At 70.1% G+C, this 44594-nt stretch carries 33 protein-coding genes; 17 read left to right on the plus strand and 16 right to left on the minus strand.

The annotated features are described in order from the left end of the window. Positions 1-88: 88 nt before the first annotated feature. Positions 89-565: a GNAT family N-acetyltransferase gene (locus tag ACH4TG_RS39540; protein WP_398247921.1), complete on the minus strand. Its 477-nt coding sequence runs from the start codon at positions 563-565 to the stop codon at positions 89-91. A gap of 93 nt (positions 566-658) precedes the next feature. Between ACH4TG_RS39540 and ACH4TG_RS39545 the strand changes: the two genes are divergently transcribed. Next, positions 659-1393 carry an HAD family hydrolase gene (locus tag ACH4TG_RS39545; RefSeq protein ID WP_398247923.1) on the plus strand — a complete coding sequence of 245 codons (735 nt, stop codon included), beginning with the start codon at positions 659-661 and terminating at the stop codon, positions 1391-1393. A gap of 203 nt (positions 1394-1596) precedes the next feature. Here ACH4TG_RS39545 and ACH4TG_RS39550 read toward each other — a convergent pair whose 3' ends face one another. Continuing rightward, a complete protein-coding gene (locus tag ACH4TG_RS39550; protein ID WP_398247925.1) occupies positions 1597-2931 on the minus strand; it encodes an NAD(P)/FAD-dependent oxidoreductase in 1335 nt (444 codons plus the stop codon). Between the two features lie 310 nt (positions 2932-3241). On the opposite strand from ACH4TG_RS39550, the gene ACH4TG_RS39555 reads away from it, so the two are divergent. From ACH4TG_RS39555 to ACH4TG_RS39565, 3 genes are all read left to right on the plus strand, one after another. Beyond that, entirely contained in the window at positions 3242-4840 is a 1599-nt protein-coding gene (locus ACH4TG_RS39555; RefSeq protein ID WP_398247927.1) for a cytochrome bc complex cytochrome b subunit, read from the plus strand. A gap of 172 nt (positions 4841-5012) precedes the next feature. Beyond that, positions 5013-5558: a hypothetical protein gene (locus ACH4TG_RS39560; protein ID WP_398247929.1), complete on the plus strand. Its 546-nt coding sequence runs from the start codon at positions 5013-5015 to the stop codon at positions 5556-5558. Next, entirely contained in the window at positions 5530-6648 is a 1119-nt protein-coding gene (locus ACH4TG_RS39565) for a hypothetical protein (protein WP_398247931.1), read from the plus strand. Before ACH4TG_RS39560 ends, ACH4TG_RS39565 begins: the two co-directional genes overlap by 29 nt. Positions 6649-6688: 40 nt before the next feature. Here ACH4TG_RS39565 and ACH4TG_RS39570 read toward each other — a convergent pair whose 3' ends face one another. Next, complete coding sequence (locus ACH4TG_RS39570) at positions 6689-7609, minus strand: helix-turn-helix transcriptional regulator (RefSeq protein ID WP_398247933.1); 921 nt, start codon at positions 7607-7609, stop codon at positions 6689-6691. 147 nt (positions 7610-7756) lie between these two features. On the opposite strand from ACH4TG_RS39570, the gene ACH4TG_RS39575 reads away from it, so the two are divergent. Together ACH4TG_RS39575 and ACH4TG_RS39580 are read left to right on the plus strand one after the other, a co-directional pair. Continuing rightward, positions 7757-8710 carry an aldo/keto reductase gene (locus ACH4TG_RS39575; protein ID WP_398247934.1) on the plus strand — a complete coding sequence of 318 codons (954 nt, stop codon included), beginning with the start codon at positions 7757-7759 and terminating at the stop codon, positions 8708-8710. 193 nt (positions 8711-8903) lie between these two features. Next, on the plus strand, positions 8904-9500 hold the full coding sequence (locus tag ACH4TG_RS39580) for a GNAT family N-acetyltransferase (protein WP_398247936.1): 597 nt from the start codon (positions 8904-8906) through the stop codon (positions 9498-9500). Between the two features lie 102 nt (positions 9501-9602). On the opposite strand, the gene ACH4TG_RS39585 is transcribed toward ACH4TG_RS39580, so the two are convergent. Together ACH4TG_RS39585 and ACH4TG_RS39590 are read right to left on the minus strand one after the other, a co-directional pair. Then, positions 9603-10088 carry a hypothetical protein gene (locus tag ACH4TG_RS39585; RefSeq protein WP_398247938.1) on the minus strand — a complete coding sequence of 162 codons (486 nt, stop codon included), beginning with the start codon at positions 10086-10088 and terminating at the stop codon, positions 9603-9605. Positions 10089-10277: 189 nt separating this feature from the next. Beyond that, positions 10278-10655 (minus strand): ArsR/SmtB family transcription factor, encoded by a 378-nt coding sequence (locus ACH4TG_RS39590; RefSeq protein ID WP_398247939.1) that lies wholly within the window; start codon positions 10653-10655, stop codon positions 10278-10280. Between the two features lie 73 nt (positions 10656-10728). On the opposite strand from ACH4TG_RS39590, the gene ACH4TG_RS39595 reads away from it, so the two are divergent. Then, positions 10729-12090 (plus strand): MFS transporter, encoded by a 1362-nt coding sequence (locus ACH4TG_RS39595; protein WP_398247941.1) that lies wholly within the window; start codon positions 10729-10731, stop codon positions 12088-12090. A 398-nt stretch (positions 12091-12488) separates the two neighbouring features. Further along, entirely contained in the window at positions 12489-14537 is a 2049-nt protein-coding gene (locus ACH4TG_RS39600) for an acyltransferase family protein (protein ID WP_398247943.1), read from the plus strand. 112 nt (positions 14538-14649) lie between these two features. On the opposite strand, the gene ACH4TG_RS39605 is transcribed toward ACH4TG_RS39600, so the two are convergent. After that, entirely contained in the window at positions 14650-15156 is a 507-nt protein-coding gene (locus ACH4TG_RS39605; RefSeq protein ID WP_398247945.1) for a hypothetical protein, read from the minus strand. Positions 15157-16628: 1472 nt separating this feature from the next. Between ACH4TG_RS39605 and ACH4TG_RS39610 the strand changes: the two genes are divergently transcribed. From ACH4TG_RS39610 to ACH4TG_RS39645, 8 genes are all read left to right on the plus strand, one after another. Beyond that, the gene (locus ACH4TG_RS39610; protein ID WP_398247975.1) at positions 16629-24308 is read left to right on the plus strand and encodes a DNRLRE domain-containing protein; all 7680 of its coding nucleotides are present in this window, start codon (positions 16629-16631) and stop codon (positions 24306-24308) included. 94 nt (positions 24309-24402) lie between these two features. After that, positions 24403-25314 (plus strand): hypothetical protein, encoded by a 912-nt coding sequence (locus ACH4TG_RS39615; protein WP_398247947.1) that lies wholly within the window; start codon positions 24403-24405, stop codon positions 25312-25314. Between the two features lie 142 nt (positions 25315-25456). Next, on the plus strand, positions 25457-25816 hold the full coding sequence (locus ACH4TG_RS39620; RefSeq protein ID WP_398247949.1) for a hypothetical protein: 360 nt from the start codon (positions 25457-25459) through the stop codon (positions 25814-25816). Between the two features lie 258 nt (positions 25817-26074). After that, entirely contained in the window at positions 26075-26665 is a 591-nt protein-coding gene (locus ACH4TG_RS39625) for a hypothetical protein (protein ID WP_398247951.1), read from the plus strand. 153 nt (positions 26666-26818) lie between these two features. Further along, positions 26819-27679, plus strand: a complete 861-nt coding sequence (locus ACH4TG_RS39630; protein ID WP_398247952.1) for an SAM-dependent methyltransferase — start codon at positions 26819-26821, stop codon at positions 27677-27679. Positions 27680-27743: 64 nt separating this feature from the next. After that, positions 27744-30827: an amino acid adenylation domain-containing protein gene (locus tag ACH4TG_RS39635; protein ID WP_398247954.1), complete on the plus strand. Its 3084-nt coding sequence runs from the start codon at positions 27744-27746 to the stop codon at positions 30825-30827. A gap of 44 nt (positions 30828-30871) precedes the next feature. Further along, a complete protein-coding gene (locus ACH4TG_RS39640; protein ID WP_398247956.1) occupies positions 30872-31573 on the plus strand; it encodes a DUF6875 domain-containing protein in 702 nt (233 codons plus the stop codon). Beyond that, complete coding sequence (locus ACH4TG_RS39645) at positions 31573-32613, plus strand: methyltransferase (RefSeq protein WP_398247958.1); 1041 nt, start codon at positions 31573-31575, stop codon at positions 32611-32613. The genes ACH4TG_RS39640 and ACH4TG_RS39645 overlap by 1 nt, the downstream gene beginning before the upstream one ends. 20 nt (positions 32614-32633) lie before the next feature. Here ACH4TG_RS39645 and ACH4TG_RS39650 read toward each other — a convergent pair whose 3' ends face one another. From ACH4TG_RS39650 to ACH4TG_RS39680, 7 genes are all read right to left on the minus strand, one after another. Beyond that, complete coding sequence (locus ACH4TG_RS39650; RefSeq protein ID WP_398247960.1) at positions 32634-33515, minus strand: alpha/beta fold hydrolase; 882 nt, start codon at positions 33513-33515, stop codon at positions 32634-32636. Positions 33516-33603: 88 nt separating this feature from the next. Further along, positions 33604-34095: a DUF6233 domain-containing protein gene (locus tag ACH4TG_RS39655; RefSeq protein ID WP_398247962.1), complete on the minus strand. Its 492-nt coding sequence runs from the start codon at positions 34093-34095 to the stop codon at positions 33604-33606. 100 nt (positions 34096-34195) lie between these two features. Beyond that, positions 34196-34519 (minus strand): hypothetical protein, encoded by a 324-nt coding sequence (locus ACH4TG_RS39660; RefSeq protein ID WP_398247964.1) that lies wholly within the window; start codon positions 34517-34519, stop codon positions 34196-34198. Between the two features lie 113 nt (positions 34520-34632). Then, complete coding sequence (locus ACH4TG_RS39665; RefSeq protein ID WP_398247966.1) at positions 34633-35931, minus strand: sugar ABC transporter permease; 1299 nt, start codon at positions 35929-35931, stop codon at positions 34633-34635. After that, positions 35928-36746: an ATP-binding cassette domain-containing protein gene (locus ACH4TG_RS39670; protein WP_398247968.1), complete on the minus strand. Its 819-nt coding sequence runs from the start codon at positions 36744-36746 to the stop codon at positions 35928-35930. Before ACH4TG_RS39670 ends, ACH4TG_RS39665 begins: the two co-directional genes overlap by 4 nt. 47 nt (positions 36747-36793) lie before the next feature. After that, the gene (locus ACH4TG_RS39675) at positions 36794-37891 is read right to left on the minus strand and encodes a sugar ABC transporter substrate-binding protein (protein ID WP_398247969.1); all 1098 of its coding nucleotides are present in this window, start codon (positions 37889-37891) and stop codon (positions 36794-36796) included. Beyond that, on the minus strand, positions 37888-40353 hold the full coding sequence (locus tag ACH4TG_RS39680; RefSeq protein WP_398247970.1) for a SpoIIE family protein phosphatase: 2466 nt from the start codon (positions 40351-40353) through the stop codon (positions 37888-37890). The genes ACH4TG_RS39675 and ACH4TG_RS39680 overlap by 4 nt, the downstream gene beginning before the upstream one ends. A 359-nt stretch (positions 40354-40712) precedes the next feature. Here ACH4TG_RS39680 and ACH4TG_RS39685 point away from each other — a divergent pair, with 359 nt between their 5' ends. Further along, on the plus strand, positions 40713-41450 hold the full coding sequence (locus ACH4TG_RS39685) for a VOC family protein (protein ID WP_398247971.1): 738 nt from the start codon (positions 40713-40715) through the stop codon (positions 41448-41450). A gap of 72 nt (positions 41451-41522) precedes the next feature. Here the strand turns inward: ACH4TG_RS39685 and ACH4TG_RS39690 are convergent, their stop codons facing one another. Genes ACH4TG_RS39690 through ACH4TG_RS39700 form a run of 3 tightly spaced genes read right to left on the minus strand, consistent with a single transcriptional unit; the run spans position 41523 to position 44394 of the window. Then, positions 41523-42533 carry a hydroxyacid dehydrogenase gene (locus ACH4TG_RS39690; RefSeq protein ID WP_398247972.1) on the minus strand — a complete coding sequence of 337 codons (1011 nt, stop codon included), beginning with the start codon at positions 42531-42533 and terminating at the stop codon, positions 41523-41525. Between the two features lie 20 nt (positions 42534-42553). Then, positions 42554-43501, minus strand: a complete 948-nt coding sequence (locus ACH4TG_RS39695) for a carbohydrate ABC transporter permease (RefSeq protein ID WP_398247973.1) — start codon at positions 43499-43501, stop codon at positions 42554-42556. Further along, positions 43498-44394, minus strand: coding sequence for a carbohydrate ABC transporter permease (locus tag ACH4TG_RS39700; RefSeq protein ID WP_398247974.1), 897 nt, complete (start codon positions 44392-44394; stop codon positions 43498-43500). Before ACH4TG_RS39700 ends, ACH4TG_RS39695 begins: the two co-directional genes overlap by 4 nt. Between the last annotated feature and the right edge of the window lie 200 nt (positions 44395-44594).

Here is a 44594-nt window from a genome sequence, read left to right on the forward strand (position 1 = left end):
AAGTCCGCGACGACATCCACGAGGCCTTCCTCAAGCTCGCCTGCTGCATCATCGTCTTCAGACGCATCCGAGCATTGTGTTAGCTCCTCTAAAGCGCGAACTTGAACCCTTCGTGGCTACGTGCGAAGCCCAGCGCAGCATAGAAACGGTGCGCGTCCTCACGCTGCTTGTTGCTGGTCAGCTGCACCAGTGCGCAGCCCCGCGCGCGTGCCCTCGTGATCGCGTGCTCCATCAAGGTCCGGCCGAGCCCAGCCCCACGCCGGTCCGCGCGGATCCGCACCGCCTCGACCAGAGCACGCTCGCCGCCGCCCTTGCCGAGTCCCGGGATGTACGTCGCCTGCAGGCACCCGACCACCGTGCCGTCGTCGTCCACCAGGACCAGCATTTCGTTGCGCGGGTCCGTGTCAATGGCCACGAAGGCGCGCTCGTAGGCCTCCGTCACCACAACCGCCGCCGGGTCCACGACCTGCTCCTCGTCAGCGAGCAGAGCCAGCACCGCAGGCAGGTCGGCGCGGGTCGCAGGGCGCAAGGTATGAGCAGGTGCGGGCTCAGCGACGGCAGACATGGCACTGACCCTAACTGGTCACTCATCCGCGGGCTTCAGCCCCCAGCCCGTGAGCCTCTGGCGTCAGGGACGGGCACACGAGATGATCACCGTGTGACAGGTGTGATCTTCTTTGATCTGGACGGAACCCTGGTCGATCACCGAAGCGCGGTCCTCGACGCGATCGGCCGGATCGTCCAGGCTGCGCCGAACGCGACGGCTCCACCGGAGGAACTGGCGGCGTTGTGGTGGACGCTGGAGGCCCGCCACATGCGGGAATACCTGGCCGGTCAGTGCTCCTTCGCCGAGCACCACCGACGCAGGATCCGTTCCTTCCTGCCGATGCTCTGCGAGCCTGTTCCCGACAGCCCCGACCTTCTGGATGCCTGGATGACCGAACGCTACCTCGCGGCGTTCGAGGAGTCCTGGCAGTGCTATCCCGATGTCCATCCCGCTTTGGAGGCCCTGAAACGGCTTCCCGGAGGACCGCGTCTGGCTGTTCTCACCAACGGGGACCCCGAGCAGCAGCGCGCCAAACTCGCCCGCTTCGGCCTCCTCGGATACTTCGAAGCCGTCCTGACCCCGACCGAGCTCGGTGCGGCCAAGCCCGCTGCGTACGCCGCTGCCTGCCGATGGATGCGGACGGACCCCACACAGGCGGTCAACGTGGGCGACATGCTGGAAAGCGATGTGGAGGCGGCCGCCCTGGCCGGGCTCGTCGGCATCTGGCTGGACCGCGGCGTCGACTTCGTCACCGGTGGACCATCGCCGACAGCAGGCGACACGGTGCTCCGCATCGAACGGCTCACAGACCTTCCCCACCACCTGTCATCACACACAAACGCCTGATGGCCCGGGCCGGAGACAGCGACACGTGGCCCTGGTGATCGCCTTCGGTGCCGGCCCGTCAAGCTCCGCAACAGGTCAGGCCATGCTGGGCGGCATCCAGGTCCGCGTGGACGTCAGCTGCTTCCCGTCGGCGCGGCCGGGGGCTCATCACTCGCGGCCGTACGGGCGGTCCGGTTGCAGGGCGTACGCGCCCCCGCGGCGCCTCAATTTCCCTGCGGTCCCCTGGTCGGCAGCGTCCGCGGCAGTTCCGGCGACTCGGTGTCCAGGGGTACCGCGGTCGACCGCACCATGCCGAGCTGCACCGCCTGCTTGGGCAGCACCGCGTCCAGAAACCACTCGGCGGCGACCCGGGCGCGGTTCGCGGGCATGGCCCACAGGTGGTAGCCGCGGGTGACGGCGCCGGCGGCGATGCCGGACAGCGGCACGCCCAGGGGGTTGGCTGCGGCCTGCGACCCGCCGAGATCCACGACGAAGCCGAGGTCGTGGTGCTTGTAGGGGCGGGCAGTGCCGTAGCCGAGGGACGCCGCGATGTTCCGGGCGAGGGTCCTGCCCTGGCGGGTCGCGTGCTGGGCGGTCATCGGGGTGTAGGACCCGGGGCGGGTCGCGTCCGGCACCGCGGCGGCGTCCCCGGCCGCGTAGACCTCGGGGTGACCCGGGACTGTCAGGTCCGGGTCGACCACCAGGCGGCCCTTGACGGTGGTCAGGCCCACCCTGTCGACCAGCGGGTCCGGCCGAACCCCGACGCACCAGATGAGGCTGCGGGTGGCGACCTCCTCGCCGGTGCTCAGCACCACGCCGTCAGCGGTGGCCTCCTGCACGGTCTGGCCGGTACGCACCTCCACGCCGCGCCGGCGCAGCACCCGGTCGGCGGTCCGCGACAGGTGCGGGTCGAGCTCCGGCAGTACGCGTTCGGCGATGTCCAGCAGCAGCCATCGCGGCTGGTCCACGTACCGCAGTACGCGGTGCCGCCTGACCAGCGAGTCGGTGAAGAGCTTGCCCTGGGCAGCCACCTCGGTGCCGGTGTAGCCCGCGCCGACGACGACGTACGTGCACCGGGCGACGCACTCGCGGGGGTCGTCCGTGGCGCCGGCCAGTTCGATCTGCCGGGTGATGTGGTCGCGCAGGTACAGGGCCTCGGGCATGCCGCGGTAGCCGTGCGCGTGCTCGGCGATCCCCGGGATCGGCAGCAGCCGGTTGACGCTGCCCACGGTGAGCACCAGCCGGTCGTACGACATGCTGCCCGTGTCGCCCTCGGGGCCGGTGTAGGAGACCGTGCGCCGGTCCAGGTCGACCCCGTGGGCCTCGCCGAGTACGAGCCGGGCCTGCGGCAGAGTGCCGGGCAGCGACACGGCGACCCGGCGGGGGTCCAGGACCCCGGAGGAGACCTGCGGCAGCAGCGGCAGGTACAGGAAGTAGTCCGTGGGATTGATCAGGGCGACTTCGACGTGTCCGCGCAGCCCGCGGTGCCGGAGCAGGGCGCGGGCGGCTTCGTATCCGGCGAACCCGGCGCCGACGATCAGTACACGGAATCGGGACATGACGCTTCCTTCCTCACGCCGTACGTGAGCCCCTGCGGGAACGGGACGCCGACGTTCGGCCTCATGGAGGAACAAGGCCGCCTCGCGGCGTGGCTGCACAGTCCTGCGCTACGAGATAGCTCAAATCAGGCATACTAAACACCCGTCTCACATGGACCACACGGTCACCATGTGGCCGGTCGCCGCCCTTCGCTGCTGCATTCGGGAGCAGACCGTGCCTGACCCGGCCAGTGCGCCGCCTCCCGGGCAACCCGCCAGGGGAAGCTCATCCGAAGGTGTCCGGAGAACCTCCTTCGCTCCGGCCTCCGGGATGCGGTTCGCCGACTGGATGGACAACCGGGGAGGCCTGTACCGGTGGGCCAGGAACACCATGCGCAGGACGTTCCCCGACCACTGGTCGTTCCTGCTCGGCGAGATCTGCCTGTACAGCCTGATCCTGCTGGTGGTCACCGGCCTGTACCTGACGCTGTTCTTCCACCCGTCGATGGACACCGTCGTCTACCGCGGCGGCTACGCCCCCCTGCAGGGCGTCCGGATGTCCCAGGCGTACGCGTCCGCCCTGCACATCAGCCTCGATGTGCGCGGCGGTCTGCTGATCCGGCAGATGCACCACTGGGCCGCGCTGATCCTGGTCGCCGGCATCCTCGCCCACATGATGCGGACCTTCTTCTCCGGGGCGTTCCGCAAGCCCCGCGAGATCATCTGGATCACCGGGTTCGGGCTGCTCCCGCTGGCCCTCTTCGAGGGGCTGACCGGCTACGACCTCCCAGACGACCTGCTGTCAGGGACCGGCACCAGGGTCGTGCAGGGCGGCATCCTGTCGACGCCGGTGGTCGGTACGTACCTGTCGATGTTCCTGTTCGGCGGTGAGTTCCCCGGCCGGGACTACGTGCCGCGCTTCAACTCCATCCACCTCCTGGTGATCCCCGGGATGATGACGGCGCTGCTGCTGGTGCACCTCATCCTGCTCTTCCACCACCAGCACGCCCAGTTTCCCGGTCCCGGGCGCAGCGACCGGAACACCGTCGGCATGCCCCTGCTGTGGCGGCGTGCCGCGAAGTCCGGCGGCTACTTCCTCCTCGTCTCCGCGGTCATCGCCGTCATCTCGGCCGTCGCCCAGATCAACCCGATCTGGCAGTACGGGCCCTACCGCCCGGATCACGTCTCGTCCGGGTCCCAACCCGACTGGTACATGGGGTTCGCCGACGGCCTGGAACGCATCATGCCCGGCTGGGAGATCCGCCTGTGGGGACACACCCTGGTCCTCGACGTCCTCATCCCCCTGGTCACCTTCGGCCTCGTACTCGCCGCCATCGGCGTCTACCCGTTCTTCGAGGCATGGATCAACGGCGACCGGTCCGACCACCACCTCCTCGAACGTCCCCGCAACCGCCCCGTGCGCACCGGACTCGGGGTCGCCTGGATCACCCTGTACTTCGTGCTGTTCGTCGCCGCCAGCAACGACATCATCGCCACGCACTTCCATGTGTCCGTCAACGCCGTCACCTGGGCCGCCCGCATCGCGGTCTTCGTCGTACCGCCAGTGGCCTACTTCGTCACCAAACGCATCGCGCTCGGCCTCCAGCGGCGCGACCGCGACCGCGTCCTGCACGGACGGGAGACCGGCATCATCAAGCTGCTGCCGCACGGCGAGTACATCGAGGTCCACTCCCTGCTGTCCCAGGAGAAGGTCCACCGGTTGACCGCCCACGAGCAGCCGCCCCCGCTCACCCTGTCCTCCCTCGCCCGCGACGAGGACACGGCGCCCCCCGGCGCCCCCTCGGCGACGCACCTCACGCGCCTGCGCGTACGGCTGTCCCAGGCGATGTTCGGAGAGAAGAACAACATCACCAAACCGAAGGCGCAGGAGAACCGCGAACCCGAGCCGTCAGCCAAGGACGGAACCTGATCCAGCGATATCACCAACGGGTGATTCCCCCGGCGAGGCAGGGAAGCGGACAAAGGCCGTCAATTACCCTGGGTGCACCTTGCTGACCAGCGGGAGGTGCGGTGCCCGGCGACGACGAGACGTTGCGGATCAAACGGCAGAGAACGGTGTACCTCCTCACCTGGACGAGAGGGTGTACGGGGTCGGCCTGGGCGGGAACGTGGATGCGACGGGCCACCCCACCGGGGAGCTCGCCATCTGGGTGATCGCCCTGGCGCAACCGGGCTCGGGGCTGCCGCCGATCAGACAGGTCGTCCCCCCGCTGATCGACGGGGTCACGACGCATGTCGTCGAAATGAAGAAGAGCGAGCCGGACTCCCACGGCAAGCGGGTGGCCGGCGGCAGTTCGGTCCGCGGGTACACCTCCGCGCCCGGCCAGCCGGACCGGGAAGTGGGCACGGGCACCCTGGGCATCGCCGCCCGCACCGAGGGCGTGCCCGACGGCAAGCGCCCCGACGTGCTGCTCTCGTGCTGTCACGTGCTCGGAGACCAACCAGGCGGCCGGGTCGTGCAGTTCAGCTGCTCGGAGTGCTGCACGCCCGAAGTCGGCCGGGTCCTGCGCGGCGTCAAGAAGGTGGACGCGTCGATCGCGACGATCAACGACGACTGGGACGTGGACGAAGGATTTCACTGGGCTCGGCATCCCCGCCGTGCGGCCGGCAGACCACTGGCAGAGTGACGAGCTGGTCTACGAAGCCGGATTCCCGGTCGGCGACCCCGCCGTCGGCGGGCAGTTGCGGCTGCACCGCCACCGGGGTGGCCGGGTCGACTGGTTCGCCGCCGACGCCGAGACCTCCCCGCCCGCGGGCGGAGCCGCGGCCACCGCGGACAGGGTGTCCCAGGCGATCACCTGCTACCCGACCCAGCTCCAGTACCCGGGCGCGCCGCTGCCCCGCTGGTGGGAGATCGAGGACGCGGCCGTCGACATCGGCGGATACCCGCCCGACACCAGCCACTTCGCCACCACCCTGCTGATCGACCTCATCGCCTCGCACAGCGACGACTGGTTCGTCTTCCCCGTCCCCGCCCAGGCCGAGCACCTGCTCACCGTCCACCAGCCCACCGTCACCGACGGGTTCGGGCGCACGTACCCGCTGGCGCCGCCCGCCGGCTGGTCGCTGTTCCGCACCACCGGCCTCGACGGCAGCTCCCTGGTCGTCTGGCTGCGCACCCTGATGCCCTTGGAAGGACCGGTCATCGAGCACGTCCTGCTCGGCCTGGACGAGTACAGCGACGTCCTGTGGGCCGTCGAACAGCAGGTCGCCGGGCACACCCTTGCGAGCCCCGAACGCACCCCTGCCGAAGAGGCCGCGAACCCGACCTTCGCGCTGCCCGACCGGGGCGGCGAACCCGGCGAGCGCCAGTGGTTCACGTACGTGCCTGGCCGCGGTCAGACCGCGTACTGGCACCCGTACGAGAGCGACGACCTGCCGGGAGCCGACGGCGTCCCGCGGCGCCGCTTCGTCCAGCGCAGGATGGCGGATCTGTCCTGCACCCGGCCCGAGTTGCTGCCCGCGCCCACCGCCGAACTGCTGCGGGTGCGCCAGGGCGCGACCGAGATCGTCCACGAGATCGAGCCGACCACCCTGCCGTCCATCGGTGTTGTCCTGGAACGCCGTTACCACTTCGCCCGCGACGTCCTCGGCCGCCCTCTCCTGTGGCGCTCGCGCCGCCGCACCCCGTCCCTCAACCCGCCCGGCACAACGATGCGCTTCGACGTCCTGGCCGAAGGCCGCGTCCCGACACCATCCCCAGCCCCGCCCCTGTGACGGTGCTCGAGCGTTGCCGCAGTCCGCCCGTACCGACGGATCAGAGCGGCCCGGGCTGAGGACAAAGGCGGGTGGGCTGCGGCGGCCGGGATTGCGTGGTCGACCAGATGGCGAGGAGTTGGAGCCGGTCTTCGGACGCGGTGCCGGGTTCGGCGGTGTAGATGATCAGGTCATGCACGGCCCGGTCCGGCAGGGGCAGGTCGAGGGACTGGAAGGTCAGTTCCAGGTGGCCGACGTCGGGGTGCTGGAGCCGTTTGACGCCGTCGTGGCGCATCAGGACGTCGTGCGCGGCCCAGCGGCTGCGGAACTCCGGGCTGAGGGTGGACAGTTCGCCGACGAGTTCGCGCAGTGCCCGATCGCGGGGCTCGCGCCCGACCTCGGCGCGCAGCAGGGCGGCGGTGGCGCCGCCGGCGGCGTCCCAGTCGACGAAGAAGTCCTGCGCGCCAGGGTCGAGGAAGATGTAGCGGGCGAGGTTGGGGCGGCCGCGCTCGTCGGTGGTGGCGCTGTCGAACATCGGCGCGAGCAGGGCGCGGGCCAGGGCGTTGCCGGCGACGACGTCCGTGCGGCCGTTGCGTACGAACGCCGAGGACGTCGTCATGGAGTCGAGCAGCCACTGGACCCGGGGCGGGACCTCGACGTCCCTGCGTCGTGACGGCGTGCGGCTCTCGTGCCGCGATGACCGGGCCAGGTCGAACAGGTAGGAGCGTTCGTCGTCGTCCAGGCGCAGGGCACGGGCGACCGCGGCAAGGACGTCCTCGGACACGCCGCCGATGTGCCCCTTCTCCAGCCGCGTGTACCACTCCGTGCTCACGCCGGCGAGGACGGCGACCTCCTCGCGCCGCAGCCCGGGGACCCTGCGACGGGTGCTGGTGGGCAGTCCTGCCTGCGCCGGGGTGATCCTGGCGCGCCGGCCGGCAAGGAAGTCCCGGATTTCCCCGCGGTATCCGGACGATTGGTGCATGCCATTCATGCTAGCCACTGGTCACGGCGCGAAGGGGGTTGAGCTTGTACCCCCCATAAGCGCGACCTTCTCCGGTGGCGGCGATCGCGGTCTCCTGGGGATCGAACGTCCCGGGACGATCCGAGAACAAAACAGCGGAGGTAGGACATGACGAGCAAGGCACTGACGGTGCCGGCGGTGGCGTTGGGCACATGGGCCTGGGGAGACAGTGGAAAGGCGGGCGACGGCTATTTCGGCAGCCGGCTGAGCGAGTCCGGCCTGCGAGAGGTCGTCGAGAAGGCGCAGGCGAACGGGTTCACCTTGTGGGACACCGCCGCGGTGTACGGCACGGGCCGCTCGGAGTCCGTCCTCGCCCAGGCACTGAAGGGCTATGACCGCAGCGAGTACCAGCTGTCGACGAAGTTCACCCCGCAGATCGCGGGCGACGGCGACGATCCGGTCGCGGACATGCTGGAGCAGAGCCTCGACCGATTGGGCACGGACCATGTGGATCTCTTCTGGATCCACAATCCCTCCGATGTCGCACGATGGACGCCGCCGCTGATCCCGCTGCTGGAGAGCGGCAAGATCAAGCATGTCGGCGTCTCGAACCACAACATGGAGGAGATCGCTCGTGCCGATCAGATCCTCGGCGAGGCCGGCTTCCGCGTGGAGGCGGTCCAGAACCACCTCAGCCTCCTGTACCGCGGCTCCGAGCGCGCGGGCATCCTCGCGTACTGCCGCGAGCTCGACGTGCGGTTCTTCTCCTACATGGTCCTTGAGCAGGGAGCGCTGACCGGCAGGTACAGCCCGGCGAATCCGTTGCCGGAGGGGAGCAGCCGGGCTGCGGTGTACAACGGCATCCTGCCCCAACTCCAGGCGCTGACGGACCGGATGGGGGCCATCGGCGAGGACCGCGGTGCGTCCGCCGCCGATGTCGCGACCGCCTGGGCCATCGCCAAGGGAACCACCCCGATCATCGGGGTCACGAAGGCGGGTTACGTCGACGGGTTGATCCGAGCTGGCGGCATCGAGCTCGCGGACGAGGAGATCGCGGAACTGGAGGCGCTGGCGGATGCCGCGGACGTCGACACGCGTGGCTGGTGGGAGCAGGAAATGTAGCAGTGGTCGTCCCTATTACCCGGACGCCGTTGGGTACGGTGCTTGCCTTCCACCATCCCCCGGTAGCCCTGGACGTCACCGTTCAGCGGGCGTTGGCTGCAGCAACTGGCAGGCTGAACCGGGCGGGCACCGCACCCTGCTGGAGCGGGATATTCGCTGGTCGCCGCTCGTCGAGGGCGGTCATACTGCCGCGATGGATCCGGTGACTCTTGAGACCGACCGTCTGGTGCTGCGGGCCTTCACACCTGCCGACGTGGACGCGGTGTACGAAGCCTGCCAGGACGAGGACATCCAGTTCTACACGCCGGTTCCGGTGCCGTACCGGCGTGCGGACGCGGAGCAGCTCGTCGGCGAGAAGCTGCCCGCTCAGTGGGCCGAGGACAGGGACTACACCCTCGGGGCGTTCCGCAAGGACACCGGCGCCCTGGTCGGCTCGTACTGCCTGACCCTCGTCAGCCGCGGCGTCTGGGAGCTCGGTTACTGGGCGGTCAGGGAACAGCGCGGACGCGGGTACTCGGTGGAGGCCGCCCGGGCCCTCTGCGACTGGGGCTGGGCCACCCTCGACGTCCACCGCATCGAGTGGTGGGCCATGGCCGGGAACACCGGCTCGCGTGCCGTCGCCGAGAAACTCGGCTTCACCCTCGAAGGAACACTGCGCAATCGCGGCGTAGCCAACGACGGCAAGCCGCACGACTGGTGGGTGGGCGGACTGCTGAGGCCCTGCCCCCCGAACCCCGATCGCAGACCGGCCCGGCCGTGTGAGCAGGCGAGGCGGGTTCTGGTGGCATGACGGCTGCAGGCGCCCCGCCGGAAGTCCCGGCGGGGCGCCCGCGGCCCCCGACATCAGCGGCTGGCGGCGCCCGGAGTCCCGTGCTCACCGCACAGGCGGTGTCTAGTCAACGGACCATGTGTCCTGGCAGGAGTGGACGATCGTGCTGCTGCCGTTCATCGCGGCGACCTGGACGCCCACCCCCCAAATCCCGTTCTTGGTGTCCTGCACGGTCGTGTTCACGTAGTAGGCCGTGCCGCTGCCCGCGGTGTCGTGATGCCAGGCGTAGTAGTGCCAGACCCCGTTGTATCCCTTGGTCATGAACCTGATGGCCGCGTTGTGGCCGTCCGCCGCGGTGTCGTAGACGCCCATCTGGACGGTGAGCTTGTCGTCGGGGCCGTTGTTCCAGTTCGAGACCGTGGCACCGCCCTTGGCGCCCGTCGTCGAACAGTTGACGGTCAGAGCCACCGCCGGCGTGACGGGTGCGCCGACCGCCCGGGCGGTGGTGGCGCCTCCCGGATCCGGGCTGGCCGACGCCTGGCCGGCGAACCCGATCGTGGCCACCGCCAGTGCGGCACAGGCGGCAGCCAGGCGTGCGGGAGCGTTCATGAGGATCCCCCCTGCTGATCGCCGGGAGCCCCGATCCCCTCTGGACGAGTCCCCCCGGTCGTCGGCCTCGATGGTGCCCCGGGTGTGCGCACAGCAACAAGCCCGTACCGTGTGGTTGGCAGAGGTATCAGCCATTCCGCCGTGACGCTGTCAGATGGAGCGGCACGGCGCCGTCACCGCGGCACCGCGTCACCGCGCCGCCGAAGTCCTACGGGTCGGCGGGGCAGTTGTGGTCGTCGTCGAGGCCCGACGAACCCGGCGAGGCAGGATCGCGTCCAGAAGACCCGGGAAGGCTGCGTCGAGTTCGTCTTCCTGCAGGGTGTTGAGAGCTTGGGTCCCCTTGCGGTGCGTGACGATCACGCCCGCCTCGCGCAAGGTCTTGAAATGGTGGCTGAGGGTGTTCTTTGCGACGGCCACATCGAAGGTGCCGCAGGCGATCGGCGCGTCCGAAGCGCGTAGTTGACGCACCAGCTCAAGCCGCACGGGGTCGGAGAGCGCCCGCAGCACCGTGGTCACGTCGAGGGTGGTCGCACTGGCTGCGGGTTGTGCGGCTTCCTGGCTCGCCATCTCCTGCACCTCCTTGCCCCCAGCATAGCCTCCTTTGTTCCATGAGTCTCGAACTACGAGGTACGTTAGTTCCATGACTATCGAACATAGGCGTGGTCTCGTGACGCTCGCGCTGATCGCGGCCTTCATGGTCTTCGTCGACGGCACGATCGTGAACCTCGCGCTTTCCCAGCTGGGTTCACACCTCCACGCCTCGCGGCCGGAACTGGAATGGGCCGTCAACGCCTACACGCTGTCCTTCGCGGCGGTCATGCTCGGAGCCGGCGCGATCACGGACATCCTCGGTGCCAGGAGAAGCTTCGTCACCGGCCTGTTCGTCTTCACCGCGTCCTCGGCGGTGTGTGCCGTCGCCGGATCCATGCCTGTCCTCAACCTCGCGCGGCTGATCCAAGGCGTCGGGTCGGCGTTGCTGCTCCCCAGCGCCCTGGTGCTCGCCACCGCGGCCGCCGTCGACGAGCAGGCCAGGCACCGCCTGGTGGGACGCTGGGCCGCGGCCGGCGGACTGGGGATGGCCGCCGGCCCGCTGCTGGGCGGAGTTCTGGTCTCGGTCGCCGGCTGGCGAGCGGTGTTCGCGGTCAACGTGGTGATCGGCATCCCCGCCCTCGTGTGGAGCCTGCGCTCGATGCCGAACGTGCCCCGCCGTGACCGTCGCCTCGACTTCCCCGGCATGGCCGCGGCGACCCTCCTCATCGGCGGCCTGGTGTTCGCGCTGATCGAAGGGCCCTCCCAGGGCTGGGGCAGCCCGGCCGTCCTGGTCGCGATCACACTGGCGGGCGTCGGCGGCCTGAGCTTCGTGATCGTGGAGCGGACGGCCCGGGCACCGCTCCTGCCGCTCGGCATCTACGCCGACCGCGTGTTCACCGCCACCGCCGCGCAGGGGGCACTGTTCAACTTCGCGTTCTACGGATTGCTCTTCGCGATGAGCCTGATGCTCCAGCAGGCCCGCGGCCTCAGCGCCATCGCCAGCGGCCTGCTGTTCCTGCCCCTCACCGGGCTGATCTCGGTCGGAACGCTCTGCGCCGCCCCCATGGCGCAACGCCTGGGACGCCGTACCGTTCTCGGCCTCGGCCAGGTGGCCCTCGGCGTCACGTTCCTCGCCGTGGCCTGGGCGAGCACCGCGGCGTCCTTGTGGCCCCTCGTCGTCGCTCTCCTTCCTGCGGGACTGTTCTCCGGGGTGCTCGTATCGACGATGACCGCGCAGTCCATCGCCGTGGTCGAGCCGAGCCTGCACGGTGCCGCGTCCTCGGTGTTCAACACCTCGCGGCAGGTGGGTTCTGCCATCGGTGTCGCGGTCGTCGGCCCCCTGCTGGGAACGGCCCACGACATCGGCCACGGGTTCATCAGCTGCCTGATCGTCGGCGCCGCCGCCATCGCGCTCACCTCGGCGCTGACCCTGTTCGCGCCGCGCGTCCCGGCGAAGGCGCAGCTCGCCTGACAAGGGGCGGCCTCCGCGGAGCATCTCGGTGCGGTCTCGGGGACGGGGCCGGATGCGGACCGTGCCGTGAATGCCGGGGAACCAGCTCGCGAACATCGCCCTGAGCGGCCCTCCCAGGAAATGCCTTCGGTTACGTTTCGACTGTTGTCTCCGGGCCGGCGCCTGCCGCCCGGGCCTGCTGCGGCGACCGCGTACGAGTGCGTGCACGGCCCTGGGCGGCCACGGGTTTCAGGCGTCAAGTGACCGGTCCGCGCTGCCTGCGGTGGCCTCACCTCCGGCCCGCCCTCCGCTATCCCCGAGGGGACCAGGTGGCGCACGACCGTCTCGCACCAGCACCGACGAACAGGCCGGACGCCGGACCGTCCGCGGGGACGACCCACGGGTCCGCGCGTCACGGCATGCGCCTGGACATCCAGGGACTGCGCGCGGCCGCGGTCCTGCTCGTGGTCTTCTCCCACGCCGGCGTCCGCCATCTGGCGGGCGGATACGTCGGCGTGGACGTGTTCTTCGTGATCTCCGGCTTCCTCATCACCTCGCAGATCCACCGCGAGATGATCTCCACCGGACGCATCGCCGTCGGGCGCTTCTACGCCAGGCGGGCGCTGCGCCTGCTGCCCGCTTCCACGCTGGTGGGCGTGTGCACCCTGGTGGGTGCGTGGCTGTGGCTGTCCAAGGTCCGATTCGTCGACTACACCGGCGACGCCGTCGCCAGCGCCTTCTCCTTCGTCAACTTCCGCCTGGCCGCGAACGGCGCCGACTACCTCAACGCGACCGCGCCCCCGTCCCCGTTCCAGCATTTCTGGTCCCTGGCCGTGGAAGAGCAGTTCTATCTGGTCTGGCCGGTCCTGCTGTTCGGGAGCTGGCGGCTGCTGCGGCGCCGCAGCCTGGTGGCCCTTCCGCTGGTACTGCTGTGCGCGCTGTCCTTCGCGGTGGACATCTCGCTGACGGCGGGCAACTCCCCCTGGGCGTACTTCGGGACGCAGACCCGCGCCTGGGAGCTGGGCCTTGGCGCGCTGCTGGCCCTCGGCGCCGACCGGCTGGACCGCATTCCCACCTTCGTGGCGGCACCGCTCAGTTGGGCCGGTCTGGCAGCGATCGCCTACGCCGCCCTGGTGTACGACTCGTCGACGCGTTTCCCTGGCTGGTACGCGGTGGTGCCCGTGCTCGGGGCCGTCGCGGTGCTGGCCGGCGGAGCCGCCTGCGGCCGGTTCGGCGCCGGGGCCGTCCTCGGGCTGCGGCCGGCGGTCTGGATCGGCGGCCTCTCCTACAGCTGGTACTTGTGGCACTGGCCGCTGATGGTGATCCTGCCGCACGCGGTTCGCGGCGGCCTGCGCATCGGCGAGGTGCGGCTCGGTGCCGCGGCGCTGGGCCTGCTCCTGGCTTGGCTGACACTGCGCCTGGTGGAGAACCCGGTCCGGTTCAACCGCGTGTTCAAGCGGAGCGCTGCCCGCGGACTGGGGCTCGGGCTCGGGCTCTCCTCGGGCGCGGCTGCGATCGCCCTGGCGGCGGCGCAGTTCCCGCCCCCTCTCGCCTCGAGCGGGATCGCGGCTTCTGTGGCCCGCACCGTGGCCTCCGCCAAGAACCCCCTCGCGGCCCTCCACAAGCTGCTGGCGCACCCGGACCATGCCCTCCCGGCCAACCTGGTCCAGGGACTGAGGTCCGTGGACACCACCAAGTCGGCCATCTACCGCGACGGATGCATGGCTTCCTACGCCAGCGACACGGTCCCCGCCGACTGCGAGTTCGGTGACAGGTCCAGCTCCACGGTCGTCGCGCTCTACGGCGACTCCCACGCGGCGCAGTGGTTCCCGGCGATGGAGGAGCTGGCAATTCAGCACCGCTGGAAGCTCATCACCCTGGCCAAGGCATCCTGCAAGGTCGCCTGGGTCACCGAGAAGTTCCAGAACACCCGCTACACCGCATGCGACACCTGGCGGGACAAGGCCGTCGCGAAGATCGAGGCCGCGCACCCCGCCGTGGTGATCACCAGTTCCTCCGACGTGGTGAGCACGTGGAAGCCCCAGGCCGACGTGAACGCCCAATGGCTGAACGGCTTCACGACCACCTACCGGGCACTGAAGAAGGGCGGCACCGAGGTGGTCGCCCTGCTGGACACCCCCTGGCCCCACGGTGACGCGGTGGACTGCGCCGCCAACCACTCGGACGACCTTGGCCGCTGCACCCAGGCGGAGTCCCAGGACAGCCCGGAACCCAACGTGCACCGGACCAACCTGGCGGCGGCACGTCAGGCCGGCGTGAGCGTCATCGACCCCCAGGCGTGGTTCTGCGTGAACGGCCGGTGCCCCGTCGTCGTCGGCAACACCGTGGTCTACCGGGACGCGAGCCACATGGCCGAGAGCTACGCCACCGCCATCGCCCCGCTCCTGGGGAGCAGCCTGACCCACCTGTTCGGACCGAACCTGGACCACGTCCCGCGACGGGGCTGACGCAGGACAAGGCCAGTGCCGGGCGGTTGCTCCGGGCCTGAGCTGCACGCAGACGCGGTGGTTACACCACCGGTGCGGTCGGGCCTGGTCGACAGGACGAGTGCTGCGCGGCTCAGTTGGCGGTGTTGGTGCAGGTGGCGCGGCCGTAGGTGCCGTAGGCGGTCGCGTGTTGGACGGCGGTGCCGTGGACGGTGAGGGCGCAGGTGGCGCGGCCGCCGTCGGGGCCGAGGACGATGGTGACGGCGGCGGGGCGGCCGGCGGTCACCGCGGTGGTCTGCTGCCAGGGCAGGTGCGCGGTGAACGTGCGGCTGGTGCCGTCGGGTCGGGTGTAGGTGATGCGGGCGCTGCCGCTGCCGCTGACGGTGTAGCCGACGGGGACGGTGGGGCGGGCCCCGCCGGTGTGGTTGCCGGAGCGGGCGCCGCCATGCGGGAGTACGAGCCAGACGATGCCCGCGGCCACACAGGCGACCACAGCGATCACGCCGCCGAGGAAGACCCGGGCCGACCGCGGCCCCGTTCGCACGGCGAGGGCCTCGCTGGACGAGCCGTCAGGAGCGTCGTGCGGGTCCGCGGCAGGCCGTTCGCTTTCCGTCGATTGCCTGGTTTCCGGGATGTTCACGGACATTCCTTTCCCGTGGAGCCGCTGCTGGAGCTGCCCGCTCGTTTATACCCGGTGGCATTGATTTTCGACACCCCGACCTGGGGAAGTGAGTATTCCGCTTTCCGAATACTTGCTCGCTCGGGAATGTGGAGCGTTTCGTTCCGTGCCTAATGTCCGAACGAGAGTCAAGATTGAGCAATACTTCGCTCGTTGCCTGTGATCACGTGGGATGGCATTAATGCCCAGCAAATCGGGAGAAGTCACCCGTGATCGGTGACTCGATATGACTCCTTTGTTTGTTTTGGCAGTTGTTCGGGTGGGGTGTGCGGGAGGTTGACCACGGGCAGGTAAAAATCCTTGAATTCGCGATCGGTCGAGCACTCATGGCACCACCACGGGTGCTTCCCGGCCATGCGGCGCGTTTGCGCCATCGGTCCTGACCGATGCGCGTTCCGTTTCGGATGGCCTGGTTCCGGCTGCCCTTTTTGCTGGCCGAGTTGGGGAGACTGGTTATGCGGGCACGGTGGTTCAGACGGCTTGCGACAGCTGCCGCAGGCGGAGGATTGCTGACTTCGTTCTTATATGTCCCTGCGGTGGCTGCCGAGCCGGCGAAGGGGGGCTCGGGGGCGGCGCCGCCGGGGATGTCGCACGAGCATCATGTGCCGGATCCGGTGAACGGCCCCGCGGGGGCGATCGCGGACCGGCAGAAGCTGCCCGCGGGCAAGAAGGCGGCCCCGGCCCGCCGGACACGGGAGTTGACGGCGCGGCGGACGTCGTCGTCGCGGTTCTGGGCGATGTCGGACGGTACGACGCAGGCCGAGGTGTCGGCGGTGCCGACGTCGTACCAGGCCGGGTCGGACTGGAAGGCCATCGACACCGCGGTCGGCACGTCGCCGCGCAAGGACTACCGGCTGGCGAACACCGCGAACCTCGCGAAGTCCTACTTCGGAGGCAGCGGCGGGCAGTTGGTGCGGTTCGAGGCGGACGCCTCGCACGCGGTGGCGCTGCGTCTGGAGGGTGCCTCGCCCTCGGCGAAGCCTGCCGCGAAAGGTGATGTGGTCACCTACTCCGGGCTGCTGCCGGGAGTCGACGCGACCTACACGGTGGGTCGCGGGGCGGTGAAGGAGAACCTGGTCCTTGCGCAACGCCCCGCGAGCCCGGTGTCGTTCACGTTCGACCTGGACACGCAGGGGCTGACGCCGAAGCAGCAGGCGGACGGGTCGATCGCGCTGTACGGCGGGGACGAGACGGGCCGTGCGCGGGTGGTGATCCCGGCCGCGGTGATGTTCCAGGCGCCCGCGAACAGCGACTCTCCGGTGACCGATCTGACCCACGGCGCGGTGGCGCAGAAGCTGGTCCGCCACGGTTCGACCTGGCAGATCACGCTCACACCGGACGCGAAGTGGTTGTCGGCGCCCGGGCGCCGGTTCCCGGTGTCGGTGGACCCGACGATCGTGCTGGCGCCGACCCCGTCCACGTCCCAGGACGTGATGATCGACTCGACGCAGCCGACGACGAACCTGAACGGCACGTGGCAGCTGGGGGTGGGCACGACCGCGTCGGGCACGTTGCGGTCGATGCTGTACTTCCCGGTGACGGGCATCCCGGCGAACACGAAGATCACCTCGGCGCAGTTGGGCGTGTACTACAACCAGGTGCACACCTCGAACACCAGCAGTGTGGTGATCGAGGCGCACCGCGCCACCAAGTCGTGGAACGCCACGAACGCGACGTGGAGCAGCGCGAGCGGCCTGTCGGGTGAACTGTCGGGCACCACGATCCAGTTGGACGACGGTGACGCCGGCACCGCGGCGAAGGGGTCGTGGCCGTATTCGGGCAACACGGCGTACACGCAGTACGCGGTCAACGGCGACTACGCGTACAACAAGGACGCGGTCGCGGGGGACACGTACACCTGGCAGCCGACGGTTCCCGCGGCCGGTTCGTACCGCGTGGACGTGCACTCGATCCCGGCGTCGGACCGGGCGACGAACGCGCCGTACACGGTGACGTACAACGGCGGCACGTACAACGGCACCATCGACCAGTCGGCCGGCACCGGAGGGGTGTGGCGGTCGCTGAACAACGGGACCGCGCTGCCGTTCGCGGCCGGTACCGCCGGGAAGATCGTGCTGGGTGACGGGCCGGCGTCGGCGACGACGGCGGTGATCGCGGACGCGGTGCGGCTGGTGGAGCCGGGCACGACGCTGACGAAGGCGGCGGGCTCGTACGACAAGTGGCAGAACTTCGCCGTCACCGACACGGTGCAGAAGTGGGTGAACGGCACCGCGAACTACGGGTTCGTGCTGCAGGCGGCCGACGAGTCGACGCTGGGCCAGGGCGGACCGCTGTACGAGGCGTCGGAGTTCGGGTACGGAGGTGAGACCGCGACCTACCCGAAGCTGACGATCACCTACGGCACGCCGGGTGTGGCGGTGAAGGTGCCGACTGTGATCCACGCGACCGGCGCGGAGCTGTCGTGGCCGGCCTACAGCAACACCACCGGCGACCCGGCCAACGACCTGGCGGAGTACCAGGTGCACCGCTCGGTGTTCCAGGGCTTCACCCCGTCCGCGGCCACCCTCGTCGCCCCGGTGGCATCGGGCACGACCTCGTTCACGGACACCACCGCGATCCCCACACCCGCGGATGCCACCGACCCGTTCCACGCCGTGTACTACGAAGTCGCGGTGAAGACCAAGGGCGGACAGGTCATCGGCGGCCCCGTCCAGCTGGCGGAGCTGCCAAAAGCCGGGCAGACCACCCAGATCATCCAGGCCGGACAGACCGACACCACACTGTCCTCGCTGCAGCCCACCACGGCGCACGACACCATCGCCTCCGACGGGGTGAACCAGCAGTGGCTGTCAGTGGGCAACAACTCCGGCACCTACGGCACGACCCGCGCCGCACTGAAGTTCCCCACCACCTCCCTGCCCTCCACGGCACGGGTGATCAACGCCCAGTTCCAGGCCTGGTCGACGATCACCACGAACACCGGCGGCGGGAAGGCCACCTACGAACTCCACGCGCTGAACCGGGACTTCGACGAGGCCACCGCAACCTGGAACAACGCGAACTCGACCACCCCCTGGACGGCGGCCGGTGGCGACTTCTCCGGAACGGTCTCCGACACCGTCGCGTCGATCACCAACGACCCGGTGCGGCACTGGTGGGACGCCACATCGCTGACCCAGGGCTGGATCAACAGTCCTACCTCGAACCACGGGATCCTGCTGAAGGCCGCCAACGAGTCGACCACCAGCGGAGCACAGGAACGCACGATCTTCGCGTCCTCGGAAACCGCCGAACCGCAACTGCGCCCGCAACTCGACGTGACCTATGTCGACGCCACGACCGACTCGACGTACTACGCGCCGACCACGCCGGCGCGGATGACGCCGGGCACCACGTACAACGTCGACGTCAGCGTCACCAACACCACCAACGCGGTGTGGCCGGCGGCCAGCGAGGTCCTCTCCTACCGGTGGACGCTGCCGGACGGCACGGACGTGACCAACGGCGGCAACCAGATCCAGACCGCGCTGCCGCAGGACCTGTCCCCGGGCGAGACCGCCACCCTCCACGCGCAGGTCAAGGCCCCCACCAACGCCGACTCCGGTAATCCGACCAACGCGCGTACCGCGTACACGCTGACCTGGGACGCCTACAACAAGACGACCAGCACGTGGAACTCCGCCGGCGGCGTCGCGGGCCTGACCCAGGCGGAGACGATCGAGGACCCGACCTCCGACACCATCGGCCTGGAGAAGTTCTACTCCTACGCGGGCAAGAACACCGGCGCCGGCTCGACGGTGATGAACAACCTCGCCTCGGGCAACGCGGTCTGGTCGTACAACGCGTTCACCAACCCCGGTCGTGGCCTGGGGACGTTCGCGCGGTTCGCCTACAACTCCCTGGACACCTCCGACACCGTGATGGGCCCGGGCTGGTCCCCGCAAGCCTCCGCGCCGATTCGCCTGGGTGCGGCACTGGACTTCCACCCGAACCCGAATCCGACCACGGTCACGCTGATCGACGGCGACGGCACCTCGTCGGTGTTCACCCAGCAGTCCGACGGGAGCTTCAAGGCTCCGGCGGGCGTGCACTATCTGCTCGCTCCGAAGGGCGGAGTGGACTGCACGCCGGGCAAGGACAAGGACGACACCCCGGACGCCTGGTCGATGACCGGCCCCGACGGCACCCGGTTCTTCTACGACTGCGACGGCTACACGACGTCGATCGTCGACAAGAACGGGAACACCGAGACGTTCACCTACGCCACGCGCAAGTCCAACAACAAGCCGGTGAAGTTCCTGCAGTACATCACCGACCCGACCGGCCGGCAGACCCTCACCCTCACCTACTACAACAAGGGCGACGCGTACTCGTACGTCGACGACGCCGGCACCGTCCAGCAGGGCTCGAACCTCACCAATCCGAAGATCATCGACCACCTCGCGTCGATGACCGCGCTCGGCGACGGCACCAACCCCGCCCGCAAGGTCACCTTCCTCTACACCGACAAGGGCCTGATGGCCCAGCTCACCGACGGCGCCGGCTCCGCGCGGCCGAAGGTCTTCGCCTTCACCTACGACGCCACGCAGGGCACCAAGAACGTCAAGCTGGTCACGATCACCGACCCCCGCGGCCACGCCACCCAACTCGCCTACAACGAGCCGAAGTCGGGTGACGACCCGAAGTACCACTGGTGGACCAAGACCATCAGCGACCGGCTCGCCAACGGCACATCTTTCGTCTACGGGGCGGATGCGGGCAACAACGCATTCACGGACACCACCGTCACCGATGCACTGCAACAAGACGCCACCTTTGTGACGGACGATTTCGGCCGCCCGGTGCAGACGACCAACGCCAAGAGCCAGATCACCAAGCTCAGTTGGGACGCCGACAACAACGTCAGCCAGTTGGTCGAGGACAACGGCGCCACGACGAAGTGGACGTACGACGCGAAGACCGGTTACCCGCTGACCATGCAGGACGCCGAGGCGGTCAAGAACGGCTGGCCCGCGACGGTCTACACCTACCAGACGCGCCTCGACGGCTACAGCGCGGACCTGCACACCAAGACCTCTCCGGAGGGCCGCGAGTGGCTCTTCGGTTACGACTCCTTCGGCAACCTCACCTCGGTCACCGACCCCAAGGGCGTCTCCACCGCCACGGACGGGGACTACACCACCAGCTACACCTACGACGCCTACGGTCAGCTGAAGACGGCCACCGACGCCAACCAGCACACCACCGTCTTCAGCGGTTTCGACCCCAACGGCTACCCGGAGACCACCACCGGTCCGGCCCCCTACAACAAGCCCGTCACGACGGCGTACGACCAGCTCGGCCAGGTGCTGTCGGTCACCGATCAACTCGGGCACACCACGACGCAGACCTACGACGTCTACGGCCGGCCGCTGGTCAAGAAGATCCCCAAGGACCAGGCGGGCGGCGTCTACATCACCACCCCCGCACCGGTCTACGACGCCAACGACAACGTCACCCAGGCCATCGCGCCCAACGGGGCTGTCTCCACGGCCGTTTACGACGAGGCCGACGAGATCAAGTCCGCGACCGCGCCCAAGGACCACGTCGGCGACCCGGACCGCACCACGACCTACACCTATGACGCCGTCGGCCAGCTGAAGACCACCACCGAGCCCAAAGGCACCCTGACCACGACGGATGCCACGGACTACGCCACCACCAACACCTACGACGCCATCGGCGAACTCACCGATGTCGTCAACGCCAACGGCGACAAGCTGTCGTACCAGTACGACGACGTCGGCAACGCCACGAAGGTGATCGACCCGATCAAGAACGCCACGGCCGACACCACCGACTACACCAGCAAGACCGACTACGACCTCGACCACCGGCCCTACCAGGCCACCGATGCCGCCGGGAAGGTCAGCAAGACCGGGTACGACAAGGACGGCCTGCAGACCACGGCGACCGACGAGGAGAACAACACCACCACGACGTCGTACGACGAGCGCGGCAAGGCCGTTCAGGTCCAGTCCCCCTACCAGGGCGCAGCGGGCGCCCCGACGTACCGGACGACGAGCCTCGAGTACGACCAGGTCGGCAACCAGACCAAGGCGATCTCCCCGCGGGCCAACGCCGCGGGCAGTACCACGGCCTTCGTCTCCCAGACGTCGTACGACGAGCTGAACCGGCCCAAGGAGACGATCCAGCCCTACGATCCGGCGGACCCGACCTACAACAAGCCCGTCTCCACCTACACCTACTACGACGACGCCGGGCGGGTCAGCAGGACATCGGCACCGCCCTCCAACGGGCAGACCGTCCGGAACGACACGACCTACACCTACTGGGACGACGGGCAGGCCAAGACCTCCACGGACCCGTGGGACATCACCACCGCCTACGACCACAACGACTTGGGTCTGCAGACCACGCGCAGTCTGTACGCGGCCGGCAGCGTCAGCGTCGCCGCCAACGGCACCCTCACCGCCACCCCCGGTGCCTCCAGCCGGACGATGAGCTGGGGCTACTATCCCGACGGCTCGCTCGCCTCGCGCAGCGACGACGGCGTCCCGGTGGGTCTGGCGACCGAGCTGGTCGACAACTCCGACACCCAGAACACCACCACCACCGGAACCTGGGCCGACTCGTCGACCGGCGGCGACCACCAGGGGTACGACTACCGCACCCACGCAGCCGGCGCAGGGACGGACGCCTTCTCCTGGCAACTGAACATCCCCCAGGACGGCACCTACACCCTCTACGCCAAGTACCCGCAAGTGACCGGCGCGTCCACGGCAGCCGTCTACACCCTGCACCACGACGACGGCACCACCACAACCACCTCGATCGACCAGACCCGGAACACCGGCACCTGGGTTTCGCTCGGATCGGCCGCCTTCAAGCAGGGCAACGCGTCCTCGGTGTCCCTGGCGCAGAACGCTGGCGGCACCGTGGTGGCGGACGCGGTCAAGGCGGTGCGGAACAACAGCGCCGACCCCGACAACGAGAAGCACGACTTCACCTACTCCTACGATCCCAACGGCAACCTCGCCAAGATCGTCGACGCCTCGCCCGGCACCGCGGTCGACACCTACGGCATCGACTACAACGGCCTGGACCAGATCGCCAAGGTCACCGAGTCCGCAGGCGGGGCGGAGAAGACCCACACCGCCTACACCTACGACCCGGACGGGCAGCCGGACACCGTCGACCAACCCGGCCAGTACTCCACCTACACCTACGACCTGCGAGAACTGGTCCAGACGGTGAAGGTGGGCGACTCCGCCACGGACGCGTCGCCGAAGGTCACGTCCTACACCTACACCGACCGCGCACAGCAACTGCGGCAGACCAAGGCCAACGGCAACACGGTCGACTACACCTACTGGCCCTCGGGCGAGGTCCACACCCAGACCGAGAAGACCTCCAGCGGCACCCTGGTCGACGACCACACCCTGAGCTGGGACCCGAACGGGAACAAGGCCAAGGACGTGGCGAGCAAACAGAACGCCGACAACCACACGGCGTATCTGAACTCCACCACCGACTACACCTACGACCCGGTGGATCGCCTGTCGAAGGCGGTGAAGTCGGGTAACGGCGCGGAGACCGAGACGTACGTCCACGACGCCAACGCCAACGTCATCTCCCAGTCCGTCGCGGGCACCGCCACCACGTACACCTACGATCGCAACCGGCTGCTGTCCTCGGCCTCGGGTGGCACCACGGCGGCCTACAACTATGACCCGTACGGTCGCCTGGACACCATCACCGGTGGCGGAACCGTCGTCGAGCGCAACACGTACGACGGCTTCGACCACGTCACCAAGAACACCAAGCTCGGCGCCGGCGGCACCTCCACGACGTCGTCGTACACATACGACCCGCTGGACCGCACCACATCGAAGACGGTGAACGGAAAGACCACCGACTTCACCTACCTGGGTCTTTCGGACCAGGTCCTGGACGAGACCGTGGCCGGCCAGTTGTCGAAGTCCTACCAGTACTCGCCATGGGGCGAACTCCTCTCCCAGGTCACCCACAACACCGACGGCACCACCTCCGACGCCTACTACGGCTACAACAGCCACTCCGACGTCGAAACGCTGACCGATTCCTCCGGCCAGACCACGGCCACGTACGGCTATACCGCCTACGGCAGCAACGACACCTCCGAATTCACCGGGATCGACAAGCCCGACACGGTGGATCCCACCAAGGAGCCGTACAACGCCTACCGCTTCAACGCCAAGCGCTGGGACCAGGCCTCCGGGACCTACGACATGGGATTCCGGGACTACGATCCCGGCCTGAACACCTTCACCACCAGGGACATGTACGACGGCGCCCTGGCCGACATGAACCTGTCGACGGACCCGTTGACCGGCAACCGCTACGCCTTCGGCGGCGGCAACCCGACATCGAACATCGAACTCGACGGCCATCGACCGGACGACTGCTTCGATGAGTGCCTGCGGCAATTCGCTGCTGCCGTGGCGAAGTACGCCGCCAAGATGGCCAAGCAGGCTTTCGTGAAGCAGATGCTCGACTACAACGCCGAGCACAAGGCTGCCATCGTCGCAACGATCGCAAACATCAAGAGAACACCGGAATTCGAGCAGGCGGGTGGTGGGACTTTCACGACCCGGCAGATGTTCAACTGCGTCAAGGGTGCAAGCCTGAAGAACGAGGGCAATGACAAAGTCTGCGGCTACCCCGACATCATGCTTCACGCAAAGAACGGCGTGGTGTACGTCTGGGAAGTCAAAGCCGAAGACTCGGAGAGCGAGGCCTACCCGCAGATCGCCCTGTACATCTCCAAGATGACCGAGCGGGGTGACAACGCCCAACTCGGGTGGGACCTGCCGCCCGTCGGTCCCGTTCCGGTCGCTCGCACGGCAGGGATTGACACCGTCTATTCCGCACCGCACGCCTCGCCGCCTCCCACCGGGATCGTGCTCTACCGAAGGACGACTCCGCCCCAGCCCAAAACGGTGCCTGCCCCTCAGCCGCAAGAGCAGCCGCAGGAGCAGCCGGAATCGAAGTGGAATCAGTTCAGGGACTGGTGGCACGAGAACATCAAGATTCCCGATCCTGCGCACAATCCGTTCAAACTGCCTGGACTTCCCGGGCCCATAACCATTCCTGTCGTCCCGCTGGCATGACGCGCGTGCGATAGGTTGGCTGACATTGTGCAAGCTCCTCCGGGGCACGACATGAGGTCGTGCCCCGGAGCCCTGCGACGACGCCGGAGGTCCCGTGACGAGTGTGGAGATCAACGGGCACGTGGAGCAGTCCGCGCTGCCGGGGCTGGCACGCCGCTGGTTCGAAGCCGCCACGACGGGGCTGCTGGCCGATGTGATGGAGGGGTTGAGGGACGGCGAGGTGGCCCTGCCCGGGTCCACACCGGAGTTGCGGGGCAGGCCGTGGGGAAATCCGGGAAGCATGTGGGCGTCCTTGACGCGGTTCGGGACCGCGGCGGGGCGGGTGTCCAGCCGGCGTGCCTGGTCGGAGCGCGGGTGGGAAGCGTTCCTGAAAGGGCTGGCCAAGTTCCCTGCCGGTGCGCGGCTGGACCTCCTCGAGCTGGACTCCGAGGGGTATTCACGCCATGCGGACCGGGCCTCGGTTCTGCTGCGGACCGTTGACGAAAACAGCGAGTGGTTCCAGGCCAGTTGCGAGTTCGGGTCCTTCCCGGAAGGTCCCCGGAACCGGATCGCCCGGCTGGCCGAGGAGGACGCCAGGGAATTCGCGTGGGCGCTGGTGCAGGAGGTCCCGGTCACGTACGGCGGAGTCGGAGACGAAGGGACCGCCTGGAACGGCACCATGCTGGAGATGCGGCTGGCACGCGACGCGGCCGCGGGCGTCGCGCAGAGCCGGGAGGTGCTGCGGGCCTATCCGTGGGTGACGGTGTGCGGGCCCGAGATCGCGGCCCGGCTCGGTGGGGCCGGGAAGCTGCGCGCCACCGGCGCGTTCTGCGAGGTGGTGGAACTGCCCACGGGCTCCGTGTGGTTGCAGGCCACCGAGCGTCTCGCTGACTACGAGGGCGAGGCCCTCCACCGCGTCTTCCACACCCTCGCCCCCGTCCTTCCTCCGGGCAGACCACGCCCGTATGTCGGCCAGGAGGTTGGCCGCATCGTCTACGAGGACGCGCGCGCCCACGCGGATTCGTAGGAGCGGTTCCGGCTCCGGTCGCGCGGCGGCCGGACGAGGTCCCCAGCGGGGCCATCGCCGTACCTGCACGGGGACCGGCCGTTCCCCCGGCCGTTCCCCCGGGCCGTTGCGCCACGGGCCCCGGGGGCTGGATCATTGTGGGGTGGGCCGTCACGCGCCGTGGGTGGAGGAACTGCTCGGCTTCCTGCTGACGCGGGTGGACGAGACCGGCTTCGGCCACCTCATGGCGCACGAGCCCTCGGCGATGTCCGCCCCGTACATCGAGACGGCCGGTGGCCGGGCGGAGCAGCGGGCGCTGCGGTTCACCGGCTGCGCCACCTGCTCCCAACTCCCGCCCCTGCGGCTCTACTACCGCGCCGAGGAGTGGCCCTGCCAAGCCGTCCGGGCCCTGGCGCTGCCGTTCGCCGACGACCCGGAGTACCGCGAGGCGTGGAGACCGGAGTACGCCAGGCGGCCCTCCGGGGAGTTCCTCCGCCCCGACGCCCTTCGCCGGCTGCCCTGACGCGGGCGCCCGGGCAGGGGCATCTTGAGCGGTCCGCCGCGCCGCCGACCGCGGCGTTCGGTGTGCCGGTTGCCACGCAAGAGCCCTGGTCACGGCGTTTTCGTGCAACCGGGTGACCTTGGCCGCATGTCGGGAGCCTATGCCAAAGGCAGCGGGTTTACTGCGGCTCGGAGGCGGCCCGTCGGTGATCCGAATGCTCTGAACGACGGCTCCGCTCCAAGCCCCGCTTCTTCTGCCCCCTGTGAAAGGAGCCGCCTCATGCGGTCCTCGTCCATGCCCCGCAGCCCCAGGAAGACCCGCTCAGGCCGTGTGCGCACGCTGGTCACGGCCACCGGTACCGCCCTGCTGTTCGCGTCAGGACCGGCGCTCGCCGACACCGCGTCCGGCTCCGACGGTCCGGTCGTCGACGTCATGTGCAAGGGGAACGCCGCCGCCCGGCTCGACAACGCCCTGTCGCCTGACCCGCAGACGATCCACTGGTCGGTGAACGGGGTCCTGAGCGACTGCAACAACGGTCAGGACCGGCCCGCGCGCACCGGCGACGGCGCCTGGCACGAGGTGGGGCAGGAGACCGCGAGCTGCACCTCCAGCGACATCGCCAGCGCCAGGTACACCCAGCGGATCATGTGGGCCGACGGGCAGACGAGCCTCATCGTCGGGCACCTGGCCATCGACGACCACTCGGCCGGCGAGTCGTTGACCAAGGCCATCGGCACGGTGGTGTCGGGTGCCTATGAGGGCGACACGGTGCTGGAGTCCAGCACGGTCATGACCACGCACCCGGGCAGCTGCCAGGAAGCGGGCCGCGACCTCGAGGAAGCCGTGGGCACCTTCGTCTTCTCGCACTGACCGGGACCTTCCGAGTACCGGGAATGCCCGGGTGATGGTGTGCCCGCCGTCCTGCGCGCGGGCACACCTCGCCCTGTGCCACCGAACCGAGACCACCTGTGCGGCCCCTCGCAGCACAGCACCGAGAACTCCTCCGGGGAATGGTGATTGGCCGTGTCCGACGACGCGAGTGTCGACTTCTACGAGAGCAGTCCGGAATTCGTCCGCACATGGTCCGACGCGCGGCTGACCATCAGCAGCGGGCTGTGGCAGGGAGTCGACGGCGATGACGGCGATGATCTGGACCGGGCCCAGACCCGGAAACTGGAGCTGATCGCGGACCTGGCCGAACTCGGGCCGGGAGGACGGGTGCTGGACATCGGCTGCGGATACGGCGGGCTGCTGGATTTCGCCGTACGCAGGCGGAAGGCCGGGAACGCGCTCGGGGTGACGACGTCCTTCGCGCAGGCCCGCCACATCAAGTCCATGGGCGATCCCGCCATCAGCGTCCTGCACGTGGACTTCTGGGACCTTCCGCTGGAGACCGGTGGTTTCGACGCCGTGGTGGCGGTGCAGTCACTGGAGAACGTGCTGGCCGGCGCTCCTCCGGAGCTCACGGGCGCCTTCGCGGCCCTGCGGGAGATGTTCCGACGCGTCCACGCGCTGACGGCCCCCGGCGGCCGCTTCGCCGCGGAGGTGTGCGTCGCCGGCCCGAACGGGGCCCCCGACGTGCACCGGCAGTTCGAGGCCGAGGTGCTCGACAACTCGCAGCCGGGGACGATGCCGCGAGTGGGCGATCTGCTCAACGCTGCCGAGGGGCTCTGGGAACCCCTGAGCGTGACGATCCAGTCCGAGGACTTCGTGCGCACCCTCGACGCCGGCGCCTCCCGTCTCGCCTCTCGCGAGGCGGAGGCCAGAAGGCTCGGCGGTGACGACCTGTACCGGGCCACCTGCGAGACGGTGCGCGGGACGACGGCCGCCGTGCGCGGCGGGATCATGCGCGTTGCCTGGATCGCCTGGAAGCGGACCGACTGAGGATCCGGCGCGGAGCGCCAGCTGGCGACGACGGCCGACCGACGACACATCAATGGGGAACACTGTGACGATTGCAGAACCGGTCCGACCGGAGACACTGGGCGAGGGCTATCTGTCGCTGCCCGAGCTCTTCGCGCGGCAGGCCGCCCGCACTCCGGACGCGCCCGCGGTCAGGGACGCGGCGGTGGAGGTGTCCTACCGGGAAGTCGACGAGCGATCGGCCGCCGTGGCCGAAGCCCTCGCGGAGCGCGGTGTGCGCCCGGGGGACCCGGTGGGCGTGCTCGGCACCCGGTCCTGGCAGTCGACGGTCGCGCTCGCGGGGGTGTTGCGGGCCGGCGCCGTCGCCGTTCCGGTCGACTCCCACCATCCCTCCGCGCGGATGAGCGACATGCTCGTCCAGTCCGGTGCCGGGCTCGTCGTGGTGCTGCCGGGGCATCAGGCGGTCGCCGGGACGCTGCCGGTGGCTCTGCTGCCCTTCGAGCAGGTGGCGGACCGGCCGGGCAACGGGGTCTCGGCCGCCGAGGCGGCCGCTCGGACGAGGCGAGCGGACCAGGCCGCCTACATCCTGTTCACCTCGGGCACGACCGGCAAGCCCAAGGGTGTGGTGCTGCCGCACCAGGCCGTGGTGCGGCTCGCCCTCGATGACGCCCCGTGGTGCGCGGGACCCGGCAAGCGCGGCCTGCAGACGGTCGGGCTGTCCTTCGACGCCTCCCTGCTGGAGGTGTGGGCGACGCTCCTGAACGGCGGGTGCCTCGTGGTGGCCGGCCGGAACGAACTGCTCGACCCCACCGCGTTGAACACCCTCATGCGTCGCGAGCAGATCACCCACGGCTTCATGCCGATGAGCCTGTTCCACCACGCCGTCCGCTTCCGGCCGGGGATGTTCGCCGGGCTCGAACTGGTCCTGACCGGAGGCGAGGCGATGGCGGCCGGACTGGCGCGCGCCGTCCTCGAAGCGGGGCCGCCGGACTGCCTGATGAACGGCTACGGGCCGACCGAGGGCGGCATCATGGTCACCACCCACGACGTCCGCGCCCTGGCCAGGGACGCCACGTCCGTCCCGATCGGACTGCCGGTGGCCCGCAGCCAATGCCACGTGATGCGGGAGGACGGCACCCCGGCATCCCCCGGTGAGGAGGGCGAGCTCTACATCGGCGGTGACGGTCTTGCCCTGGGCTACCTGGGCCGCGAGGCCGAGACCCGCAGGGCGTTCGTCACCGTGGAGCTGGGCGAGACCGGCAGCGCTCGCCTCTACCGCAGCGGCGACCGGGCCCGGTGGAACGAGGACGGCACGCTCGAATACCTCGGCCGGGTGGACCGCCAGGTCAAGATCCGCGGCGTCCGTATCGAACTCGACGCTCTGGAGGCCCAGTTGCGCACGCACCCGGACGTCGCCGAGGCGGCGGTAGTGGTGCGGGGGAGCGACGACTTCACCATGCGGCTGAACGCGTTCGTCACCTCGGCGCGCCCGGAGCAGCCGGTCCTGCCGGAGCAGGTGTCGCTGTTCCTGGCCGAGCGGCTCCCCGCGCACAGCGTCCCCTCGCTGCTCATGCCCGTGGACCGGCTCCCGCTCACCGACAACGGCAAGATCGACTACGCCGCACTGCGCGAGGCCCTGCCCGCAACCGATCAGGGCGGTCAGCAGCCGGACTGCCCGCCCGGCCCGGGCGGCGGCTCCGACCGTGACGAGGACCCGGTCCGCCGGATCTGGTCGGACTGCCTCGGCGTCCCGGTGTCCGACGCCACCGACTTCTTCGCGGCGGGCGGGAACTCGCTCCTCGCCGCCCACCTCGTCAACCGCACGCTCGCCGCGCTGGGCCTGCCGGCCGACCGCTTCCAGGTGCTGCTGCGCAGCCTGCTCGCCGACCGCACCCTTGCCGCACACCAGGCCGCACTCGCCGATCTCGTCCGCGGGACGGGCACGGCGGCCGCGGGCGCCGAGAGCGTCGACTTCGAAGCGGAGGCCGCACTGGACCTGGACCTGCCCGCACCGTCCGGGCAGCGAAGCGGCCACGGGCCACTGCGCCATGTCCTGCTCACCGGCGCGACCGGCTTCCTCGGGGGGTTCCTCCTGGACAGCCTGGTGCGGCACACCGACGCCGTCGTCCACTGCCTGGTGCGCGCGGACGACTCCGCGCACGCCCTTGACCGCATCCACGCCAATCTGTCGCGGCACGGACTCACACGGCCTGGCTCCGGACGGGTCAAGGCGTACGCCGCCGATCTGGAGCACACCGGGCTGGGGCTCTCGCCCGACTGCCGGCAGAGCCTCGCGGACACCGTGGACCTCATCCTTCACAACGCCGCCCACGTCAACTTCGTCTACCCCTACAGCGCCCTGCGCGACGCGAACGTGGGCGCGGTGAGGCAACTGGTCGGTCTGGCCTCGGCCCGGCACATCCCGCTGCACTACGTGTCCAGCATCGCCGTCCTCGCCGGCAGCGGCGCCGCCGGCGTACGGTGCTTCACCGAAACCACACCGCTCAGCCACCCCGAGCTGATCAGCATGGGCTACAGCGAGTCGAAGTGGGTCGCCGAGCGCCTGCTCCAGAACGCCGCGGCGGCCGGACTGCCGGTGACGGTGCACCGCCCGTACGAGATCACCGGGCACAGCCGCACGGGAGCGTGGAACACCGACACCGCGCTGTGCGCCTTCCTCGACGCGATCACCCGGCTCGGCGTCGCCCCCGACATCCGGCTGCCCCTGGACATGGTTCCCGTCGACTTCGTCGCCGACGCCATCGTCGGCCTGGCGAGCACCTACCCCCACGTCGGGGGAGTCTTCCATCTGACCAACCCCCGCCCGGCCCTGCTCGCCGACATGGTCGACCGCCTGCGGGCCGCAGGGCACGCCATCGAGGAGCGCCCCTTCCGAACCTGGGTGGACCTGCTGCTGGACTTCGTCCACGACTGCCCCGACGCGCCCATCGGCCCGTTCGCGCCGCTCTTCGCCACGCGCGCCAACCAGGCCGACATCAGCATCAAGGAACTGTTCCTGGACTCGGTCTTCCCCCGCCTGGACCAGGCCCGCACCCGGCAGATCTGGCCGCAGTGGCAGCAGACGTGCCCACCGGTCGACACGGCACTCCTCGACCACTACGTCCGCTGCCTGCACCGTGGCGGTGTCATCGAGGCGCCCGTGGCCTGACCCCGGCCCCGCGGAACCCAACCCAGCGGCGAACAAGGAGAACCATGACGGGGGTCCACCCGGCCGAGCCGGAACTCGCGCCCGCACCTGTCGAGCCCCACGACGACGTCACCGTCTGGCCACCGCACGGCTACGGCGACCGAGCCCGGACCGAACTGCCGGTCGTCGTCGCATGGTTGCACGACTACATCGGCCGCCCGCACCGCAACCTGCGCCGCAAGGGCCCGATCTGCCCCTTCGTCCCCGCGGCGATGAAAGGCGCGCAGGTGCGCTACGACTTCCACTACGAGGTCACCGGCGCCGACACCGCAGAACTCACCGCAATGCTCCTGCACCGGCTGAACGCCTTCCCGGTCCCTGACACCGACGGGCCCTCACTGGAGAGCCGGGTGATCATCCTGCCGGACCTTGGCGCGAGCGGGTGGGCCGCGCTGGACCGGGCCCACGCCGCGCTGAAGAGCGGCGCGGTCGAACGCGGGCTGATGATCGGGCAGTTCCATCCTGCCTGCGACGAACGCTCAGCGCGGAACGCCGACTTCCGCGTCTCCCGGGCACCGATCCCGCTGCTCGTCGTCCGCCGCATGGCAAGCCACGACGTCCTCTTCCTCCACCAGGACCCGCGCTGGTTCGCCCATTACCGCCGCCGGTTCGCGGAGCACTACGACAGCGGAGGCACGACCGACCCGCTCATGCGCACGCTCTACGCCCAGGCCCAACGCCACCACTCCCCAGGGAGCGACCTCTGATGCAACCCCGCGAGCGCGCCGCGGCCGCCGAAGTGCGCCACCTCCTCTACGGCCAGCTCGTCACCCAGGCCCTGTGCGCAGTCGCCGAACTGGGCCTCCCCGACATGCTGGCGGCCGGCCCCCTGCCGGCGGCGGAGCTGGCCCGCCGCTCCGCAACGGACCCGGCCCGCCGCTCCGCAACGGACCCGGCCCGCCTGCGGCAGTTGATGACCGCCCTCGTCCCGTACGAGATCTTCTCCGGCCCCGACGAGGACGCCTTCGCGCTGGGCCGGCTCGGACGCGCGCTGACCACCGACGCCCCGGGAAGTGCCCTGGCCAGCGCCCTGATGGCACACCGCTTGATGAGCCCGGCCTGGCAGGGACTCCTCGACACCGTGCGCTCGGGCGTTCCGGCCTTCGACCGCGTCCACGGAAGCGACCTCTTCTCCCACCTCGAAGCCCACCCCGACCTCCGCGCCCTGTTCGACCGCACCCAGGCAGCCGACCTGCACCTCGAACTCGACGCGCTCCTCGCCACCGGCCGCTTTGCCAAGGCCGACACGCTGGTGGACGTCGGCGGCGGCAACGGCGCGCTCCTCGCCGCCCTCCTCCACGCCCACCGGCACCTGCGCGGCATCCTCGTCGACCGCCCGTCCGCCGCCGCGGCGGCCCGCACCCACCTCGCCGAGGCCGGCGTCGCCGACCGCGCCACCGTCACCTCCGGCGACTTCTTCAAGAGCCTGCCGCCCGAGGGCGACCTCTACCTGATGCGGGAGATCCTCCACGACTGGGACGACCAGCAGTGCGTCACCATCCTGCGCACCTGCCGGTTCTCGATGCCCCGCCACGGCAGGCTGCTCGTCGTCGAACTCGCCGACGAGACCCCGGGCACCGGACAGGAAGCCCGGGCCATGGGGCAGATGTCGCTGTACATGCTCTCCGTCCTGCCCGGCCGCGAACGCCATCTCGCCGACTACACCCGCCTGCTGGACGCGGCCGGCCTGCACGTCGACGCCGTGCACCGCCTCACCGGCCGGAAAGTCATGATCGAGGCGCGCTGAGGGCCGTCCCCTGTGCCCGCTCAACCGGTGTGGGCCACCAGGGCGTCGACGAGTGTGGGCCAGAGTTCGCGCGGGCGGTCGTGGCCCATGTCGGGAATCAGCAGGAGCTCGGCGTCAGGCACCAGGTCCGCGGTGCGCTTCCCGCCGCTGGGGCCGATCAGCGTGTCGTCCAGCCCGTGGATCACCAGCGTCGGCACCCGCAGTCCGCGCAGTGCGTCCGCGCGTGATCCGCTGAGGATCATCGCGCCGAGCTGCCGCGCGATACCGGCGGGGTAGTAGGCGCGGTCGTAACTGGCGGCGGCCAACTCGCGCAGCACGGCGGCGTCACCGTATCGCCTGGAGGCCCACACCAGTTCCCTCTCCGCCGCCGCGACGTACCCCTCGCGGTCGGCGGGCTTCGGACCGAACAGCACCGCCTGGGCCTCGGGGCTGGACCGGCCGTATTCCCTCTCGCCGGTCGAGGACATCATCGACGTCAGAGTCAGCACGCGCTCCGGGGAGGAGAGGGCCATCGTCTGAGCGATCATTCCTCCCATGGAGGCACCGACCACGTGGGCGCGTTCGATGCCCAGCGCGGTGAGCAGGCCGAAGCCGTCGCCGGCCATGTCGAGAAGCCGGTAGGGGACCATCGCGAGGGCGGTGGGAAGGTCACCCGAGCTCACGGCGGCAATGAACTCCCCCATGTCGACGGGGTGACGGTCGAACTTCGTGGACAGCCCGCAGTCACGGTTGTCGTACCGGATCACGTGGCGACCGCGGTCTGCCAGCATCCGGCAGAAGTCCTCGTGCCAGGCGAGCATCTGCGCCCCGAAACCCATGACCAGAAGGACAGGAGGATCCCCGGGGTCGCCGAAGCTCTCGTACGCGAGGGAAACGTCCGCAGACACGTCAACGATCGACATAGCTGGAGCCTGCCACGGCCGACCTCGAATCGCACCCGGATAAGAGGCGTTGACCTGCGGATCCGCGGGTTGGGCTCCGGTTAGGGGGCTATGCCGCGGTGCGCAGGGGCCGGTCGGGGCGGCACACCTGGCACGCCGCGGAGTCGCCGCGCGCCAGTGCGGCGCGGGCCTGCTCGGGGGTGGCGGGCCGGGCGCGGTCGCGGGTGGCCCGGCAGTTCCCGCGGTGGACGATCCGGGCGGGGCCGATGTCGTCGGTGAAGTAGACGCGTTCCTCGATCTTCCAGGCCGGGGAGACAGCGGCCCGCTCGGTGGGCACCTGGTCGTACGGCTGGCCCTCGATCGGCTCGCAACGTCCGGCCGGCGCGCGGAAGTCGACCGGCACGGGCACGTCGGTCAGGCGGCCCCGGGTGTCGCTGGCGGAGGGCAGGTGGATCTGGAGGTCGTACCACCACGATCCGTCGGCCTCGCGCCGCCGGCCCTTCACGACGGCGTGGAGGCGCTGGCCGTCATGGAGCCTCACCCGCACCAGCGGCCCGTCCGCCTGCGGCAGGTCGTCCTGCCCGCCCATGCCCTCGCTCACGGATCCAGGCTAGTTCGATTCTTCGTTCGAATCCATGCGCGGAGCGCCCGGCCCGGCCGGGCCCGAATACACCGCGTGTCCCGCGGGGCCCGGCTTCGGTTCATTCCGTTCCGGCGTCGAGAACCGGACGAGGGGCCTCGGAGAGGTCGTGGTGGGGGGCGGTGGCGGCTCCACCGGCCTTGGCGGCTTCCACCATGCGCTGGTGGATGTCGCGGGCGTGCCGCTCGGTCGCGGCGGGTACGGGGCTGCCCGTGACCGTGAACCAGTCGGTCGCGCCGGTGTACTGCACGGCCAGTGCGGCCTTGCCGTCGACCCAGGTGGTGTGAAGGGTGAGGTCGCCGTGGATGGGGCCGATCTCCACGGTGTCGACCCCGCCCGTCCCGCTGAGGATTCCTTGTGTCGTCCAGGCCGTCCATGCGTTCATGGGTCACCTCCGCCGCCAAGGGTCCTCGCCAGGCCGAAGCCGCCCGGCTCGTTAGCCCATTATGGGGGATTTTATCCGCATTCCTTGTCGAGGTGTGCGGGGGAGCCGGGATGTCAGGCGCGGCCGTGGATCTGCTGGGAGCGGCGTGAGAGGGAGTCGAGGATGACGGCGCCCAGCAGAACGCCGCCGGTGACCATGTACTGCACGGCCGTCTGCACGCCGATCAGGACCATGCCGGAGGCGATGGACTGGATGACCAGGATGCCCAGCAGCGCGGACCAGGTGGTGCCGTGCCCGCCGAAGAGGCTGACCCCGCCGATGACGGCAGCGGCGATGGCGTTGATCAGCAGGGTGGTGGAGCCGGAGGTCTGTCCCACCGAGGCGACCCGTGATGTCAGGAACAGGCCGCCGACCGCGGCGAGTGTCCCGGACATCGCGAAGGCGGAGACGCGTGTCCAGACCACGTTGATACCCGAGCGGCGGGCGGCTTCGACGTCTCCGCCGATGGCGAAGATCCCCCTGCCGTAGGTGGTGCGCCGCAGGACGAAGTCGAGGCCGACGACGAACACGAGGAAGACCAGGAGGGCCAGTGGCACGCCGCGGAAGTCCTCCAGGATCCATGCGGCCCCGAACGAGGGGACCGCGACGCCCGCGGTGCGTTCGACGATCTCCCACATCGGCAGGACGGACATCCCGGCGCTGCGGCGCGCGCGGTTGTCCCGGTAGGCCATGACGAAGAAGGTGCCCGTACTCAGCGCCGCCAGGCCGTAGGCGAGCACCGCGCTGTGGAAGTAGCGATCGCTGAGATCCGCGACCAGGCCCCGGTCGCCGACGTCGATGGTTCCGCTGGCTCCCAGCACGTAGAGCATCAGGCCGTTCCAGGCCAGCAGCCCCGCCAGGGTGACGACGAAGGCAGGGACGCCGACGCGGGCGAAGAGGAGCCCCTGGAGGGTTCCGATGGCGGCCCCGGCGAGCAGGGCCGACACGATGGCGAGCCATTCGGGCACGCCGTGGTTGACGTACATCACCGCGAAGATCGCCGCCGTGAGTCCGCTGACGGAACCCACCGACAGGTCCACCTCCCCCAGGAGCAGCACGAACACGATGCCCACGGCGATCAGGCCGGGGCCGACGATGTCCACGCAGATGTCCGACAGGTTCCGCGGGGACAGGAAGTTGTGGTTCAGGCTCTGGAAGACGATCCACGTCACCAGCAGCGAGACGACGACCGGGAGGACGCCGAGCCTGCCGCTGCGCAGCCGGTCGCCGACGGAGCGGAGGTAGCCCGGCAGACCCGGTCGGCCGGGCTCGCCCGGGCCGCCGTCCGGCCGGACGGCGGCCCGGGCGGATGAGGCCGAGTGGCCGGCAGGCTTGGTGTCTCCGGCGCCCCCGGCGGCGTCCGCGCCTTTCACAGCATGTCCTCCCAAGGCTTGGTCGCGCGCTGCGTCACGGCGTTGTCGGTGGCGCCGGTGATGGAGGAGACGATCTGCTCCTGCGTCGTGGACGGCACGTCGAAGAAACCGTTGTTGCGACCGTGCCGCAGCACCGCGGCCTGGTCGGCGACGGCCTTGACGTCACCGAGGTTGTGGCTGATCAGCATGATCGCGGTGCCGCGGTCCCGCAGGCGGTCGATCAGGTCGAGGAACTGCGCGGTCTGCTCGATCCCCAGGGCGGCGGTGGGCTCGTCGAGGACGAGCAGTTCGGGACGGCTGAGGATGGCGCGGCCGATGGCCACCGACTGGCGCTGCCCTGCCGAGAGCGTGGCGACGGGGACCCGCACGTTGGGCGGGTGCTTGGCCAGGATCGCCAGCGGTTCCAGGTCCAGGGCCCGGCGTTCCATCGCGATCTCGTCCAGGACGCCCGCCCGGGTGATCTCGTGGCCCAGGAAGAGGTTCCCCACCACGTCGAGGTTCTCGCACAGCGCGAGGTCCTGGTACACGCCGGCGATGCCCAGCTCCTGGGCGTCGCGGGGGCGCTGGATCCGTACCGGCCGCCCTCGCCACTCGATGACGCCGGCGTCGGCGGGTCCCACTCCGGTGATCGCCTTGAGGAGCGTGGACTTGCCCGCGCCGTTGTCGCCGACGAGCGCGACGACCTCGCCGGCGTGGATCTCCAGCTCGATGTCGGTGAGCGCCTGGACGGCCCCGAAACGCTTGCAGATTCCGTGCAGAGCCAGCACGGGTGCCCTTGACACACGAATCACCTCCCGCCGGTCACCGACGCGCATGTCGTCGCCTGGTCGTGCCACCGTCCGTACGCGGCGCACCCGCCGGTTCAGCCGGTGAGTCCGGCGTCCCGGCAGGCGGACAGCAACTTCGGTGGACATATCTGCTGGACCGTGTAGACACCCGCGTCGACGACGGTGTGCTTGACGTTGCCCCGGTTCACGGCGACCGGGGTGCCCAGATAGGCGGGTATGTCCTTGGTGGTGTCGTTGCTGATCCGCTGCTTGGCGATGCCGTCGAGCGACGTGCCGCGGGCCAGGGCCAGGGCCATCTCGGCGGCCGCGTCGGCCTCGGCGGGGAAGGACTTGTGGACCGTGACGGCCTGCTCGCCGGTGATGACGCGCCGCACCGCGGCGAGGTCGGCGTCCTGGCCGGTGACGGGGGGCTGCGGCGTGACGTTCTCGGCCTTCAGCGCGGTGACGATGCCGGTCGCGAGACCGTCGTTGGCCGAGTAGACGCCGTCGAACCCGTGCGGGCCCAGCTTGGCGACCGCGGCGAGCGTGTTGGTGAACGCGTTCTGCGGGATCCACCCGGTGGTGTTGTACGCGGCGACGATCCGCGCCTTGCCCTGGAACACCGACAGCGCGCCCTTCCGCAGGGCCTTGGCGTTCGGATCGCTGGGCTCGCCGTTCATCATGACGATCCGGGGGAGTCGCGTGCCGTGCCCGAGAGCCGCCAGGAGTCCCTGGGCCTGGAGCCGTCCGATCGCCACGGAGTCGTAGCCCGAGTAGGCCGACAGCGGTCCGTCGGCGAGTCGGTCGTAGGACACCACCGGTACGTGGCTCCGGTGGGCCTGCCTCACCGAGACGGCCAGGGCCTTGCTCTCGACCGGAGCCAGGATCAGCGCCCGCACACCGTTGGCGATCATGGAGTTCACCTGCGACTGCTGGATGGCGACGTCGGCCGAGGCGTTGGCGTACCGCACGGTGCAGGTGCCGCACAGCTGCTTGATGCGTTGTTCGATCAGCGGCTTGTCGGACTTCGTCCAGCGAGGGGTGTGCGTGTCGGGCAGCAGCACGCCGATGGTGAGACCTCCCTCGGCCGCGGTCCCCCGGTGGGCCACCGCGGCCGTGCCGTGCGGGGCGAACACCACGACCAGGCTCGCCACCAGGGCGGCGACCAGCCCGCGGCTCCCTCGGTGCCTCATCGCCATGACGCTTCCCGGCGTGTCTCGGCGGAGGCCCGGTGGGGTGCGAGGTCGATCTCGCCCCACACCTGTTTGCCGCCGCTGACCGGCACCGAGCCCCAGGCGGCGCAGACGGCCTCCACCAGGATGATGCCGCGGCCACCGGTGGCCTCCCAGTCGATCCCCGTGGGCTTGACGGGGGCGCGGGGCGAGGAGTCGCTGACCGCGACGCGCATCCGTTCCCCGGCAAGGGTGAGGTTCAGGTGGACCTCACCGCTGGTGTGCGTCATGGCGTTGGTGACCAGTTCCGAGACGACCAGCAGGATCGCGTCCGTCTCCCGCGTCTCGCGCCAGGACCGCAGCGTACGGGCGGTGAAACGGCGGGCGTGCATCACGGCGTCCGGCAACCGCCACACCGACCAGCTCGCCCGCCGCGGCCGGACGGGCAGGCCGTCGTAGCGCAGCAGCAGAAGGGCCACGTCGTCCTCGCGCCGCTCGGTGGTTCCGATCAGTTCGTCGGCCGTCCGGTCGGGGGCGGCCGGATCGGCGGTCGCCAGCACCCGGCGCACCCGCTGCACGCCCTCCTCCAGGTGGAGCTTCGAGGACTCGACCAGACCGTCCGTGAAGAGCGCCAGGACGCTCCCCGGGGTCATGCTGACATTGGTCAGCGGGAAGTCGGCGTCCGCGATCACGCCGAGTGGCGGGCCTCCCTCGGCTTCGACCTCCAGAGTGCCGCCGTCCGGCGCCCGGAGCACCGGCTGCGGGTGGCCGGCCCGCACCACCCAGGCGTCGCCGTCCTCGACGTCGAGGGCGACGTAGCAGCAGGTGGCGAAGGCCTCGCTGTCCAGACCGATGAGCAGGCGGTTGGCGTGGGACATCACCACGTCCGGCGGGTGCCCCTCCACGGCGTAGGCGCGGATCCCGGTACGGATCTGGCCCATGATCGTGGCGGCCTCCGCGCTGTGGCCCTGCACGTCGCCGATGACCAGGGCGATGGACCTGTCGGACACCGGGATCACGTCGTACCAGTCACCGCCCACGGCGAGCCCCGTCGTCGCCGGCAGATACCGGGCGACCGCCGTGCCGCCCGGCAGGGCCGGGAGGGCGCGGGGCAGCAGGCTGCGCTGCAGGATCGAGGTGAACTCGTTCTCGGCGTCGTGGGAACGGGCGCGGGCCAGCGCATGCCCGACCAGTCCCGCGGCGGAGGTCAGCAGCGCGCGTTCCCCGGGTCTGAACTCGTGCGGCTCGTCCCAGCCCAGCAGGCACACACCGGCCATCCGGCCGTCGGCCGGGAGCGGCAGGACCGCGAGCCCTCCCGGGCCTGCCTCGGCGAGGCCGGGCTCCAGGCCGGTGGTGGAGGCCCACAGCCGGGTGCGGCCCTGGGTCAGCACGCCCTGCAGCGTGGGCAGGTCATCCGGCGACGTCTCGGGCCACTCCGAGTGCCACTGCGAGCGCCACGTGCCCCACACCGCGGGCCCTTGGGGTTCCATCTCGGTGACCACCAGCCGTCCGGCGTGCACCTCGGCGAGGACCATGGTGTCGGCTCCCAGAGGGTCCCGCAGAGCGGTCACCACGGCATGGCTGACGTCGCGGACCGTCGCCGACGCCGCGAGGGCGACGGAGAGCCTCTGGAACCGGGACACCTCGGCCCTGGCCGGCCGCAGATGCGACGCCTCCGCGATCACGCCCAGCAGCCGGCACGGCCTCCCCCCGGCGTCGGTCAGCACCCGGAAACGCAGCCGCAGCACGCGCAGCCCACCGCTCGGCCGCCGCACCCGGAAGTCCAGGTCCTGGCCACCGGGCCGGCTCACGCTCGGCTCGAGAACCGACATCAGCGCGGGAAGATCCTCCAGCACGGTCTGGGCCAGCAGGGTCTCCACGCGCCCGTCGAAGTGCTCCTCCTGCAGGCCCAGGAGGTCCAGTGCCTGCCGGTCCGCCTCGATGCGCCCCGTGGCCGGCGACAGGGTGAACGACCCCATGCGTCCGAGGCCCAGCCAGGAGCCGTCCGGCCGAGCGCTCGGCTCGGGGACGATGACGGTGCCGGTGTCGCCGAAGGCACCCTCCGTTTCCATCCGCGCCGAGACCTGGTCGGCGTACAGCTCGAGAAAGTCGCGCCGCTCGACGTCGGCGCCGTCTTTGCCCGCCGCCCTGACGGCCAGGCATCCCAGGACCGTCTCACCGGCAGCCAGCGGCACCGCTCCCAGCCACTCGCCTCCCGCCCCCGGCGCGGTGGCCGCCGGGGCGGCCGCGCCAGTGGTCCGCGCCCCGACGACCGCGGGATCAGCCGCCTGCGCGGGGGCGGCCCACACCAGCTGACCCGTGCGGAATGCCTCGGCCACTGCTGAACGGCCGGACGCCGGATAGCTGTCCGGGAAGCCGGCGCCATCACCCGGCTTCTCCTCCACCGTCTCGCTCAGGCGAAGCTGCCCGGACTGCTCGTCCGGCACATAGACGGCGGCCGCGGCCGCCCCTCTGAAGACCATGCCCTCCTCCGCCGCACTTCCCCGCGTCCCCTGCCGCCGACGGACGATGGTGCGCCAGGTCCCGCGGTCCCACAGGGCGGCGGGGCTACTGGCAGGGCGCAAGGGCTACTGGCTCTCGTGGCACTGGATCGGCTACCAGCTCCGACACCGGCGAACGTACTAGGTACCCTATTGTCCAGAAATATCTCCCGCCTCGCTCTGGGAGCCGTACGGGGTGCTCGTGCTCGCGCCGCGGAAGCGAGGGCCGCCGGCCAGGTGACCGAGGTGTGCCAGGAGGTCACGCGAGGGACCCGGTCCCTCGTCGAGCACCTTTGCGGATCGTGACGGCGCGGGCCGGCGGGACTCCTAGGATCTGGGGCATGGCAACGCGACTCGTGCAGATCAACATGAAGGCCCAGGACGACGCCGCGCTCGGCCGGTTCTGGGCGGAGGCACTCGGGTGGGGTGTCGACAGCGAGGGACCCGGCGTGACCAACCTCGAACCCGCCGGTTTCACCTATCCCGACCCCGTCGCCGTCTGCATCGACATCATCGCCCACCCGGAACCCAAAACGGTCAAGAACCGCGTGCACCTCGATCTGGCCACCACCTCGACCGCCCATCAAGCGGAGGTGGTCGCGCGGTTGAAGGACCTCGGCGCGACGTTCGCCGACGTGGGGCAGGGCGACGTCCCCTGGACCGTCATGGCCGACCCGGAAGGCAACGAGTTCTGCGTCCTGGATCCCCGTCCGGTCTACCAGGACACCGGGCCGATCGCCGCGGTGGTCGTCGACTGCTCCGACCCTCGAGGGATGGCCCGGTTCTGGGGCGAGGCGATGGACTGGACGCTGCACGACGTCACCGACGACCACGCGACCATGCGCTCCGCCCAAGGCGTGGGCCCCTACCTGGAGTTCCTCCGCACCCCCGACGCCAAGCGCGTGTGGAACCGCGTCCACCTCGACATCCGCCCCTACCCCGGTGACGACCTCGCCGCGGAAGAAGCCCGACTGCGCGCTCTGGGTGCCACCAGTCCTGATATCGATCAGTCCGCGATCGCCTGGACGGTCCTGGCCGACCCGGAAGGCAACGAGTTCTGCCTCCTCACCCCTCGCTGACCTAGGGCACCGACTCCGAGTGTGGCGCGGATGGGGGAGCGGGCCCTTGCGGTAGGGCCCGCCGAGGTGGCCTCAGGCTGAGATGGCCAGGGCCGCACGGGCCACGGGATGGGCGAACTCCTGGCCCCCGCAGTAGCGTTCGATCTCGTCCAGGGCGCTTTCGGTGATGCGCATGAGCTCTCCGCCGAGCGAGCCGGCGATGTGCGGGGTGAGGAGCACGTTGGGCAACGAGTAGAGCGGCGAGGCCGCGGGCAGCACCTCGGGGTCCGTGACGTCGATGACGGCGTGGATGCGGCCTGACGCGGCCTCGGCGGTCAGTGCGTCGTGGTCGATCAGCGAGCCGCGTCCGGTGTTGATGAGGGTGGTGCCGTCCCGCAGGAGCGCGAGCCTGCGGGCGTCCATCAGGTGGTGGGTCTCCGGCAGTGCGGGGGCGTGCAGGGAGACGACGTCGCCCAGGGCTATCAGTTCGTCGAGGTCGACGAGCCGGGCCCCCAGCGAGCGGGCACTGCCGGCGTCGAGGTGCGGGTCGGCCACCAGGAGGTCGAAGTCGAAGGGGCGCAGCAGCTCCAGCACCCTGCGCCCCACCAGGGACGCGCCCACCACGCCGATCGTCCTGCGGTAGTTGCCGAGGCCGGGGAAGCGCGCCGACCAGTCCAGGGCGGCTCGGTGCTCGCGGTAGGCGTCGCCGATCGCCAGGACCCGCTTGTTGGCGAAGAGGACGGCGGCGACCGTGTACTCGGCGACGGGCACGGCGTTGGCCGCGGCCGCCGTGGAGACGAGCAGTCCGCGGTCCCAGCACGCGTCCGTCACATGGTGTTTGACACTGCCCGCGGCGTGCACGACGGCTTTGAGCGCCGGCATGCGGGCCAGCACGGCGTCGTCGAGCGGGGGGCAGCCCCAGGAGGTGATCAGGACCTCGACGGCCGCCAGGTCCGGAACGCGGTCGAAGTCCTCGGCGACGAGTTCCGGATCGATGTCCACGTGGCGCGTCAGCCGCTGGACCGCGGTCCCCGGGAAGAGGGCGTCGCGGTGCCGGCGGCCCATCGCGAACAAGGCGCGCGGGCGGGAGGGAGTGGAAGGCATGGGGATCCTCATGACGTGGCCTACTTGATGGCGCCGGCGGTCATGCCGGACTTCCAGAACCGCTGGAGCATCAGGAAGAGAAGGACGAGCGGTGCGACGGAGACCAGCGACCCCACCACTGCCAGCAGGTAGTCCTGCGGGTGGCCCTGGGAGAGCGCGGACGAGTACCAGACGTACAGGCCGAGGTTGACCGGGAAGAGGTTCTTGTCGGACAGCATCACCAGGGGCAGGAAGAAGCTGTTCCAGATCTGGGTGAACTGGAAGAGGAAAATGGTCACGAAGGCCGGTGCGAGCATGGGGAACGCGATCCGGCAGAAGGCCCTGAACTCGCCGGCGCCGTCGATCCGGGCGGCCTCGAGGACTTCGTCGGGGACGTAGGCGGCGCTGAACACCCGGGCCAGGTAGACGCCGAACGGGAAGACGAGGCCGGGCAGGAACACGCCCCAGAAGGTGTTCACCAACCCGACCTTCGCGGCGATCAGGTACAGCGGGATCGCCAGTGCCGTGCCCGGCACCATCACGCCCAGCAGGACGAAGGCGAAGAGCTTCTCCTTGACGGGGAAGGCCAGTTTGTCGAACGCGTACCCGGCGGCCACGCTGAAGACCGTGGCCAGCAGCGCCCCGGCGCCGGCGTACAGGACGGTGTTGACGATCCAGCGCAGGTAGATGCCGTCGTCGACCTGGAACAGGTGGCCGAGGTTGTCCAGGAGCGCGAAGTGCCTGCCCGGTGCGAAGCCGTTGGTGGCGAACAGGTCCTGGCGGCTCTTGGTCGCCGACAGGACCAGCCAGAGCATCGGCAGGAGGGTGTAGAGGGCGGCGAGACCCAGCATCGCGGTCACGCCCGTCTTGGACAGCAGAGCCGAAGGACGCCTTCCTGCGGGCCTGCTCGGCGGGCCCGGCACGCGGCCGCTCGTCCGGCCCGAGGCTGCGGCAGGCGCCGGGGCACCGAGGGTGAGGGGCTTGGTCACGGCTGGCTCCTGCTGCGCGCGAATCGGGTGACGAGGAACGACATGACCGCCGCGGCCAGCGCGATGAGCAGCGAGGCGGCAGCCGCCAGCCCGAAGTCGTTGCGGGTGAACGCGGCGGTCTGGACGTACATGTTGGGTGTCCAGCTGCTGCCGATGGCGCTGGAGGCGCTGTAGATGACCCGGGGCTCGGTGAAGAGCTGGATCGATCCGATGACGGTGAACAGCACGGCCAGCGCGATGGAGGGGCGGATCATCGGCAGCTTGATCGACAGGGCCGTTCGGACACCGCCGGCACCGTCGATCCTCGCGGCGTCCAGGGTCTCGGCCGGCACCGCCTTGAGGGCGGCGTAGAAGATGACCATGTTGTAGCCGATCCACTCCCAGACGGCGATGTTCGCGGCGGAGAACACGGCGTTGTCCGCCGACAGGAAGCTGACGTGGAGGCCCACGGAGCCGAGCGGGCCGATCACCGGGCTCAGCCCCGGGGTGTAGAGGTAGACCCAGATCAGCGCCGCGATCAGTCCGGGCACCGCGTGCGGGAGGAACAGGGCCAGCTGGAAGAAGGCGCGTGCCTTGACCAGCGCGGAGTCCAGCAGCAGGGCGAGGACGAGCGCGCCGCCGATCATCACCGGGATGTAGACGGCGACGTAGGCGGCGATGGTGAGGAACCCGTTGCGGAATGCCGGATCCGACAAGGCGTGGGTGTAGTTGTCCAGGCCGGCGAAGACCTTCCTGGTGCCGCCGAAGCCCAGGCCGGAGGTGCGGGTGGTGAACAGGCTCATCCAGCCCGCGTAGAGCAGCGGGGCGAGGGTGACGGCGCTGAACAGGACGAGAAACGGTGCCAGGAGCAGCGCCGCGGTACGGCGCTGGGCACGGGCTGAGGGGCTTGCCATGACCGGCTTCCTCGATGAGAGCGGGAGAGTGCGGGGTGGGCCGGACACCGGCCCCACCTCGGCGGGGGGGGGCCCCCGCCCCCCCCCCCCCGGGGCGGGGGGGGGGGGGGGGGCGGCCCCCCCCCCGGGGGGGGGGTGGCGGCCGGGGGCGGGCGGGGCGCGGGGGGGGTTGGCCCGCGGGGCGCGGCGCCCCCCCCGCC

The sequence above is a fragment of the Streptomyces sp. NPDC020917 genome, assembly GCF_044333795.1.
Lineage (GTDB): Bacteria > Actinomycetota > Actinomycetes > Streptomycetales > Streptomycetaceae > Actinacidiphila.

Coding starts and splice junctions, on each gene's coding strand:
- ACH4TG_RS39650 (WP_398247960.1), bottom strand. CDS start 33,515: ATGTCGATCGTTGACGTGTCTGCGGACGTTTCCCTCGCGTACGAGAGC.
- ACH4TG_RS39625 (WP_398247951.1), top strand. CDS start 26,075: ATGCGGTCCTCGTCCATGCCCCGCAGCCCCAGGAAGACCCGCTCAGGC.
- ACH4TG_RS39570 (WP_398247933.1), bottom strand. CDS start 7,609: ATGCACCAATCGTCCGGATACCGCGGGGAAATCCGGGACTTCCTTGCC.
- ACH4TG_RS39590 (WP_398247939.1), bottom strand. CDS start 10,655: ATGGCGAGCCAGGAAGCCGCACAACCCGCAGCCAGTGCGACCACCCTC.
- ACH4TG_RS39680 (WP_398247970.1), bottom strand. CDS start 40,353: ATGGTCTTCAGAGGGGCGGCCGCGGCCGCCGTCTATGTGCCGGACGAG.
- ACH4TG_RS39660 (WP_398247964.1), bottom strand. CDS start 34,519: ATGAACGCATGGACGGCCTGGACGACACAAGGAATCCTCAGCGGGACG.
- ACH4TG_RS39580 (WP_398247936.1), top strand. CDS start 8,904: ATGGATCCGGTGACTCTTGAGACCGACCGTCTGGTGCTGCGGGCCTTC.
- ACH4TG_RS39645 (WP_398247958.1), top strand. CDS start 31,573: ATGCAACCCCGCGAGCGCGCCGCGGCCGCCGAAGTGCGCCACCTCCTC.
- ACH4TG_RS39675 (WP_398247969.1), bottom strand. CDS start 37,891: ATGAGGCACCGAGGGAGCCGCGGGCTGGTCGCCGCCCTGGTGGCGAGC.
- ACH4TG_RS39550 (WP_398247925.1), bottom strand. CDS start 2,931: ATGTCCCGATTCCGTGTACTGATCGTCGGCGCCGGGTTCGCCGGATAC.
- ACH4TG_RS39555 (WP_398247927.1), top strand. CDS start 3,242: ATGCGGTTCGCCGACTGGATGGACAACCGGGGAGGCCTGTACCGGTGG.
- ACH4TG_RS39585 (WP_398247938.1), bottom strand. CDS start 10,088: ATGAACGCTCCCGCACGCCTGGCTGCCGCCTGTGCCGCACTGGCGGTG.
- ACH4TG_RS39595 (WP_398247941.1), top strand. CDS start 10,729: ATGACTATCGAACATAGGCGTGGTCTCGTGACGCTCGCGCTGATCGCG.
- ACH4TG_RS39575 (WP_398247934.1), top strand. CDS start 7,757: ATGACGAGCAAGGCACTGACGGTGCCGGCGGTGGCGTTGGGCACATGG.
- ACH4TG_RS39640 (WP_398247956.1), top strand. CDS start 30,872: ATGACGGGGGTCCACCCGGCCGAGCCGGAACTCGCGCCCGCACCTGTC.
- ACH4TG_RS39690 (WP_398247972.1), bottom strand. CDS start 42,533: ATGCCTTCCACTCCCTCCCGCCCGCGCGCCTTGTTCGCGATGGGCCGC.
- ACH4TG_RS39600 (WP_398247943.1), top strand. CDS start 12,489: ATGCGCCTGGACATCCAGGGACTGCGCGCGGCCGCGGTCCTGCTCGTG.
- ACH4TG_RS39610 (WP_398247975.1), top strand. CDS start 16,629: ATGATCGACTCGACGCAGCCGACGACGAACCTGAACGGCACGTGGCAG.
- ACH4TG_RS39700 (WP_398247974.1), bottom strand. CDS start 44,394: ATGGCAAGCCCCTCAGCCCGTGCCCAGCGCCGTACCGCGGCGCTGCTC.
- ACH4TG_RS39540 (WP_398247921.1), bottom strand. CDS start 565: ATGTCTGCCGTCGCTGAGCCCGCACCTGCTCATACCTTGCGCCCTGCG.
- ACH4TG_RS39685 (WP_398247971.1), top strand. CDS start 40,713: ATGGCAACGCGACTCGTGCAGATCAACATGAAGGCCCAGGACGACGCC.
- ACH4TG_RS39670 (WP_398247968.1), bottom strand. CDS start 36,746: ATGCGCGTCGGTGACCGGCGGGAGGTGATTCGTGTGTCAAGGGCACCC.